We start from the raw sequence: 50,029 nt of genomic DNA on the forward strand, positions 1-50,029 counted from the left end.
CAACCAGCTGCCGGGCGGGCGGCCACCCGCCCGGCAAGCATCAATATCCTACATTTTCATCATCCAAGAGGTGCCGGCAGGCGGATGAGGGGCTGGCGATGAAATGGAGGTCGTCACGCAGGAGCCGCGAATGGAGCTTACCAACCGATCAGATACGTTCGAGCGGGTCCTCATTATGGGAAACGGCGGGACCGGCAAGACGTGGCTTTCCCGTCGCCTCGGTGAGCAACTTCGCCGGCCCATCATCCATCTTGACGATATCCATTGGGAACCGGGCGGTGACGGCACCGCTCGCGACAGGACACTCAGAGACGCGATGGTCAAGACGGCGGCCGAAGCGGAAAGCTGGGTTATGGAAGGGGTCTATGGCCAATTGGTGAACATGGTCCTCGGCCGCGTGACCGCGTTGATCTGGATCGATCTGCCCGTAGAGGCGTGCATCGCCAATGTCAAAGAGAGGGGGATTCAAGGCGGTGAGTCAGAGACGCAGTTTGCCGGCTTGCTCAAGTGGGTGGCGGAATACAGGATACGAAAGAACAACTGGAATTCGTTTGACGCGCATGCCCAGCTGTATTCTGGCTTTTCAGGTCCAAAGTGGCTGTTGCAGGATCGCGAAGCGGTAACGCGTTTCACCGATCGGTTGCCCAGGAGTGCCTCCGGCTTCATCGACACGGGTACTGAATTTGGAGGTGCTTAAGGTGACATCGACGCTGACGGGGGCAAATGTGACGCTCCGTCCACCCAAAGAGGGGGATATCGACTCAAGATTTCGGCTGGGAAACGACATCGACATATTCGAGATGTTCGGCATCAGCCGCGATGACGTGCCCACCGTCTCGCGGGCGTCGGCGGCCAATTGGGTACAGGGAATTGTCGAACATCCTCATGCCTGGATTATCGAGGCGAGAGAAGCGCTGCTCGGTGTGATACGGCTAGATCGGTTGGATATACATGATCGGCGAGCGTCGATGGCCATAGGCATCTATGACCGGAACGCCCTTGGCAAAGGACTGGGAAGCGAAGCAATTTCAGTTCTGCTCGGACACGCGTTCGGTCCCTTGCGACTTCATCGCATTGGCGTTCGTGTGTTGAGCTACAACCAAAGGGCAATTCGCGCCTACCGGAAATGCGGCTTTGTCGAGGAAGGCAGAGAACGCGAGGCAGCCTTTGTAAACGGCGCCTGGCACGACGATGTCATGATGGGTCTGCTGGAACACGAATTTGGCCGATGATGTCATTCCTGGGCTATATCGCGCCGCACCAGGTGTTGGACGCCGTCGGGCATAGTCTCGATCAGCTCACGCAGCGGCATTGGTTGCAGGTCGAACTGGTCGAGGGCGGCCCGGCTTGGTAAAGCCCAGCGAAATTCCAGATCGGCGGCGCCGTCGCGGACACGGTGGACGATATCGCTCTCATGGAAGGGAAGGGCGGTCATCAGCTCCGCCTCATAATAGAAACCGACTTCATGCACCCTTCGTCCGGCCAATTCGAAGAAATTCTCGATGACGAAGCGCAGCGGTCCTACTGTCGCCCGGCAGCCGATTTCCTCTTCTATTTCGCGTGCGAGCGTTTCGGCGCCCGCCTCGTGAAATTCCACGCGTCCTCCGGGCAGCACCCAGAAAATGTCGCCGACGACGCGATGAATGAGGATGTGGCCATGGGAGCGGATCAAAGCGCCGGCCCGCAACTGGAAGCGGGATTGGCTGGCATCCAGCACGATCATGGTTCGAGCGGCATCGTCCATATCACTGCATCCTCCAGGGGTATTGCGCGAAGGGCTTATATCGGGTTTTGGAAACCGACAATGGGCGGGATGGATTTGCCCTTGCTCCTACATTCCTGTGTCTGTCACAGGAATCCAGTGCGCCCAAGTCCTTGGGCGCGGGGGACTCTTGTCAAACTGGCATTGAGCTATTCACCGCGCAGACGCGCGGTGGCTGGATTCCTGTGACGAGCGCAGGAATGAGGGCGGAGATGTGCGGCGCCTCACCCCTGCCGCGCCGTCGCAGCACCCTGGATCAGCCGGTGCAGATATTCGAGTTTCGCCACGACCGGCGAGGACAGCACGAAGGGGTAGGAGTCCGGCTGGCCCATGCTGCGCTGAATGGCGTTGATTGCGATGCTGAGCGGCACCCAGGCGCTGACCAGCTGTTCGGCGTTCTCTGCCCGGTAGGGGAGGAAATCCACTTCGCCGGCGATTTCCTCGTGGCCGCGCGGGTCGATGGCGATGCCGAAGGCGCGGGCGGTTTCGAGTGTGTCGACGATATGGAGGTAATGGGCGAAACATTCGGCGAAATCCTCCCAAGGGTGGGAGGCGGCATAGGCGCTGATGAAATTGTCCTGCCATCCCAAGGGCGCGCCGCCGGCATAGTGGTTTTGCAGGGCCGCGGCATAATCCTGCCGTTCGTCGCCGAAGACGGCGCGGAAATCCTCCAGGCCATTGCGGTCGCGCACCAGCTTGTTCCAGATGAAATGACCGGTCTCGTGGCGGAAATGTCCGAGCAGGGTGCGATAGGGTTCGTTCATCGAGCTGCGCGCCTGTTCGCGCGTTGCATCGTCGGCCTCGGCGGCGCGGATGGTGATCAGCCCTTCCTCGTGGCCGGTCATGGCCGGCACGACATAACCGTTGCTCTCGATCGAATCCTCGAGGAAATCGAAGACCAGGCCGCTTTCCGGATCTTGCACCCGATCGGGATGCGGCAGCCGCCAGCGCAGCAGCGAATAAAACAGATGGCGCTGTGCTTGGCTGATGCGCCGCCAGCGATCGATACCGTTCTGGGTATCGGTGTTCGGAACCAGCCGGTTGTGGCGGCAGGCAACGCAGAATTCGCCCGCCTCATCGCCGTCCACCAGCCAGTTGCAGATGTCGAGGCCGGCATTGGCGCAGAAGCGCACCTCGCGCTCGGGGTTGGAGACGAGCTGCCACACCGTCTCCTCGCGCGGCTCCAGCGCATGCATGGCGAGATCGCCGGGCAGGAAGCCGAGCCGATGGTTGCAGCGCACGCATTGACGGTTGTCGAAATGGACGACCTGATCGCAATTGTCGCAGGCGAAAAGCTTCATCGTGTCTATCTCTGCAGAGCATGAGGGTGCGGATTAAAAATGCCTGCCGCGCGAGGGCGCAGCAGGCATGGTTGATGACGGATAAGCTTGTGGCTCAGAGCCGGTCGACGGCGCCCTTGAGCTTGTCCTTGACCTTGCCGGTTGCGACCTGTCCCTTGCCTTTGGCTTCCTGAACGGCGCCCTTGGCCTGCATTTCGCCATTATCCGCGGCCTTGCCGACGGCCTGCTTGGTCTTGCCGGCAATTTCGTTGGCCTTGCCTGAAATCTTGTCGCTGGTGCTACCCATATGTGATGTCTCCTTCGTCAAGGATGGGGCTTTTGCCCGTGTTTGCCGAAATGAAACGTCAGTTGCGGCTATTCGTTCCCGCTATCTTCGAGCCAGCCACCTCAGGCATGGCCGGCTTCGGCCGAAAGCATGGCGGCGGTCACGCCCATGCCGGCGAGCGCCCGCTCGTATTTGTCGTCGAGGCTGCGGTCGAAGATCAGTTCCTCATTGGCCGGGCAGGTGAGCCATCCATTATTGACGACCTCGTTTTCGAGCTGGCCGGCCGACCAGGAGGAGTAGCCGAGCAGCATGGTCGCCCGCGCCGGCCCATCGCCCTTGGAGATGGCGCGCACGATATCGAGCGTCGCTGTCAGACAGATGTCGTCGCTGACGGGGATCGAGGAGTCGCTGGAATAATCGTCTGAATGCAGCACGAAGCCGCGGCCGCTTTCCACCGGGCCGCCGGTCTGGATCGGGAAGTCGCGAGCGCGCTGCGGCAGCACGATCGAATCTTCCTGCTTGATCATGTCGAGATGCAGCAGCACATCGGTGAAGGTGAGGCTCTGCGGGCGGTTGATGACGAAGCCCATGGCGCCGGCATCCGAATGCGCGCAGATATAAATCACCGTGCGCGCAAAATTGCGGTCCTCGATGCCGGGCATGGCGATGAGGAACTGGCCATCGAAGAAGCCACGTTCCCGTCTGTTCTTCAGCGTCGATAAGGACATCGTTCCTCCTGCTGCCAACCGCATTGAGGCCTTGACAAGAGAAACATGGGCCAATGTCACACATCAATCAACTGAAAATGAAGATTTAATCGCCGCGACTTCTGGCGGCGAAACCTCAGTTTCGGTAAACCGTTGTTCCATGATGATTATTTCCTCAGTCCCGCGCCGGCTTTTGATTGCGGTCATCTCAGTGGGAGCGGCCCTCGCCGCCCATCGTTCGGCCCACGCGGAAATGAGCGCCTGGGCCGAGAACGAGGGCGGCCGCATGCGCCTGGTGGCGCTGGCGCCCGATGCCGCCGGCAAAATCCGCGCCGCCCTGCAGATCGAGCCGAAACCCGGCTGGATCACCTATTGGAAAGAGCCCGGCGGGAACGGCATTCCGCCCCAGGTGACTATCGCGGCGGGCAGCGCTGTAACGCTCGACGTCATCGCCTATCCAGTCCCGAAACATTTTTTCAACGGCGCGATCGAGGACATCGCCTATGACGGGCCGGTGACGCTGCCGCTGTCGCTCAAGGCCGCGGGCAAAGGTCCGGTCGAGATCGACGCCATGGCCTTCATTGGCGTCTGCAAAGATATCTGCATTCCCTTCCAGGCGAATTTTCAGCTGAAGCTTGGCCCCGCCATCCAGTCGCATCCGCAGGAGGAGGAGATCCTTGAGGCGGCCGATGCGAGCCTGCCGAAGCCGCCCACGGCCGATTTCGGCGTGACCGCGCATGCGATGTCGCCGGATAAGAAGACGTTGTCGCTGACGCTGGCTCTGCCGGGCGGGGAGCGGAAGGGCGCGCCGGATATCATCGTCACCGGCCCGAGCGGTTATGCCTACACCAAGCAGATCGGCGGCAAACGCGACGGCGTCGCCTTCAAGACCGACATAGCAATCGGCAAACTGCCGAAGGGCTACGATATATCGGGTAAACGCTGGGGTGTGCTGGTTATCGACGGCGACAAGGCGATGGAGACCACGCTTGCCTTTGAGTAACCGGGACCTATAGTCGCCTCGACCGCTGCGGCTCCCGCCGTCACCAGGCCAGAACCCAACAAGCCGGAATTCAGGAGAAAACCATGACCATCGCAATCGGCGACAAGCTTCCTGCCGCCACCTTCAAGGAAAAGACCGCCGACGGCCCGGTCGAAATCACCACCGAACAGCTCTTTGCCGGCAAGCGCGTTGTGCTCTTCGCCGTGCCGGGCGCCTTCACGCCCACCTGTTCGCTGAACCACCTGCCCGGTTATCTCGAAAACCGCGACACCATCCTCGGCAAGGGCGTCGACGATATCGCTGTCATATCAGTCAACGACTGGCACGTCATGGGCGCCTGGGCGCAATCCTCCGGCGGCATGGGCAAGATCCACTTCCTCGCCGATTGGGACGCAGGCTTCACCAAGGCCGTCGGTCTCGATGCCGACCTCTCCGCTGGCGGCCTCGGTCTGCGCTCCAAGCGCTATTCGATGCTGGTCGAAGACGGCGTCGTCAAAGCCCTCAACATCGAGGAAAGCCCCGGCCAGGCGACGGTTTCCGGTGCGGCGGCGATGCTGGAACTGCTCTAAGCTTTCATTCCCGAGAGATGAAGGGGCGGCCGTTTCGGTCGCCCTTTTTGGTTGTTGTCTAGGCACTCGTCGCGCTGGCAAGTTGGCGGACGCACCCTTTGTCCTCCTGGGCCACGGCTGTTCCGTCGTGCGGATGCCTGCCCCTCACCCTAACCTGACCGGGGTCGAGCCAGGGGTCTCGGCGAGAGGTGGGCGAGGGACGGAGAGGTCGGGGCAGTCCCCTTCGCCCCGCGAGGCGGGGAAGGTGCCGGCAGGCGGATGAGCGGCAAGCGCCGACGGCGAGTTTGGCAGAAACGCTCCCCGCTCTCCGTCATCCCAGGCCGCCGAGCCTGGGATCCACGACCGGTGCCGATCGAGGGCAGAGTGGATCCTCGGGTCAAGCCCGAGGACGACGGTGAGTGGGGCTGCCCTTGGAGCAAGGGCAGCGATGTTTGGCATAATGCGAACGCATTGCGCCTCCGTCGATCGCCTTAGCAACCTTCACGCCTAGGCTTGACCTCGAGCACTTGTCCGCTGATGCCTGCCTCCGAAGCGCTTACTGTCAAATGGCCGCAGTTCACGAAGCCGCCTCAATCTCGCCGCAATCGTTATAACATAACCGTAATGTTATTACATTGTAGGATCAGCCATGCCCACAAGCCCCGATCGCCCTTCCGTCAGCCTGCTGGCACAGTCGGGTTTATCAAGGGTGATTGGCATGATGCTCGTCGTTGCGCTCCTCTGGCTCGTCATTGACTGGGCGGTTCGCCTGCCATGACGCCGCTGATCCGTCTCGACAATCTGACGGTCGCCTATCACCGGCACCCCGCTATCCATCATGTCTCCGGCGCCTTCGCCAAGGGCAGCCTGACGGCGATTGCCGGGCCGAATGGGGCGGGCAAATCGACGCTGCTGAAGGCGATAATGGGTGAGCTTCGGCCGGCCGAAGGCAGGGTGGAGCATCGTCTGGGGCGGGCGGAATTCGGCTACCTGCCACAGGCGGCCGAGATCGACCGGCGGTTTCCGATTTCGGTGATCGATACGGTGATGCTCGGCGCTTGGAAGAAGACGGGGGCTTTCGGCCGCATCGCGGCTGCCGAGGTAAAAAGGGCAGGCGAGGCGCTATCGGCCGTCGGGCTCGAGGGCTTCGGAAAGCGGCATGTCGGCTCGCTGTCTTCAGGCCAGTTCCAGCGTGTGCTGTTTGCCCGCCTGCTGCTGCAGGATGCCGGCATCATTCTGCTCGACGAGCCGTTTACCGCGATCGATGCCCGCACCACCAGGGATCTCCTCGATATCGTCAGCCGCTGGCATGGCGAGGGCCGCACCATCATCGCCGTGCTGCATGATTTCGAGCTCGTCCGGGCGCATTTCCCGGACACGCTGCTGCTTGCCCGCGAGCTGGTCGGCTGGGGTCCGACCGCCGACGTCATGTCATCCGCCAATCTCATGAAGGCGCGCGCCATGGCCGAGCGCTGGGATGAGGATGCCGAGGCCTGCGAACCGCAACAGGCGCCGGCGCCATGACGGCTTACGATCTCTTCCTCGCGCCCTTTGCCGATTTCGGTTTCATGCGCCGCGCCCTTGTCGCCTGCCTTTGCCTCGGGCTCGGCTCCGGTCCAATCGGCGTCTTTCTGATGCTCAGGCGCATGAGCCTGATGGGCGACGCCATGAGCCATGCCGTGCTGCCGGGGGCAGCGATCGGTTATCTCGTCGCGGGCTCCTTGTCGCTGACGGCGATGGGCCTCGGCGGCCTTGTCGCCGGCCTGTCGGTGGCGCTGCTATCGGGCGCCGTCAGCCGAATGACCGAACTGCAGGAGGATGCGAGTTTTGCCAGCTTCTATCTCGCATCCCTGGCGCTCGGCGTGCTGATCGTCTCGCTGCGCGGCTCGAATATCGATCTGCTGCATGTACTCTTCGGCACCATCCTGGCGATCGATGCTTCGGCGCTTTATCTGATCGGCGCGATCGCCTCGCTGACCCTTATCGTCCTTGCCGTTATCTACCGGCCGCTGGTGGCCGAATGCTTCGATCCGGGTTTCCTGCGCGCCGTCGGCGGCCGCGGGCCGGTCTACCACGTGCTTTTCCTGCTGCTGGTGGTGTTGAACCTCGTCGCCAGTTTCCAGGCGCTCGGCACGCTGATGGCGGTCGGCCTGATGATGCTGCCGGCGGCCGTCGCCCAGCTCTGGTCGCGCAGCCTGCCCGCGATGATGGCGATTGCAGCCGTTAGTGCCGCCGCTTCCGGCTATCTCGGCCTGATCGCCTCCTACCATCTCGAACTCGCCTCCGGCCCAACGATCATCATGACGGCGGCGATCTTCTACGCATTTTCCATTCTTTTCGCGCCCTCCGGCCTTCTTAGGCGCTTCTTTCCCCGCCCGCATTTGAAGGGCTGATCCCAAGGAGACTTCGATGACCTCGCACAGACTGCTTCTTTCTGCAGCAATCCCCGCCTTGATGGCGCTATCGGCCATGCCCGCCTCCGCCGAGACGCTGAAGGTGGTGGCCTCTTTCACCGTGCTTGCCGATGTCGTCAAGCAGGTCGGCGGCGATCATGTCAAGGTGACGAGCCTGGTCGGGCCGAACGGAGACCCCCACGAATTCGAGCCGTCGCCGGCCGACGCCAAGAATCTGAACGCGGCTGAGGTGACCTTCGTCAGCGGCGAAGGACTGGAAGGCTGGATGGACCGGCTGATCACCGCCTCGGGCTATAAGGGCAAGCCGGTCACGGTCTCCGAGGGCATCGACGTCAGCACCATGGAAGAGGACGGCGAAAAGATCACCGATCCGCATGTCTGGAATAGCCCTGTCAACGTCAAGATCTGGGTCGCCAATATCGAAAAGGCGCTGTCATCGGCCGATCCCACTGACGCCGCCGCCTTCAAGGCCAATGCCGAGAAATATACGAAGACGCTGGACGAGCTGAACGCTTACGCCCACGAAAAATTCGCCAAGATCGCCGACGATCGCCGCAAGGTGCTGACCAGCCATGATGGCTTCGGCTATTTCGGCCGCGAATATAATGTCAGCTTCCTGGCGCCGCTTGGCCTGTCTACCGAAAGCGAGGCCTCTGCCGCCGACGTCGCCAAGCTGATCGAACAGATCAAAACCGAACACGTGAAGGCCTATTTCTTCGAGAATTCCAACGATCCGCGCCTTGTCAAACAGGTGGCCAAGGCAACCGGCGCGGAGCCGGGCGGCGAGCTCTATGTCGAATCGCTCTCCGACGCCAAGGGGCCGGCGCCGACCTACGAGAAGATGTTCCGCTACAATGTCGATCAGCTCGCCGCCGCCATGGCGAAATCGAGCTGATAATCGAGGGCCAAGAGCCGTGCGCCGATCGCCGCTTATCAAGCAATCTCTCGGCCCTCGACACCCTTGGCAGCCAAAATATCGTCAACGGCAGTGGCGAACCTCCACAGCAGTTCAGCAGCGTCCGCGTCCCTTGAAACGACGCGGATGCCGATGGCGAGATCGATAGAACTTTGGAGTTATGCCGGAAACCGGCCGGCAGGCATCGCGTCGGGTGCGGCGCCGGCTGGCCTCAGATGTTGAGGTCGAAGACCAAAATGCCGGCAAGGCCGCCGTCTGTCGACGAGACGATGCGTTCGCCGACGATCACATGTTCGGGATGGATGAGATAGGCATCGCGCGCCTCGGGGCTTTCGAAGGTGACGGCAAAACCGTCGACGAAGCCGGCATGCAGGCCCTCGGGTGAAACATTCGGCCCGTATTTGATATCCAATATGCCGGGAATGACTTGTTTCAGGGCGACGATCGCTTCGAACAGCGACTGCTTGTCCTCGTTCGTCATCGCGGTCTTCAGCCGCAGGAATACGCAGTGCAGGATCATCCGTGGTCCTCCCGATTCTGTGTCGGCAGAATAGCGGCGAAAGCGGGGAGGGCAATGAGATTTATTTTCACGGAGACGTTGCGGCGGCGAGCCCCGGCCGCAAAGGCGCTGATGCCAATCGATGCCCGCCCGACATTGCGCCGCCCAGGCCGAAGCGGCAGACGACGGCGGCGAGGTTATCGGTTTTCCTCGGGAAGATTACATCTGATCGGTGGTGACCATGGGGCGCTTGTAGATCTTCTGCACGAGGTCGCGAGACAAGGCGCGGGCTTGATCTTTCTCGGCCGGCGTCATCGGCCGGCAGGTGTTCCTGAGGTTGGAACCATCGAGCACGGTCGCAGCGCCTGAATTGGCGATGACGAGGTGCCAGCTGCAGGAAGCGACCCTGTCGATGGCAACGGCACCATGGCAGCTTGTCGACAGGCAGAAGGCAACGGTCTCCTGGGCGCCGTGGTCACCCTTATGCGCCAGGTCCATGGCTGTCTTGAAATCCTTGACCCAGCGCTCGCAGTGCACCTGTTTTGCCCCCGGCAGGCAAGTCTTGGTGACCGGAGTGATGTCGCCGGCTTGAAGCGGCGAGACGCAAAAAACACCCAAGGAGAGGGTGAGCAGAAACTTGAGCATCGGATTTTCCTTGTGCAAGCCATGAGAGGTGCACATCGCAGGCCGTTGGTCAATGATTTGTCGGAGGCGGTTGCAAATGCTCTCCTCCACCCGCGTAATGCGGACGGCGGGCCGCGACCGATCGGATGTCAGTTTGCCCCCAGACGTCTGCGAACAATGCTCGCGTGGAAATTGGCGCCATGCAGCAGTCCGGCGTCGTTGAAATCGTAGTTCGGATTGTGAAGCGGCGCGGACCCTTCGCCATTGCCCAGGAAGACGAAGCAGCCGGGGACATGGTCGAGGAAGCGCGCGAAATCTTCCGATCCGGTCATCGGTTCACGCCGGACCTTGATGTTCTCGGCGGGGAAGACGTCGCGGGCTGCGGCAAAGGCTTCCTCGACCAGGGCGGGATCATTAAGCAGCGGAACGAATTCTCTCGTATAGGTCACCTCGGCCGAGACATTGTGGGCGAGGGCTGTACCCTCCGCGATGAGGCGCATCTGCTTTTCGATCGCCGCGCTGACCTCGGGGCGGAAGCTGCGGGCGTCGCCCAGAATGCGCGCCAGTCCCGGCAGCGCGTTGCGGGTGCCGTCGGTCAGCAGTTCCGTCACCGAGACGACGCCGATATCGGTGGGGTCGAGCCTGCGGGAAACGATTGTCTGCAGGTTGGTCACCAGCGCGCAGGCGGTAACCAGGACTTCGTTGCCTGAGTGGGGGCGCGCGGCATGTCCGCCGACGCCCTTGAGCACGATTTCGAAATTGTCTTCCGCCGACATGATCGGGCCGACGCGGGTCTGGAAGACGCCGACCGCAAGACCCGGCATATTGTGCAGCCCGTAGATCTCGTCGAAGGGAAAGCGCGTCATCAGCCCATCGCCGAGCATCGCCAACGCGCCCTTGCCCCACTCCTCGGCAGGCTGAAAAATGAACCGCACGGTGCCGTCGAAATCGCCGTCCGCGGACAGCATCCTGGCGGCGCCGAGCAGCATCGCGGTATGGCCGTCATGGCCGCAGGCGTGCATCACACCGGCGGTCTGCGATCGATAGGATTTGTCGCCCTGTTCGGTGATTCTGAGGGCATCCATGTCGGCGCGCAGGCCGATGGAACGGTTGCCGCCGCCACGCCTGAGGGTTCCGACAACCCCTGTGCCTCCAACACCTTCGACAACCTCGTCGAGCCCGAACTCTCTGAGTTTTTGCGCGATGAAAGCCGCCGTCCGCTTCTCCTCGAAACCGAACTCGGGATGGCTGTGAAGGTCGCGCCGCCAGGCGATCATGTCCTGTTCCAGGATCTTGTCGTCGACGCTCATTTCGGCAGTTCCCCTGTTGCAAGCCCGCAAACGACGTCGAGCAGGATATTGGCTCCCGCGACGAGGTCCTCATCGGCGGTGAGTTCCTTGGGATTGTGACTGATGCCACCGCGGCTCGGCACGAAGATCATCGCGCTCGGCGCGATACGGGCGATCATCTGGGCGTCGTGGCCAGCCCCTGATGTCATGCGCCTGCACGCCAGACCCCGATCCCTGGCGGCAGCCTCGATCAGGCGAACGATCGCCGGATCGAACTTGACCGGCTCGAACCGTGCCAGCCGCTCGACGGAAATGCCAACCTTTTCATCGGCCGCCAGGCGGTCGAGGAATGCAGCGAGCGCCTCTTCCTCTTGCCTGAGGCGGTCGTCGTCCGGATCACGCAGATCGATCGTGAACGTCGCGCGTGAAGGTATGACATTGACGGCATTCGGTTCGAAGGCGATGCAGCCGACGGTCGCGACAGTCGGGGTGTTCGACGCTTTCGCGCGGTCGCGCAGAAAGGTGATGACACGGGCAGCCGCATAGCCGGCGTCGCGGCGCATCGAGATCGGTGTCGTACCTGCATGGTTGGCATCGCCGTCGATGGTCACTTTCTGCCAGGAAATACCCTGCAGATCCTCGACCGCTCCGACCGGTATGCCCTCCCGCTCGAGAACAGGGCCCTGCTCGATATGCAGTTCGACATAGGCGTGCGGCGTCATGAAGCCGGGCGCATGGTTGCCGGCATAGCCGATCCGCGCCAGTTCATCGCCGAGCACCGTCCCGTCGGTTCCCACCGTCGCCAGCGCAGCAGCCACATCGAGGCCGCCGGAATAGACCAGCGAACCCATCATGTCGGGGGCATAGCGCACCCCTTCCTCATTGGTGAAGGCGGCAACGACAATCGGGCGCGACGGTTCGAAGCCTTGGCTTTTCAGCGTCTGGATCACCTCGAGGCCGGTCAGCACGCCATAACATCCATCATAGATGCCGGCATTGATGACCGTGTCGATGTGGGAACCGATCATGATCGGCTCTTCCCGGGCGCCCGCGCCATTCCAGATGCCGAAGACATTGCCGATCCTGTCGACGGCGACGTCCAGCCCGGCTTCCTCAAGCCAGGAGACCAACCGATCGCGTCCAAGCTTTTCGCTATCCGACGCCGCCAATCGGACAAGCCTGCCATCGGCATCGCGGCCGATCTCGCCGAGTTCGGGGATGCGCCCGAGCAGACGAGAGGCATCGATCGAACGCTTGCTCATTGCGACGCTCCGGTCCTGGCTTTCGCGGCGACCGCGGCGGGTGATAACCCGACGATCTCTCGATATTTGCCGGGATCGGTCGCGCCTTCGGTATTCACCAGGAAGATGCGGGATTGTCCATGGAGCGACAATGCCTTCTTGATCTCGGGATTGCCGACGGCGCTGATCAGCCCGGCAAGCCCGACGCCGCCGCTTTCGCCGGCGACGATCGCCGGATCGTTTCCGGCGGGATCGGCCAGTCGCCTCATCACCGAGATCGCGTTGTCTTCATCCACCGTCATGAATGCATCGGCAACCCGGGAGAGAATACGCCAGGCAATGAGCGAAGGCTCGTAACATTCGAGCATCGCCATCACGGTCGGTTCGCCATGGGCGACGGTCACCGGATGTCCGGCTCGCGCCGTTTCGAACAGGCAGGCGGCGCGGGCGGGATCGACAACGATGAAGGTCGGACGTCGGTCGCCGAAGGCGATGGCCATGTGGCCTGCGACAGCGGCGGCGATCCCGCCGACACCGGCCTGAACGAAGACATGAGTGGGCTGCTGCGGCATAGCTCTCAGGGCCTCCCGGACAAGGGCGGTATAGCCCTGCATCACCAGTCCGGGAATGCGCTCATAACCCGGCCAAGAGGTGTCCGACACGATCGTCCAGCCTTTTTCTTCGGCAATACGCGCGGCCTGGCGAACTGAATCGTCATAGGTCCCGTCCACACGGATTATCTCCGCGCCGAAGCGGGCGATGGCGGCGACGCGTTCGTCGCTGACACCGGAATGCACGAAAATCGCCGCCCGGGCGCCCACAAGCTGCGCGCCTTGGGCAACAGACCGGCCGTGATTGCCATCCGTGGCGCAGGCGACTGTCATCGTCTCGGCGGTATTGCGGACATGCGAAGAATGCAATTCCGAGATATCGATCGCGCGGCCCAGCCGATTTGTCGCCTCATCGAGGACGAGCCGGATCACCGCGTAGGCGCCGCCAAGCGCCTTGAAGCTCCCGAGGCCGAGGCGATGGCCTTCGTCTTTCATATGAATCGAGCCGACACCGAGTTCGGCTGCCAGCCCTGGCAGAGCGAGCAGAGGCGTTTCCGCATGGTTTTCCCGGAATGCCAGGTGGCGCTCGACTGCGGCGGCGGCCTCCAGGCCGAGGATTTCGGCGTCGCGCGGGTCGAGCGGGCGACGATAGTCGGAATTGCTGTTCAACAGAAACATGCGCACCTCACTTGCCTTGTCGGTTGAAACATATTGCAGCCGACATGAAAAAGGCGCTGTATTTCGAGGGTGATTTTGCAAGTTTGTTTCGTTGGAGCCTCAATTTGAGCCGACCGGTCAAATCCCCGCAGCTGGATGTTTTCGACCGCAAGATCCTGGCGATCCTCCAGAGGGACAATACGACGCCGCAGCGGACGATCGGCGAAGCCGTCGGCCTGTCAGCGCCTGCCGTTCAACGCCGGATCAAACGCATGGCGGAGGATGGGATCATCCAGGCGAACGTCGCCGTTCTCGACCCGACGGCGCTCGGCCAATCGATCACCATCTTCGTGGAGGTGGAGGTCATCAGCGAAACATCGGAGCAGATCGAACAGGCAAAAAGCCAATTCGCGGCCGCGCCCGAAATCCAGCAGTGTTACTACGTCACCGGCGAGGTGGATTTCATTCTGGTCATCGTCGTCCCCACAATGGCGGATTACGAGGCTCTGACGCGGCGGCTGTTTTTCGGCAACAACAACGTCAAGCGCTTTCGCACATTCGTGGCGATGGACCGGGTGAAGGTCGGATTAAGCGTTCCTGTCGAACGTTGAGAACCGGCCGCCCGGTCACGCCCGCTTGGTCAGCGGAAAGCGCTCGCGAAGCAGCCGCAGCACCGATTCCGACGGGATCGGCGGCCCGAAGAGATAGCTCTGTCCGTAGCTGCAGCCCATCTTGGCGAGTTCGATCGCATCCTCGTTGGATTCGATCCCCTCGGCCACCACCTTCATCTCCAGTTCGCGCGCCATCGAGATGACCGATCGGAGCACCGTCGCCTTCTTGTCGCTGCCGTCCCGCACCAAGGACTTGTCGAGCTTGATCATGTCGAAGGGAAAGCGCGTGAGATAGGACAGCGAGGAATAGCCGGTGCCGAAGTCGTCGAGCGCCAGCCCGATGCCGGCTTCTTTCAGCTTTTGCAGCACCAGCCGGGCCTGTTCCGGGTTTTCCATCACCATGGATTCCGTCAGTTCGAGCTTGATGCGCGAGGGTTGGCAATGCGTCTTGGCGAGAACCGAGCGCACATCGTCATAGAGCTCGTTGTTGAGCAACTGGACGCTCGACAGATTGATCGACACGAAGATCGGCAATTCGCCGGTCTGGTTCTGCCAGCTCATCAGATCGTTGGTCGCCTGTTCCAGCGCGAACATGCCGAGCGGGCCGATGAGATCGGAGGCCTCGGCGATCGGAATGAATTCGGATGGCGGGATATTGCCGCGCTTGGGATGTTCCCAGCGCATCAGCGCCTCGAAGCCGGCGACCTCGACATCTTCAAGCCGGGCGATCGGCTGATAGACCATCGACAATTCCTTGCGCTCGATGGCGCGGCGCAGGTCCGTTTCGAGCTGCAGCCGGTCGGTGCCGAAATCGCGGAAGGCCGGCTGGAACGGCTCGACACGGTTGCCGCCGGCGCGTTTTGCCCGGTACATGGCAAGCTCGGCGTCGCTGAGCAGGCCGGTGGCGCTCTCCTGCCGGTCCACCCAGGAGGCGAGCCCGATCGAGGCCGTCAGGATGATCTCGCGGTTGGCGAAGTTGATCGGCACCATGATCGCCTTGCTGACCGCATCGGCGAAATCGGCGACCTTGGCCGGATTGTGCTCGGACACCAGGATGAGGCCGAACTGGTCGCCGGCAAGCCGCGCCAGCGTGTCCTGCGGTTTCATCAGCCGGCGCAGGCGCCGCGTCAGCGCGATGAGGATATTGTCGCCGGCGGCCACCCCGAGCGCATCATTGACCAGCTTGTAGCGGTCGATGTCGATCACCATCACCGTCGGCCTCAGCGTATCGCCGCCCGGCGCCAGCGCCAGCACCGACTGCAGCCGGTCGAGGAACACCTGCCGGTTCGGCAATCCGGTGAGATTGTCGTGCAGCGCATCGTGCAGCAGCCGCTCGACGGAGTTCTTCTGCTCGGTCACGTCGACGATCGTGCCGACGCAGCGGATGATCTCGCCGTTGGAGCCGAGCACCGGCCGGGCGCGGATCAGCAGCCAGTGGAAATGCCCGTCCTCGGCGCGGATGCGGAACTCGTGGTTCAGTCGCCCGCGCCGATGTTCGAGCAGGACGTCGAGCGTGGCGCGGAAGCGGTCGCGGTCGTCGGGATGCAGCCGCGGCAGCCAGTTGCGCGCCGCGCCATGCATGGTGCCCGGGGAAAGGCCGAGCTTGACCGAGACGTCGGGAATGGTGACGACGCGGTCGCGCGCCACGTCCCAATCCCACACCATGTCGCCGGAGCCGGTCAGCGCCAGCGATTGCCGTTCGAGATCGGAAAACAGTCCCTGCTGGAAGGCGCCGCCGGCAAAAGCATGCTGCATGACAGTGAAGCCGATCAGCAGCACGATGAGCACCAGGCCGCCACCGAGTGCCGGCTGGATGATGTCATTGTCGAGCCGGCCGGTGACCGTCAGCCACGCCCCGAACAGCCAGACGAGCGTCAGCGCCCAGGCGGGCACCAGGAGGATGGCGCGGTCATAGCGGTTGAAGCCGAGATAGATGATCAGCAGCAGGCCGGTCGCCGCCGTCAGCGCGAAGGACAGCCTGGCGATGCCGGCCGCGATCGACGGATCGTAGATCGCCACGCCGAAGAGCAGGGCAAGGCCGAGCACCCAGGCAAGTGTGGCGTAACCGAGATGCGCATGCCAGCGGTTGAGGTTGAGATAGGTGAACAGGAAGATGACGAAACTCGAGGCCAGCGCAACTTCCGCGCAGGCGCGCCATATTCGCTGGTCGGCCGAGGCGACGCTGATCAGCTTGCCGAGAAAACCGAAGTCGACGCAGATATAGCCGAGCACCGCCCAGGCAAGCGCGGCCGTCGCCGGCAGCATCGAGGTGCCCTTGACGACGAAGAGGATGGTCAGGAACACGGCGAGCAGCCCGGCAATGCCGAGCACGATGCCGCGATAGAGCGTGAAGGCGTTGATCGTGTCCTTGTAGGCGTTCGGTTCCCAGAGATAGATCTGCGGCAGTTCCGGCGTCGACAGCTCGGCGACGAAGGTGATGACGGCGCCGGGATTCAGCGTGATGCGGAAGACGTCGGCCTCGTCGCTCGGCTGCCGATCAAGCGCAAAACCCTCGCTCGGCGTGATGGCGCTGATGCGCTGCGAGCCGAGATCCGGCCAGAACAGCTTGGAATTGACCAAGCGGAAATGCGGCGCGACGATGACGCGCTCGAGCTGTTCCTCCGAGACATTGGCAAGCGCAAAAACCGCCCAGTCACCCTGGTGGTTCTCCGAGCTTGCCCTGACCTCGATGCGGCGGCGGATGCCGTCGGCGCCGGCAGCCGTCGAAACCTGGAAAGCCTCGCCCTGGTTGACGTAGATTTCGGTGGTCGCCGTCAGGTCGAGCGCAGTATCGTCACGGGAAATCTTCACCGGTTCGGCCGCCTGGGCAGCACCCGCCACCAAGGCGAACGCTGCCAGCAAAAGGGCTGCGATCACCGCGATCACTCGTCCGGACGGTGACTTGGGCAGCATGCGGTCTCTGGTCATCGGCTGTCGGTTTTCCTGCCTTTATCCGTATCGGTGGCGAGACGTGAAAACATCACATGGTCATGCCACTGACCGTTGATCTTCAAGTATCCGCGCAGATAGCCTTCCTGCTGAAACCCGGCCTTTTCTAGCAGGCGAATGCTGCGCGCGTTATCTGGAATACAGGCTGCTTCGATACGGTGCAACTCAAGCCCGGCGAAGATGTAAGGAATAACCAATTGAAGGGCGGCGAACATATGCCCCTGGCCGGCATGGCGTTCGCCCATCCAGTAGCCGATCATGCAGCTTTGTGCCGCACCCCGCCTGATATAGCCGATGGTGATGCCGCCGACGAGCGTCATGTCGTCTTTCAGGAAAATGAACAGCGGGATTGCCTGGCCCGAGGCATATTCCTGCTTGCCGCGGATGACGCGGGCGCGATAGGCGCCCTCCGTCAGCTCGTCGCGCCGCCAGGTCGGCTCCCAGGGTTCCAGGAACTTGCGGCTTTCGGCGCGCAGCCGGTGCCACTGGTTGAAATCCTGGTAGCGCGGCAGGCGCAAGAAATATCTGTCGTTCTGCAGCTCCACCGCTTCCGGTTGCCGCGACAGAAACCGAAACACCGATTTTGGCATCGATCACTCCCGGCAGGACGAACGCCGGCTCAGCGGCCGGCCTGCATCGTCTTCGGTGCCGGGACCGAAAGCGAAGCGGTGATGTCTTCCATCGGCGCGAGCTGTTCCAGCGGCCCGATCGCCGAAAGCGTCGGCACCGTGTCGTAGAACAGCCGGCCGGCGAGATCGGTCAGCCGGTCGATAGTGATGCCCTCAAGCCGTTCCATCATCTCCGTATTGGAGATCGGCCGGCCGTACAGCATCATCTGCCTGGCGATCTGGCCGGCGCGCGAGGCCGGGCTTTCCTGGCCCATCAGCAATTGGGCGCGGATCTGGGCGCGGGCGCGCTCGATTTCCTTCTGGTGGATCTGCTCGGCGGATTTGTGCAGCTCGTCGATGATGACGGGCACCAGCTCCGGCAGGTTTTCGCCGCCGGTCGCCGCATGAATGCCGAAGATGCCGGTGTCGGAAAAGCCCCAGTGGAAGGCATAGACGGAATAACAGAGGCCGCGGAATTCGCGCACTTCCTGGAACAGCCTGGAAGACATGCCGCCGCCAAGGATATTGGCGAGGATCTGCGAACAGTAGAAATCGCGGGCGTGGTAGGGTTTGCCCTCGAAGCCGAGCAGGATCTGCGCATCCATCAGGTCGCGCGGTTCGCGCACGCTGCCGCCGATATAACGCGCCGCTTCCATCACCGGCGGCGCGGAAGGCGCAGTCGGCAGGCTGGCAAAACGATCCTCGACCATGCGCAAGAATTCTTCATGCTCGACGGCGCCGGTGGCGACGACGAACATGCGATCGGTGGTGTAGTTGCGACCGAGATAGGCGCGGATCTGCTGCGGCGTGAAGGAGACGACGGTCTCCGGTGTGCCGAGGATGGCCCGGCCGAGCGTCTGGTCGCGATAGGCGACCTCGGAGAAGCGGTCGAACACCACGTCGTCTGGCGTGTCGTTGGCGGCGTTGATCTCCTGCAGGATCACCTGCTTCTCACGTTCCAGCTCCTCTTCCTCGAAGGCCGATTCCGTCAGAATGTCGGCGAGGATGTCGACGGCGAGCGGTACGTAGTCCTTCAGCACACGGGCGTAATAGGAGGTCGTTTCGGTCGATGTCGCGGCATTGACTTCGCCGCCGACATCCTCGATTTCCTCGGCGATCTCACGAGCGCTGCGACGCGCCGTGCCCTTGAAAGCCATGTGTTCGAGCAGGTGGGCGATGCCGTGCTCGTCTTCCGTCTCGTTACGCGATCCCGATTTGATCCAGACTCCGAGCGCAACACTTTCAAGGTGCGGCATGGTTTCTGTCACTACTGTCAGCCCGGATTTCAGCCGGGTGCACTCAACTGTCATTGGCTATCTTTCTGCGCCTGCCGTCGTCTTGCCGCGGGCGTGTTTGCCGATAAAGGTCTCTACGGCTTTCAGGTCCGGTTCGATGATCTGGAAGCGCTCCTCCCTGTGCATCAGATCAGCAAGCCACGTCGGAAGCGCCGGGTCAATACCGCAGGCCGATTTTACGGCGGCGGGGAATTTCGCCGGATGGGCGGTCGAAAGCGTCACCATCGGCGTATTCGGCTTTTCCTTCTTCTTGGCGACGAAGACGCCGATCGCCGAATGCGGATCGAGCAGATAGCCGGTCTCGGCATGGGTCTTGCGGATCGTCTCGGCCACTTGCCTCTCGCTGGCGCGGCCGGCCCGGAAGTCGCGGCGGATCGCCTTCAGCGCTTGGCTGCCGATCTCGAAACCGCTGGATTGCTTGAGGCTTTCCATCGCCGCGCGCACCTTCGATGCGTCGCGACCATAGGCTTCGAACAGCAGCCGCTCGAAGTTCGACGAGATCTGGATGTCCATCGACGGCGACGTGGTCGCCTTGACCGCCTTCATGTCGTAACGGCCGCTCTTCAGCGTCCGCGCCAGAATGTCGTTTTCGTTGGTGGCGATAACAAGCCGGTCGATCGGCAGGCCCATGCGCTTGGCGCAGTAGCCGGCGAAGATATCGCCGAAATTGCCTGTCGGCACCGTGAACGAGATCTTCCGGTCCGGCCCGCCGAGCGCCACCGCCGCGGTGAAATAATAGACGATCTGGGCCATGATGCGCGCCCAGTTGATCGAGTTGACGCCTGATAGATTGACCTTGTCGCGGAAGGCCACGTCGTTGAACATCGCTTTGACGAGGTTCTGGCAATCGTCGAAATTGCCCTCGACGGCCAGTGCATGCACGTTTGACGACGTCGAGGTCGTCATCTGCCGCTGCTGCACCGGCGAGACCTTGCCGTGCGGGAAGAGGATGAAGATGTCGGTGCGCTCGCGCCCTGCAAAGGCGTCGATCGCCGCGCCGCCGGTATCGCCCGAGGTGGCGCCGACAATCGTCGCCCGATCGCCGCGCTTTTCCAGCGCATAATCCATCAGCCGCGCCAGCAGCTGCATCGCCACATCCTTGAAGGCGAGCGTCGTGCCGTGGAACAGCTCCATGACGAAGCTGTTCGGCCCGGTCTGGACGAGCGGCGCGATCGCCGGATGGCGGAAGGTGCCGTAGGCCTCGTCGATCATCGCCCGGAAGGTCGCCTCGGGGATCTCGCCATTGGTGAAGGGCGACAGGATGGTAAAGGCGATCTCCTGATAGGTCTTGCCCCTGAGCGCCCGGATCTGTTTCTTGGAAAAGCTCGGCCATTCCCGGGGAACGTAGAGCCCGCCGTCGCGCGCCAGCCCGGTCAGCAGGGCATCGCAAAAGCCGAGGGCAGGGGCCTCGCCGCGGGTCGAGATATAGTCCACGTTCGTCATCCTTGATCTATCGCTGAAGGAAATCCGGCTGGGTCGAGTCGAGGCCGGATCCGTCGGAAACCGGCAAGGGGCTGCCTTCTGGCCACACCATCGCCGTTATCTTGTTGAAGTTGCCCGCATCCGGCGGCGAAAAGTGCATCAAAACGGCGCGTACCCAATCGATTTTTGTTTGCGCCGCTGATATAGACCATCGCAAACCGTCATGAAAGGCCTCGCGGAAAAGACATGGGGCCTCCAAGAAACGCTTGTACAAGGGATGGAATATGGTGCTCGGCAAGGTCTCGCGTCTCATCGTCTCCGCATCTGTTCTTGCCCTGCTCACTGGTTGCAACTCGCTCGGCATAGGCGGCGATAGCAAGTCGGCTGCGCCAGCGCAGGCCAATGGCACCGCCCAGATCATGCCGCTGGCGCCCGCCAACCCATCCTCGAACAATCCTTCGATCGGCACGGCCAAGACGGCACAGGGCGCCGTCGCTCCCGTCGTCCAGGGCGCCTGCCCGCAGATCTTCATGCGTGACCAGGATGCGATCTTCCGCACCTATGCCAAGGGCAAGAAAGACGATCCGCAGCAGATCGTCTTCCAGGCTTCCTTCGGGGATTACACCCGCCAGTGCACGCTGAACGAAACGAACCTGACGATGACCGTCGTCGCCCAGCTGCGCCTCATCACCGGCCCGGCCGGCAATCCTGGCGCGGTGACCCTGCCGATCCGCGTCACCATCGTCGACGGCGAGACCGTGCTCTATTCCGAGGTCACCAAATTCCCGACCGAGATCCCGGCCGGCGCGCCGGGCACCCAGGTGATCTTCCGCAAGGACGGCATCAAGATGCCGGTCGGCGCGGGCGCCCTGGTGCGCGTCAACATCGGCTTTGACACTCAGCCGGCAAAGACCAAGAAGAGCAGCTGAGTTATTCCCGGGCACACGGGAGCAGTTCTACGCGACGTGAGGCAAAGAGAATGAGCATTTCCTGACGTGAAGAAGGGGCATTGCTCGTTCCAGAGGTCTCGCCTCTTGCCAATCGTCCCCTTCAACCTCCGTCAAGCCCGAGGATGACGGAACGTGGGGAGGGCTTGAGAGCAATACAGTAAAGTGCCGGTGCGATAGCAATTGTATGCTCCGCGATGCCGTTAGCGCCTCAGGCCTCTACAAAACGCCTTCCCAGGCCGCCAGGGCGGCAACAACGCCCGGCAGGTCGTTCATGCGGGAAATCGCCGTTTCGGCGCCGGCATCCGTCAATTTGTCGGCATGGGCGGGATAGCTGTGCGAGGCGCCGGTGAAGCCGATGACGCGCATTCCCGCGGCGCGGGCCGCATGCACGCCGTGCACGGAATCCTCGACCACAACAACCTTGTCGGGCGAAACCCCCATCTGGCTGGCGCCGTGCAGGAAGATGTCGGGTTTCGGCTTGGCCCGGTCGGGGCCGAGATCCTTGGCGGAGAAGATATTCGGCGCAAACAGCGGCTTCAGCCCCACCTTGCTCAGCATCATGTCGAGCCGCTTGCTGCTCGAATTCGAGCAGATGCAGCGCTTCATCGGCAGCCTGGAGACGGCGAATTCGACGCCAGGAATGGCCTTGACGTCATTCGCCAGCCTGGTGTCGAGCAACTGCTCTGACTTCTCAAGCAGCGAGGCCGAAAACGGGATGCTCGCTTCGCGCTCGATCTGCAGCAGGATGTTGCGCCATGTCATGCCGGCGAAACGCTCGCCCATTTCTTCGACGCCGATCGGATATCCGGCCTCCGTCAGCAGCGCGGATTCGACTTCCGCGGCGATGATTTCCGAATCGACGAGTACGCCGTCGCAGTCGAAGATGATGAGGTCGAAGCCGTCCATATGTTCACGCCTTGCTGAAAGTCTGGGTCTTGTCCGGGAATGCTGCGGCTTTACACGATGCCCGGTCAAAGCTCAACCTGATCCCGAGCATGGCTGCGATGCGGCAAGCGACCGGCTCCGTGAACCCACTTCACCGAACGCACGCAAAGCGCGCTCGTTCAGCTCGCTCCAGCCTTTCCCGCCACTTCGTAGCGCGCACGGCTCAGGCTGACCAAGCTTGATATGGCAGCGCAGCTGGCGGCAATGACGATCGCAAAGTTGAGTGCGGTCGACAGCGGCAACGTTGCGAAGGTGATCGACATGGAGATCCCGCCGAGCGTCTGGCCGAGAAGCCGCGCCGTGCCCTGCATGGCGCCGGCCGCACCGCTTCTGGCTTTGGGTGCGGAGAGAAGGAGAATGCGGTTGTTCGGCGTCTGGAACAGTCCGAAACCGAAGCCGGCGAGCACCGTGCCGACGAGAAATGCGATGCCTTTCGGGTCGGGCGGGGTCAGGCCGGCCACCAGAAGGCCGAGCGCCAGCAGCGCCCCGCCGATGGCGCAAAGCCATGCCGTCTTGACGCGGTTTGCCAAGCGCCCCGAGATCGGCGCGATGATCGCAGTCGCGGCCGGCCAGGGCATCATGTAGAGCCCGGCCTGAACCGGCGTCATGTGCAGCGTGTGTTGCAGATAGAATGGGAGCGCGATGGTGCTCAGCATCTGGCCGCAGAAGCAGCATATCGAGGCGATGACAGCCACGCGGAATGCCGGTGTCGCCAAAAGGTCGGTCGGGATGAGCGGGACGTCGCTGTTGCGTTCGAGGCGCAGCAGGATGAGAAGGCAGGCGAGCGACGCCGCGATGAGGGCGGCACCGTTGACCGGCGCGGTCGCAATTCGATCGGCGCCGGAGAAGAACAGGATGAACATCGCCGTATTGGCGAGCAACGCCTTGACCTTCAGCTTCCGCTTCGCGCCTTCGACGTGTCCCAGCAGGCCGCCGCCGAAGAGAACGAGAATGCCGAGCGGTATATTGACCGCAAACAGCCAGGGCCAGCTGGTGACGGAAAGGATGGCGCCGGCAATTCCCGGACCGGCAGCAGACGAAATGGCGATGACCATGGCATTGATGCCGATGATCGGGCCCAGCATGTGCTGCGGCAAGGCCTGGCGCAGGTTCATCATCGCCAATGCCATGATCGCGCCGGCGCCAAGCCCCTGGGCGAAACGCGCCAGGATCAACAAGGGCAGGTCGCCGGCCAGGGCGCAGGCCGCCGACGCGGCTGTGAACAGCGCGACGCCGATCAGGAAAACCCGCCGTGCGCCGTAGATTTCGCCGAGCGCCCCACAGGGAAGAATGGCGACGAGCACGGCCAGCTGATAGGCCGAGACGACCCAGACGGTGCTCTCGGCTTGCGCCTGCAGCGAAAGCGCGATCGAGGGCAGGGCGACGTTGGCGATCGCACCGTCCAGAACGACAAGAACAATCGTAAGAAGCAGTAGGGCAACGGCCAGATACCGGCGCGGCGACGCCAGGCCGTCTTGAGCGATCGGGGCGGTGTAGGTGAGGGACATGGGAACTCCTCGGCGCTTATGGGATGGCCGATTCATTAGCCCTCGTCGATCTCCTGCGCCAGACGCAACTGAAGCAATTGACCGTTGCGTATGGCGCCATGCCTGATAGGATTGGGCCATGTCCGATCTCGATTTCAATCTGCTGGTGGCGCTCGATGCGCTGCTGCGCGAACAGAGCGTCTCGGCCGCCGCTCGCCGGCTTGGCCTCAGCACATCGGCCATGAGCCGGACGCTGTCGCGCTTGCGGATGGCGCTCGGCGATCCGATCCTCGTGCCGGCCGGGCGCGGCATGGTCGCCACACACCATGCCTTGGCGATTGCCGAAGAGGTGCAGGTGTTAAAGGACGCCGTGAAAGCGGTGCTCAGCCCGCCATCGACCGTGGAGATCCGCGAGGTGCGCCGCCACTTCACCATCCGTGCCAACGAAGCCTTCGTGCTTCTTTACGCCGCCGACCTCAGCGCCGCCGTGACCAACGCCGCGCCGGGGATCAGGCTTCGCTTTGCGCCGAGATCGGACAAGGACGTTCAGGCTTTGCGGGACGCGGCGGTCGATCTGGATATCGGTGTGCTCCCGCGCGACGGCGGCGAGCTGCGCTGCCAGACCCTGTTCGAAGATCGGTTTGTCGGTGTCGCCAGGGCAGGGCATCCGATCTTCGATGCCGGGATAACGGCTGAACACTATGCCGCATTGGGCCATGTGGTCTTCTCGCCGCACGCAGACTATGTCGGCCCGGTCGACCGGGCGCTCGCCGAACTCGGCCATGAGCGTGATGTCAGGCTGATCGTGCCGAGCTTTCCGGCGGTCATTGCCGTTGCGGCGGCATCCGATCTGATCGGCTCGGTTCCAAAGTCCTATTGCAAGTCCGCTGTGATAAGCGAGATCAGGACCTTCGACCTGCCGGTCGCCGTGCCGGGTTTCAACATCGTCCAGGCTTGGCACCCTCGCATGGATGCAGATCCCGCGCATCGCTGGCTGAGGGCGCTGATTTTCGAGACGTTCCACTCAATGAGCTGAGTGAGCCCAGCCAAAGCTGGCGCTGCGCCCGGTTTCGCTGGAATGAGCGATCGTGTCCAGGCGCAGCGCTTTTTTCAACGAAGCCGTCAAGCGGCCCACTGCGCGCGGCCGGCTGCAGATTGAGCCGAATCCGTCGCACGGAGCTTGAACCGGGACACGAGTTCCCGAAGCTTGGCGGCCTCCTGCGCAAGCTGACCGGATGCGGCAGTCGATTGCTCGACCATCGCGGCGTTCTGCTGGGTCACCTGATCCATGGAATTGACGGCGGTATTGACTTCGGCAAGGCCGGTCGACTGCTCCCTTGCCGAGACGGCAATGGCATCCATGTGCTGGTTGATGCGGGCAATCTGGTGGCTGATCGCGCTCAGAACCTGGCTGGTGTCGAGAACCAGCTTGACGCCGCTTTCCACTTCCTCCGACGATTTCTCGATGTGGCCCTTGATTTCCTTCGCCGCCTTCGCCGATCGCTGGGCAAGCTCGCGGACTTCCTGAGCGACGACCGCAAAACCCTTGCCCGCCTCTCCGGCGCGCGCCGCTTCGACGCCGGCATTCAAGGCCAGCAGATTGGTCTGGAAGGCGATCTCGTCGATCACGCCGATAATGCTGGAGATCTGCTGCGACGATGCCTCGATGCGGCGCATGGCCTCTTCGGCATGCGACACGACCTCGGAAGACTTGGCGGCATTGCGGTTTGCATCGGTCGCTTCGGTGCGCGCCTCGTCGGTGCGCTTGCTCGAATTCGAGACATTGGCAGTGATCTGATCGAGCGCTGCGGCGGTTTCTTCGAGCGAGGCTGCCTGCTGTTCGGTCCGTTTCGACAGATCGCCGGCCCCGGATGCGATTTCCCTTGTGCCATCGTCGATCGCTGCAATGGCAGCCGCGATAGCGCTAAGCGTCTGGTCGAGCTGCCTGGTCGACATGTTGAAATCATGCCGCAGGCTCTCGAAGTCAGGGGCGAAGGGCTCTTCGATCTGGAAGGCGAGATCGCCTGCGGCAAGCCGCTTCAAGCCGGCGGCAAGCCCCGAGGTCGCTGCCCGCAGCCGTTCGGCGGCATCCTCGTCAGCCTGTTTGCGGGCTGTGATGCGCTCGGCTTCGCCCTGCAGGCGGGCTGTCTCGGCGTCCTGTTCGAGTTGCTTGTTGGCAATCGCCGCCTGGCGGAAAACTTCGACGGCCGATGCCATCGCGCCGATTTCATCGTTGCGGCCGATTGCCGTGCTGGCGATGGCAGTGTCGCCGCCGGCGAGCCTTTGCATATCGGTGGAAAGGGCGAGGATGGGTTCGGTGACGCTCTTGCGTGTCAGGAAATATAGGCCGATCGCGAAGGTGGCGGCCAGGGCCAGAATTGCTTTCAGAATCATGCCCACCGAGGCTTTTACCTCAGCGCTGCGCTTGGAAATATCGTCGGATGTCGCGGTGATCTGATCGCCGGTCTCTTCCATTCCCGTTTCCAACGCGGAAAACTGCGCCATGAATTCGGGCAAGGCTTTCAATGCCGCCGCCGGGTCCTGACCGGCAAGATCGATAATCTTCGTGGCGCTTTCGACATAGGCAATGAGGGGTGGTTCAATACCGGCAAGGATGGTTTTGGTCTTTTCGTCGGTGGCCAGAGCTCTATTGGCGTCGACCATCTCCCGGAACGATGCCTTGTGCTCCGCCAGATCCGCCTTTACTGCACCGGCGTCGATGCCGGCGGCCGGGTTAGACGCCAACATGGCAGCCAGCACGTCGGCGCGCAGCGCGTCATGCATCATATCTGCCTGCATGTGGTTGCGCAGAATTTGCGCTGACTGGGCGACATCGGCGCTGTTTGCGGAGAGGGTGGACGCGGACCAGATGCCAACCTCTGTGGCGCCGCCGGCCAAAGCGAAAATCGCGATGCTTGCAATGATGATCTTATTCTGGATCGACGCCATGATGGGGCTCTCACGTTAATGTAGAACCTGAGAATATCGAAACATGCTTAATGATTTCTCAGCACGGCGCGAAGCCGCGTAAAAACAAGAGGTTGCAGATGCGGACTCATTCGATGAAGGGTTGAATGCGCAGCGGGATTGGCTTGGAGAAGGGCCGGCTGCAATCGCGCCAAACGGGGGCTCACCTCTGTCTCGAGGCGAGCCCATCAACTTATTGTTGCGGCAGAATGATCTTCTGATTGGTGGTGTTCTTGACCGGCTTCTCGCCGGGCACATGCGACATGGTGCGGGTCGTGCTATCAAGCGTCTCGCCGTCGGTGCTGGTCTTGGTGCGGGACTTGCTGAATGTTCCCTTGTCGACGGCCTGGGCTTTGGTCTGCGCTTTGAGCTCGTCGCCATTGTCGTTGATACGGGTCTTGCTTTGCGCCTTGCCGTCGGTGGTGGCGGCACTGCCGCCCGAGCCGATCGAGGAGGTCGTGCCGTCGTCGGTCCGACAAGTGCCCGCCGTTCCCACAGAGCTCGCCGACGTGCCGCCTGCCGAAGCGCTGCCGCCCGTTCCCACAGTTCCGGCCGCCTGGCAATCCTCTGCAAGAACTGCCGAACTCGAGGCGAGAAGCGCGATCGCGGCGGCGGCGATAAGGTTGAGATGTTTCATGGTCCTCTCCTATTTCGTTGGTTTCGTCATTGAGCAGGTTCCGTCGGAGCGTTTCGTGATGACGGTGCCGTCAGGCCGGGTGATGCTCGCGGTGGAAAAACTGTCGACGCTTCCCGAGCCGGCCGAAGACCCGGCGGAGGCGGATGACGAGGAGGAGCCGGTCGTGCCGCTGCCGGTGGTGGTCGATGAGGAGACATGCCCGTTGCCCGCCGTCACGGTGGTGGACGAATCGCCGGCCTGTGACTGGACGATCGTGCATGTCGTTCCATCGTCGAGCTTGATCTCCTCCGACATCGTCTGCCCGGCGATCAAGACCAGGCAAGCGCTCAGTGCGATTGTGGAAAATTGGGTCATTGTCTTATCTCCAAGGGTTTGGCCGACGCCGCAAAGGCGCCGGCCGATACCGTCAGCAGCCCTTGGTGCCGGCGGCATCCTTCTTGACCTGGCCAGGTGCGCAGCCCTTCTTGCCCTTGCTGTCGTGCGAGGTTCCGGCCGCAGAGCCGCCGGTGCCGACAGTGCTGCCCGTCTTGTCGCCATCCGCAGACGAAGCACCGGTTCCGACACTCGAGGCCGAGTTCGCGTCGCCCGAACCCGCGGCAGAACCACCGGTGCCCACCGAACTGCTCGAGGTACCGCCGCCGGCCGACGAACCACCGGTGCCGAGCGTCGACGCAGAGCCCGAGCCGGATCCGGAGCCGGAGGCAGAGCCGCCGGTGCCGACCGTGCTGCTCGAGGTACCGCCACCAGCCGATGAGCCGCCGGTGCCGACCGTCGATGACGAGCCGGAATTGCAGTTGGTTGCGCCGGCCGGGCAGGTGCCCCCGGCAGAGCTGCCACCAGTACCGACGGTGCTGCTCGCAGTTCCGCCGCCGGCTGACGAACCGCCGGTGCCGACCGTGCTTGACGATTGAGCAAAGCCGGAAACCGTCGTGCCGGCCAGAAATGCCGCTGCCAATGCGAGATGTGTTACCTTCATCATGATGTATTCCTCCGTTTGTTTTTGAGCTGCTATTGCATCCGGAGTGGATGGATAGCTGCCTGACAAACTTCGGTTAAACCTCACTGTTCCTCTCCTAAGCCCTCAGTCGGATAGGCGCCGGACCTTGGTCTGGCCGCGCCGGTATAGGTTATCTTCGAGCAAGACGGGGCGCTTTCCGATCTGCCCGGCTGGTCGGATTGAGCGATCCCGGACCGGCGCCACACCCTCGTCATTGCGGGCTTACGGGCTTGGGCGTACCATGCCAGGCAATAGGAGAGGGACCATGACGCTGTCAGCTCTTGTTCGACTGGCGGCAGCCGTAGCGCTGCTATTTGCCTTCACACCCACCGATGTCACTGCCAAGGGCAACCACAGAAGCTGTGCAGAGCTGCAGGCGATGAAGGATCATGGTCTGACCGGCGGAAAACATGCCGGAGATGGGCCCGAAAAGAGGGCCAAGATCGAACGGAAGATGAGGAAGAAGGGCTGCTCGACTAGGCTATAGGTCGCCTACGCCGCCGACGGATGCCGCTCTGGCAGCCGACCTCCATTGCAGAGACCGAAGGGAATTCGACCGGGACGTACCTAGGCGGGCGCGAGATCGATGAAATCCGCATGATCACCGGCTTATCACGAGGCCAGCAGGCGGGGAAAGCCGGCGGGCATGTCGAGCCGCTCGATTGAGAGCCTATAGTCCATAGGTCCCTCCGTGCCTTGATGCTGGCGACCACAAATGAGTGGCGGCTGGGCCGGCGGGCTCAGCGGCGGACGCGGTAGCGGATGTGCGTGGCCTCGGGTGTATCGATCACCCGAACGATCTCCAACTCGACGCGCGATGGTAAGACGTCGAACATTCGGCGGCCACGTCCGAACAAGACTGGAACCTGGTGTATTTGCAGTTCGTCGAGCACGCCAACTTCCAGCGCCCGTTGCGCCGTATACGCGCCAAGCATCAACACGTCCCGGTCCCCGGCGGCGGTCTTCGCCTGCGCCATTGCGCTCGCGATCCCGTCGCTCACGTATTTGACCAAGGGATAATTCGCGACGGATGGCCCGGGCGGCCTGTGACTGGGTACGAAGATCGGCACACCGTGATTGTCACCGCCCCAGTGATCGACCTGCTCCACGGTTCGCCGACCCGCCAGAATCGCACCTGGCGCGTTCCATTCGTCCCACAATTGTCCCACGAGTCCGGTCGGTCGGGAAAAATCCCCGTACCACTCGTGCAACCGCATAAAGTCGTCGCCGCCGGGATTGCCCACTTCATCGTTGGGCCCCGCGATATACCCGTCCAGTGACATGGACATGAAGAGCACTGATGCAGACACTTTTATCTCCTATGGTCTTTTTCCAAACTGGGGCGGACGGTCTTGATGTTCCCAAGGACGCTCGAACGGCGCTGACGCCGACATCCCGAAGACGGATTTTGGGTACTGCCCTATCTCACAAGGGGTCGATCCATGCTCGAGCCGACTGGTTTGGTCCGGCTCCCTATCCGGGAACCCTATTCCGTCACACAATGGGACCAGACAGCTAGGATATAGGCGGGTCGTCTAAGGAAGGTGAAAAGAGGGCGGGTGCCTAAAGCAGCACCAGTCGGGACTGCGCCGGAAGCCTGTGCAAATCCGCAGCAAACCTACGCTTCGACCGGAAAAAGCATCAGAAACTGCCGGTCGCCTTCCGGAGAAAACATGATCGAGCGACTCTCGGCGGTGCGCCGCGCCCAGCCCTTGTCGAGGAAGCTTGACAGCAGCGCCTTGCCGAGGCTGCCGGCGAGATGCGCGCGTCTTTCGCTCCAGTCGAGGCAGGAGCGGCAAAGCGGACGGCGCGACGATCTGAGGTCGCCGACATCGATGCCGATGCATTTGAGATCGCCTTCACCCTTTTCGGTCAGCGCCAGTCCGTCTCCGACGGCGTCGATCGAGCCTGAGGCAATCAGGCTGTCGAGCATGCGCACGCCGTAATCGCCAGCCAGATGATCGTAGCAGATCCGCGCCTTGCGCAGCGCCGGCTCCTTCGGTCCCGGCCGGTGGCGCAGATGCCCGCGTCCGGCGGCAAAGCCCATCATGCTTTCGATCAGCCGGGCGACGGCCTCGTCGGCCAGCGTGAAATAGCGATGGCGCCCCTGCTTGCGCTGGGTTAGCAAGCCGCCGGCTTCGAGCTTGGCGAGATGCGTGCTTGCCGTCTGCACGGTGATGCCGCCGACGCCGGCAAGCTCGGTCGCCGTCAGCGCCCGCCCGCCGGTCAGCGCCGCCAGCATGTTGGCCCGCGCCGGATCGCCGATCAGCGCGCCGATTTGCGCAATGTCAGGTCCTTCCTTCATAGTTCGATCGTAACCGAAGCATCGCCGTCCGGCAATGTGCGAAAACGGCCCCAGGAGAGCACTGAGACAGCAAAGGAGAAACCGATGATCACCTGCTTCATTCGCTACGAAATCGACCCCTTCAAGAAGGAAGCCTTCGCCGAATATGCCCGCAACTGGGGCCAGGCGATCCCCCAGAATGGCGCCGACCTGATCGGCTATTTCGGTCCGCACGAGGGTTCGGCGACGACGGCTTATGGCGTCTACAACATCGAAAGCCTCGCCGCCTACGAAGCCTATCGCGCCAGGCTGGCCGCCGACCCGCGCGGCCGCGACAATTACGAATCTGCCAGACGCGAAGGCTTTATCCTGAAGGAGGACCGCATCTTCCTCAAAAACGTTTCCGCCCCTCACGCCAAGCTGGTGCTGCCATGATCGCCGTCATTTTCGAAGTCGTGCCCTATATGGGCGAACGCCACAAATATCTCGATCTGGCCGGCGAATTGCGCGGCGAGCTGGAAAAGATCGACGGTTTCCTCTCGATCGAGCGTTTCGAGAGCCTGACGACCCGCGGCAAGCTTTTGTCGCTCTCCTTCTTCCGTGATGAGGAGGCCGTGAAGGAATGGCGCAATCTCGAGGCGCACCGGGCCGCCCAGCAAGCCGGCCGCGGCGGCATCTTCGCCGATTACCGCCTGCGCATTGCCAGTGTGGTGCGCGATTACGGCATGTTCGAACGCGAGGAAGCGCCGGCCGACAGCCGTGAGGTTCACGATGCGGCTTGATCGAAAGGCGCAATAAATTCCCGAAATCGGCCAACGCTTTAGGCTTTGGTAACTAAGTTGGGTAACCATAACGGAGAGTTAAGCGTCAAGCGTATGAGTGAGTATCAGAATGGCATCAGTTTTTCCGCTTGCCGACCTCAAGGCTTCCGTCAAGGCGGATTCCCGGCCGGGATCTAGGTCGGACTCTTGGGTCGACACGATCATCAAGGGCGATTGCGTCAGTGCGCTCGAGGCTTTGCCCACCCACTCCGTCGATGTCATCTTCGCCGACCCGCCGTATAATCTGCAGCTCGGCGGAACGCTGCATCGGCCCGACCAGTCGCTGGTCGATGCGGTCGATGACGAATGGGATCAGTTCGCTTCCTTCGAGGCCTATGACGCCTTCACCCGCGCCTGGCTGCTCGCCTGCCGTCGCGTGCTGAAGCCGACGGGCTCGATCTGGGTGATCGGCTCCTACCACAATATCTTCCGCGTCGGCGCCACGCTGCAGGATCTGAATTTCTGGATCCTCAACGACATCATCTGGCGCAAGACCAATCCGATGCCGAATTTCAAGGGCCGCCGCTTCCAGAACGCCCATGAGACGATGATCTGGGCAAGCCCTAGCGCCAAGGCCAAGGGCTATACCTTCAACTACGATGCGATGAAGGCCGCCAATGATGACGTGCAGATGCGCTCGGACTGGCTCTTCCCGATCTGCAACGGCAATGAGCGGCTGAAGGGCGAGGACGGCAAGAAGGTGCATCCCACCCAGAAGCCGGAAGCCCTGCTTGCCCGTGTGATCATGGCCTCGACCAAACCCGGCGATATCGTGCTCGATCCTTTCTTCGGCTCGGGAACGACGGGCGCCGTCGCCAAGCGCCTCGGCCGCCACTTCGTCGGCATCGAACGCGAACAGGATTATATCGACGCGGCCGCAGCCCGCATCGCCGCCGTCGAGCCGCTCGGCAAGGCGGAACTGACGGTCATGACCGGCAAGAAGGCCGAGGTTCGCGTCGCCTTCAACGTGCTGGTCGAAAGCGGCCTGATCAAGCCCGGCCAGGTGCTGACCGATGCCAAGCGCCGCTATAGCGCCATCGTCCGCGCTGACGGCACGGTCGCCTCGGGCGGCGATGCCGGCTCCATTCATCGTCTCGGCGCCAAGGTGCAGGGTCTCGATGCATGCAACGGATGGACCTTCTGGCATTTCGAAGACGGGCAGTCCCTGCGCCCGATCGACGATCTCAGGTCCGTCATCCGCAGTGATCTGGCAAAGGTGGAGTGAGCACCACCTTCGCAGGATCGAAATACCTTCTTCCGGTTTCCTCCAGTTGCGGGAGAAGGCCAAGGCGCCCGAGGCTTCAACCTCGGGCGTCTTCTATTTCTGAGGTGCTGTTTCAGAAATCCTTGTAATCGGTAACCTCGACCCGCGTGATGCGGCCGTCTTCATTGAAGGTGATCGTCTCCTCGCCGTCGCGCACCAGCGGCTTGCCGGTCTGGCTGTGAGTGGCCCTGAGCGACCAGACGGCACGACCGGAAAGCGGCGTCAGGCTTTCCACCAGCGAATTATCCGCTGTCTGATCGGGATAATCGTCGAAGTAACGACGGAAGGCGGCCATGATCTCGGCACGGCCGGAAAGGCTGCCGACGCCATTCGAGACATAGGTGGCATTCTCGGCGAAATAGGCCTCGATTGCGGGAAAATCCAGCGCGTTGATGGCGGCGTGGAAGCGTTCGATTTCTTCTGCCGGGTCGAAAGCCATGGGTCTCAGACCTTCACGCCATAGGCAGCGAGATCGCTGCGCAGCTTTTCAGCGCCCGAAAACAGCACCGCATTCCAGCCGTAGGCCTTGGCGCCTTCGACATTGACTGGCGCGTCGTCGATGAAGATGGTCGCCTTGGGATTGAGGCCGAAGCTCTTCGTATGGGTTTCGTAGATGGCGATATCCGGCTTGATCAGGCCGACATCGCCGGAGACGGTGACGCCGCGCGGTTTGGTCAGGAACGGGAAACGTTGCTGCGCTTCGCGAAACGTGTCGGAGGCGAAATTGGTCAGCATGGTCACGTCGCGGCCCTCGGCGATCAACCCTTCCATGATCGCAACGCTGTCCTCATAGGCGTGCGGCACCATCTCGTGCCAGTATTTGCGGAAGGCGCGGATGTGCTCTTCGCGGGCCGGGTGCTCAGCGATCAGCAGCGCTTCGGCTTCCGCCCAGGTGCGGCCGCGGTCCTGCTCGATGTTCCAGTCATGGGTGCAGATATTGGCGAAAAACCAGTTGCGCTCGCTCTCATCGGGGATGAGGCGGCTGAAAGGAAGATGCGGATCGTAGTGAATGAGGACTTTGCCGATGTCGAAAACAATATGCTGTATGTCGGTGGTCATGGTCATCCCTTGGATGTTTTGAACGCAAGTGGAATAGCCGCTGCGATCGCTTTTTTCATGATGGTCGGCAGCGCCTGGGCTTCAAGATTTGTAACCGGCTCCCACCATCCGTCATTGGGGCCGTCATCCCGGGCGACCTGGCCGGCGATCGCGGCGCGCCAGATCGAAAGTCTGAGCTCGAAATGGGTGAAGACATGGATGACGGTGCCGGAGAACTGCCATGCCGCCTCGAACGGCGCGGCGGAGACTGATGTTTCGCCGTCGAGGCGCGCCGTCCACGCCGTTGTCGGCACCTCGGTCATGCCGCCGAGCAGGCCGCTTTCGGCGCGCCGCCTGAGCAGGATCTCGCCATCGCCTGTTACCGCGATGAAAGCCGCGCCGTGGCGCACCGGCTTTTCCTTCTTCGCCGCCTTGACCGGAAAGAGCTCAGGATCGGAAAGCTTCAGCGCTTCGCAGCCGCCCCGGAACGGACAGAGCGAACAGGCCGGCCGCTTCGGCGTACAGATCGTCGCCCCGAGATCCATCATCGCCTGGGCGAAATCGCCGGGCCGCGTCGCCGGCGTCAGCCGCGCCACCTTTTCCTTCATCGCGGGCTTGGCGGCCGGAAGCGGCGTGTCGATCGCATAGAGCCTGGAGATCACCCGCTCGACATTACCGTCCATGACAGCCGCCTGCCGGTTGAAGGCGATGGCGGCGACGGCGGCTGCCGTATAGTCGCCGATGCCGGGCAGCGACTTCAGCCCCTCTTCGGTATCGGGAAAGATGCCGCCATATTCCCTAGCCACCGCCTCGGCGCATTTCTTCAGATTGCGGGCGCGGGCGTAATAGCCGAGCCCGGCCCAGGCGGCCATCACCTCGTCGTTCTCGGCGGCGGCGAGATCGGTCACCTCGGGCCAGCGCTGAAGAAACTTCTCGAAATAGGGTTTGACCGCCTGCACCGTCGTCTGCTGCAGCATCACTTCGGAAAGCCAGACGCGATAGGGATCGGTTTTGACGCCGCTCGCCGTCATGCCGGGCGACACACGCCAGGGCAGGTCGCGGTGGTGGCGGTCGTACCAGTCGAGCAGGGGCTTTGCTAAGGGCGTGTCGAGGGTGATCGTCATGATTTGCCGGGATCGGGGGAAGTGCCTATACTTGGCGAAGCAATGCCGCGCGATCAAGTCGGTCCCGTCAATTCCCTGTGCGATTGGTAGGGTGCCCAAGGTTTTCGATGAGTTATCCACGCAAAGGTGCAAAGCAGATTTCCGAGCTGGCGAACGGGCTGATCGATCCCGTCCTCGCGCGCCGCGCCGGCATCAACACGGCGCTGCTCGGCTCCTGGAGCGAAATCGCCGGCGAGGATTTCGCCGACTGCACCCGGCCGGAAAAGATCGCCTGGGCCCGCGGCGGCGATGAGACCGGCGGCTTCCGCCCCGGCGTGCTGACGATTGCCTGCGAAGGCGCGCGCGCGCTGTTTCTCACCCATGCCCAGGGCGAACTCATACAGCGCATCAATAGCTTCTTCGGCTTTTCCGCCGTCCACCAGATCCGCATCGTCCAGAAGCCGGTCTCCCAGGCCGTCCGCCGCTCCCGCACCCCGCCGCCGCTGAAGGGCGAAGCCGCCCGCAAGCTCGAAGGCATGATGGAAGGGATAGAGAACGACAAGTTGCGCCAGGCGATTGAGCGACTGGGGACGGCGGTGATGGGCAAGCGGGGACGATAAATGTGACGCGTGCTCGATCGGAGCCGATGAAATCCACAGGCGGACGAATCTCGCACAGGTCACGCCTTCAAGCGTTCCCGCGACCTGGAGACGTTTCAGACCATCACTAAACCACACCCTTCTTCAGGATGAAGTTGCCATAGGGCCGTGTTTCGCCCGTCTGAACCACCGCGAAGCAGGCTTCTGCGATCGGATAGTAGGCGAAGCGTTCGACGGGTTTGCTCTTGATGCTGCGTTGTTCGGCCGTCGAGCAAAGCAATTCCACATCCGAATGAACGGGCAGTAATATCCCGGCCTGATCCGGATCCTCCATGTGCATGAGCGGCTGTTCGACGAAATGGTCGAGCGGCATGACCGCTAGGATCGCTTCTATGGTGTCCGTGGCGCTGGCCGCGTTCATCGATATGAGTTTGCCGCTTACGGTCTTTTTCGACACGCGGGACCCCGAGAAATTCTTGTCGACGATGGCGATCTCGTCGCCATGGCCCATCGCGCTCAGTATCCACAAAAGATCCGGGCAAAGGATCCCGGGGATGTTTTTCAGTGCCATGTGAGTGCCTCCCTTCAGTCCTGTATACCACATAAACAGGCGAAGAAAACGCTTGCGCAAACGTTTCGATGATCATACTTTGGTTGTGACTGTTTCATTGGAGGATGAAACGGACAGCCAGCGGCCGAAAGGCTGCGGCTTGTTCGGGATCGCCCGGACATTTCGATTTCGTTCGGAGGAGGCGACGCGGCGACAGCTTGAATCTGTGGCGTCGGGCGCGATGGGGGAGTTCTGCAATCATGGCGACAATCACTGACGTTGCACGCGTCGCGGGCGTCTCGGTCTCTACCGTGTCGCACGTCGTCAACGGCACGCGACATGTGAATGACGCGACGGCGGCGCTCGTCAGGCAGGCGATCGAAACCCTCGGATTCGTGCCGAATGCGGTGGCCCGGTCACTGGTGCGATCATCGACGGATGCCGTCGGTATCGCGATCTCGATCAGCACCAACTACTATTTCAACGATATCGTCTCCTCTATCGAAAGAGCCTGCGCCGCCATCGGCCAGCTCGTCTTTCTCTGCGACACGCAGAACGATCCGGAGACCGAGCTGCGGCTGGTCCGTGAACTTGTTCAGCGACGGGTGGATGGGGTGATTCTGGCTCCCTCCGGCGATCCGGAAAACCGCGCCATCGACTATCTCAAATCGTCTCGCATGCCCTTCGTGCTCGTCGACCGTCTGACGGTTGCCGATGCGGACGGGGTTTGCCTGGACAACGAGGCGGCCATGGAGGCGCTGATCGACCACCTCGTGGGCCACGGCCACCGTCGCATCGGCCTCATCGCCGGCGAGCCCGGGCTGCTTTCCACGATCGAACGCGTGCGTGGATACGTCGGCGCCATGCGCAGGCACGGGCTGGAGATTGATCGCAGCCTGATGAGCGAAGGCAATGCCAACAGCGCGGATGCCCGCCAATCGGCGCTTGAGATCTTAAGTCGGGCGGACCGACCGACGGCGATCGCCTCGGGCAACAATCTGGCCACGATCGGCGTCATGCGCGCAGTGCGCGACCTTGGCTTGCGCATCGCTGAGGATCTGGCGCTGATCGGCTTTGACGATTTCGATTGGGCCGACTGCTTCGAGCCGCGGCTGACCGTCATGGCGCAGCCGAGCGAGATGATCGGCATGCAGGCTGCGGAAATGCTGTCCAGGCGGATCAAATCGGGCACGGAAGACGTGCGGCAGGTTCGTCTACCGGCAAAACTGGTAATTCGCCGCTCGTGCGGCTGCGGAGGGCATTGAAATGACGTCGGCATTGGCTCTTGCTGGGATCACCAAATCCTTTCCGGGCGTGCGGGCCCTGAAAGGTGTGTCGTTTTCTCTGCAGCCGGGAGAAATCAGGGCGTTGGTGGGTGAGAACGGGGCCGGAAAATCGACGCTGATGAAGATCCTTTCCGGTGCCTATTCCGCCGATGAGGGGCGTATCGAGCTTTTTGGGGAAGAGGTCCTCGATCCGACGCCAGCGGGAATGATCGCCCGGGGTGTTGCGGTTATCTATCAGGAACTGGCTCAGGCGCCGCACCTGACCGTAGCCGAAAACGTTCTGATGGGACGATTGCCGCGCAAGGGTGCCCTGATCGACTGGGGCGAAGCAAAGCGCCGGACCAGCGCGGTTGTCGACCGGCTTGGTTTCGATGTCGATCCAACAGCCCGGATCGGAACGCTTTCCGTTGCCAAACGACAGATGGTTGAGATCGCTAAGGCGCTGGCGCGCAACGCGAAGATCATTGTTCTCGACGAGCCGTCGGCGGTGTTGGCGCAGGCGGAGATCGACCAGCTGTTCCGGGTTGTCAGGCAGCTGGCGCGCGAAAGCGGCGTAGCTTTCGTTTATATATCGCATCGCCTGCGCGAAGTTTTTGAACTGAGCGACACGGTCACCGTTCTGCGCGATGGCACCGTCATCCACAATGGACCCTCTAACGGCCTGACGACGGACGATCTCATTCGCAGCATGGTGGGTCGGGACGTGGGCGACGTCTTTCCCAAGCGTACGCCCCGGATCGGCGAGGAAGCCCTGTCCGCCAGGGGTATTTCGACGCAAGCGCTGCTTAGAAACGTCAGCATCCACGTTCGAAAAGGCGAGATCGTCGGTCTGTTCGGACTGGCGGGCGCCGGCCGCACGGAGCTTTTGCGCGCCATCTACGGGGCCGACCCGCGCGATGCCGGCGACGTTAGCATCAACGGCGCCATGACCAGCATCGGTTCGCCGCGCGCCGGCATCAGCAAGGGGCTCGGTCTCGTGCCGGAAGACCGCAAGACGGAGGGCCTTTTCCTGATACAGAGCGTCGGCTTCAACATCATGTCGGCGAGCCTGGCGCAGATCGTCCGTTTCGGGCTTCTTTCTCTGCGCCGGGAGCGCAGAATAGTCAGCGGTCTCATCGAGCGGCTGCGGATCAGGACGCCGAATGCCGCGGCGGCGACGCAGAACCTTTCGGGCGGCAATCAGCAGAAATGCGTGCTGGCGAGGCTTGTCAGCGCCGGATGCGAGATCCTGCTGGCCGACGAGCCCACACGCGGCGTCGATGTCGGGGCCAAGCGCGAGATCTACGATCTGCTGGTCGAGCTGGCGGAAGCCCGCGGGCTGGCGATCGTCATCGCTTCTTCCGAATTACCGGAAATCCTGGGTCTGTGCGACCGGCTGTATGTTTTGAGAGAGGGCGAAATAACGGCCGAACTCGACGCACGGACCGCAACCGAAGAAGACGTCATGCACTTTGCGGCGCTACATTAATGAGGGGACTATAATGAAAAATCTTCCGCGCGGAACGGGGCTTGCCGGTGCATTGATCGGACTGATCATCGCCGCCTCGCTGATCTCTCCTCATTTCCTCAATCCCATCAATATTCTGAACGTTCTGAGGCAGGTCGCGCTCTATGGGATCCTCGGCATCGGCATGACATTCGTGATCCTCACCAAGGGGATCGATCTTTCGGTGGGCTCGATTGTCGCGCTGGTCGGCGTCACCGGCGCGGTCCTGATGGAACAGGGCATGTCCATCCCGCTGATGGTGCTGATCTGTCTGTCCATCGGCGCGCTCGTCGGCTGCGTCAACGGCTTTGGCATTTCCCACTTCCGCATTCCGGCCTTCATCATGACGCTGGGCTGCATGGTGATGGTGCGCGGCTTCGCGCTGATGATTGCCGACGGCGGAACCGTCAATCCGGGAAAGCTCGCCGACAGCTTCTTCGTGCTCGGCGGCGGCTATATTCTTGGCGTGCCGACACCGATCTATGTCTTTGCGATCGTCTGCATCATCGCTGCCATCGTGCTGAGCTTTACCTCGTTCGGCCGGGCGATCTATGCGGTTGGCAGCAATGAGGAGGCGGCGAGGCTGTCCGGTATTAATGTGCCGCTCGTCATTTTCAGCGTCTACATCATCTGCGGCGTGCTGGCGGCGCTTTCCGGCCTGATCTTCCTGTCCCGCCTTTCCGTCGGCGACCCGAATTCCGGTCTCGGCCTCGAACTGGAAGCGATCACGATCGCGGTGATCGGCGGCACGTCGCTCTTTGGCGGCGAAGGCACGGTTCTGGGCACGATGGGAGGCGCTATGGTGCTGGCCATCATCGCAAACATTCTCAATCTCGCAGGCGTTTCACCATTCTCACAACAGGTGGTGAAGGGCGGGATCATCGTTCTTGCCGTGCTGCTCGAAGCCGGAAGAAAGCCACGCAGCTAGCGTGTTAACCAGAGGGAGGACTTAAAATGCTCAATATCACCAGACGCATGCTCATTATCTCCGCCGGCCTCGCCACCGTCCTGACGGCGGCCCCCGCCTTCAGCGCGGACAAGATCGTCATCGGCTTCTCGCAGGCGAGCTCGAACTCGGCCCATCGCAACACGATGACCAAACGCAACCAGGCCTATGCCGCCGAACACTTCAAGGATGTCGATCTGATCGTCACCAATGCGGAAGGCAAGTCCGCGAAGCAGATTTCGGATGTCGAAAGCCTGATGGTGCAAGGCATGAAGGTTCTGATGATCTCGGCTCAGGATGGCGCCGCGATCGCTCCGACCGTCAAGCAGGTGCTGGCCGCCGGCATTCCGGTCATCACGCTCGAGCGCAGCCTCGATATTCCTGTCACGCTGCACGTCGGCCCCCACAACAAACCCATCGGCACCCTTGCGGGCAAGTACATAGCCGAGGCGCTGAAGGGCAAGGGCAATGTCGTGGAGATCAAGGGCGACCCGGCTGTCGCTCCCGCGGTTGAGCGCCACGAAGGTTTTGCCGAAGCCATCGCCGGCACCGAAATCAAGGTGATCGCCGAAACCCATGCCGACTGGGACCAGGAAAAGGCCCTGAAGTTCATGGAAGACACGCTTCAGCGTTTCCCAGCCGGGCAGATTCAGGCCGTTTACGCCCATAACGACAACATGGCTTTTGGTGCACTGCGGGCGATCCAGGCGGCAGGCCGTGACAAGGAAGGCATCCTCATCATCGGCATCGACGGCGAGAATGCCGCCATCCGCGCCGTTGCCAAGGGCGATCTGACCGCGACCTTCACCTACTCCACGGTCGCGCCTGAAGGCGTCATTGCCGCGCATGCGCTTGCCACCAACGACACGGCAGCGCTGGAAAAGCTTGGAACCTTGACCAAGAAGGACGACGGCTCGATGGAAATCGAGATTGCGTCAAAGATGATCACCAAGGAAAATGCAGCCGAGTTCTTCTGCAAGGGCTTCGGCGACGACCCTGAATGCAAGTGATCCGGTAGACTTCGAAGTCCGGCGCGACAATGGAAGCGCCGGACTTTCGTTTGAGATCCGAGAATTCACAAGCTCGCGAGTGACAGGAAATTCGACTCTGCCCGAGGGATAGGCGCTAGCGCGGGTTCTTCCGATCCACGTGTCCGCCAGCCGGAGCCATGGAACCCAGGCTCAAGGCCTGGGATGACGGAGTGATTAAGGAGGGCAACAGCCTGGAGGCGCACCGGGCTCCGCTTGCGCCCGAGCAGCCGAGCGAGAGCTTGGGAACGCGCATGCTCTGATTGGCAACCGCCGCGATGTCTATCGATGAGTCCACATGCGCACCCACCGCAATTTTTGGCTGGCGGTCCCATCACGGTCACAATTCTTTGAAGGAAGTTGGCCAACCGTGGCTTGTGAGTGGCCGTCAGCCGTTATATCGCACAGTCATGCCGTCACTCTCATTACCTATGGGGAATCCATGCAGATGTCCGAAATGCAACTGACGAAACGCCGCCTGCTCAGCGGTATCGCCATCGCCGCAGCTGCCGTAGCGCTTGTCGCCTGCAAAGACAGCAAGGACGCTGCCGATGCTTCGTCCTCCGGCAAGACCATGGCCGACGGCACCAATGTCGATACCATGCAGACGGCGGCGACGTCGGCGACCGAAATGCCGCAGTCCGACGGCGATGTCGATATGGCTGAGGTGCTGAAGCCCGGCGTGCTGCCCGAGATGGCGCTTGGTAAGGCCGATGCCCCGGTCAAGATCGTCGAATATATGTCGATGACCTGCCCGCATTGCGCCCATTTCCACAACACCACCTTCGACGCCATCAAGCAGAAATATGTCGACGCCGGCAAGGTGCAGTTCATCATCCGCGAATTCCCCTTCGATCCGCGTGCGGCCGCCGCCTTCATGCTTGCCCGCTGCAGCGCCTCCAATCCGGAGCAGCTGAGTACGCCGGAACAGTATTTCCCAATGGTATCGATGCTGTTCAAGCAGCAGCAGGTCTGGGCCGCCGCCGATGACGGGCGCGCCGCCTTGCTTCAGATGTCGAAGCTTGCCGGATTTACTGAGGATAGCTTCACGAAATGCTTGACGAACCAGAAGCTTCTGGATGAAGTGAACGCCACGCGGGAAAGAGGTTCCAAGGATTTTGGCGTCAATGCCACGCCGACTTTCCTGATCAATGGCAAGCGCTACTCTGGAGACATGCCGGTTGACACCCTGTCGGCGCTCATCGACAGCCTCATCTGAACCGGATCGTTTCGAAACGACGGGCGACGGTGAAAGCCGTGCGCCCGTTTTTTTGTGGCTAGGTGGCGGCAGGGGTACTACCTCCACCCTCCGCCGCGGAGCTTCCGCATGAAGTTCAACAAGCTGCGTCTGGTCGGCTTCAAATCCTTCGTCGAGCCGACGGAATTCATCATCGAGCGGGGGCTGACCGGCGTCGTCGGGCCGAACGGCTGCGGCAAGTCGAACCTCGTCGAGGCGCTGCGCTGGGTGATGGGCGAGAATTCCTACAAGAACATGCGCGCCTCCGGCATGGACGATGTGATCTTTTCGGGCTCGGGAAACCGCCCGGCCCGCAACACCGCCGAAGTGGCGCTCTATCTCGACAATGCAACGCGCACCGCTCCCGCCGGCTTCAACGACAGCGACGAGATCCAGGTCACCCGCCGCATTGAGCGCGAACAAGGCTCGCTCTATCGCATCAACGGCAAGGAGAGCCGCGCCAAGGACGTGCAGCTGCTGTTTGCCGATGCTTCCACCGGCGCCCGTTCGCCGTCGATGGTCGGCCAGGGCCGCATCGGCGAGCTGATCCAGGCCAAGCCGCAGGCCCGCCGCCAGCTCTTGGAAGAGGCGGCCGGCATTTCGGGCCTGCATTCGCGCCGCCACGAGGCCGAACTGCGGCTGCGCGCCGCCGAAGGCAATCTCGAACGTCTCGACGACGTCACCTCGCAGCTCGAAAGCCAGATCGAGAGCCTGAAGCGCCAGGCCCGCCAGGCCAACCGCTTCAAGACGCTGTCGGCCGATATCCGCGCCCGCGAGGCGATGCTGCTGCATATCCGCTGGGTGCAGGCCAAGGAGGCCGAGGCCGAGGCCGACAGCGCCCTCAACCAGGCGACCTCTATCGTCGCCGAAAAGGCGCAGATGCAGATGGAGGCGGCGAAGAACCAGGGCATCGCCAGCCTGAAGCTGCCGGAGCTGCGCGAGGGCGAGGCCCGTGCGGCGGCTGCCCTGCAGCGCCTGCAGATCGCCCGGAGCCAGCTGGAGGAGGATGTCGGCCGCATTCTGCGCCGCCGCGACGAGCTGACCCGCCGTCTTGCCCAGCTTGGGGAAGACATCCGCCGCGAGGAACGGCTGGTCGCCGACAATGCCGTCATCCTGGCGCGCCTCGATGCCGAAGAGGCCGAGATTTCAGAGGTGCTTGCCGATTCCGGCCGTCATGCCGAGGAAACCCGCGAGGCCTTCGAGGGTGCGGCGGCAAAACTTGCCGACAGCGAGCGCATCTTCACCCAGCTGACCGCCGAACGCGCCGAGGCGGCGGCCGGCCGCAACCAGCTGGAGCGCGCCATCCGCGATCTCACGGACCGGCGCATGCGCCTCGGACGCCAGATGGACGAGGCCAACCACGAACTCTCCGCCATCGGCGAAAAGATATCAGGCCTGCCCGACCCGGACGAGAAACGCGCTATCGTCGACGCCGGCGAAATCGCCCTTGCCGATGCCGAAGCCGCCGTCCAGGCGGTCGAGCAGGCGTTGGCCGGCGCCCGCCAGGCCGAGGCGCTGTCGCGCGCCCCGGTCGATCAGGCCCGCTCGAGCCTGAATGCGCTGGAAACCGAGGCCCGCACCATTTCCCGCATGCTCGCCGCCGGTGCCGCCGCCGGCAAATTTCCGCCGGTGGCCGAGGAGCTGAAGGTCGATCGCGGCTTCGAAACCGCGCTGGGTGCGGCCCTCGGCGACGATCTGGAATCGCCGCTCGATGCCGAGGCGCCGGCCCATTGGTCGGACAATGGCGACGGCGCCGGCGACCCGGCGCTTCCACCCGGCGTCACACCGCTGCTCACCCATATCAGCGCGCCCGCCGCACTGACCCGTCGCCTGCGCCAGATCGGCCTGGTCGGCGAGGGCGAGGCCGGGCGATTGATGGCGGCGCTGAAGCCCGGTCAGCGGCTGGTGACCAAAGAGGGCGCCGTCTATCGCTGGGACGGCCATGTTACCGGTGCCGACGCCCCGAGTGCCGCAGCCTTGCGCCTTGCCCAGAAGAACCGCTTGGCCGAACTCGAAAGCGAAGCAGCCCTTGCCCGCGACGTTCTCGTTGAAGCCGAGGAGCGGCAGGCGGAGGCCGCCGAGGCGATCCGCGGGCAGGAGGCAAGGCTTGCCGAGGCCCGCGACATGAGCCGCCTGTCGGCCCGCCATCTTGCCGAAGCGCGCGAGGCGCTGGCGGCGGCCGAGCGTGCCTCCGGCGATCTGATTCGCCGCCGCGATGTCGTCAGCGAGGCCGTCAGCCAGCTGCAGTCGCAGCTGGAGGAGATTACCGTCCAGGAAGAAAATGCCCGCATCGAACTCGAGGATGCGCCCGATCTGACCGCGATCGACGAGCGGCTGCGCTTCCAGCAGGCGGAGGTGGCGACCGATCGCGGCGCGCTCGCCGAAAGCCGCGCGCGCCACGAAAGCCTGGCGCGGGAAAACGAGGCCCGCCAGCGCCGCATCATGGCGATCGGCCAGGAGCGCGAAACCTGGCGCCAGCGGGCGGCCAGCGGCGAGGACCATGTCGCCACACTGCGCGAGCGTGAGGAAGAGGCGCGGGAAGAGGCAGCCGAGCTCGAATTGGCGCCGGATGAATTCGACGACAAGCGCCGCGCCCTGCTCAATGAATTGCAGAAGGCCGAGGAAGCGCGCCGCAACGCCAGCGACCTGCTGGCCGAGGCGGAACGCATCCAGCGCGAAGCCGACCACAAGGCGACGACGGCGCTGTCGGAACTTGCCGAATGCCGCGAACGCCGCGGCCGCGCCGAGGAGCGCCTGGTTTCCGCCCGCGAAAAGCGGCAGGAAAGCGAGAGCCGTATCCGCGAGGTGCTGAATGTTGCCCCGCACGAGGCGCTGCAACTGACTGGGCGCCCGACCATGCAAGCGCTTCCCGATCCGCGCGAGGTCGAGCGCGAGCTCGAACGCCTGAAGATCGAGCGCGAGCGGCTCGGCGCCGTCAACTTGCGCGCCGACGAGGAGCAGAAAGAACTGAGCGAAAAGCTCGAAGCGCTGATCAAGGAACGCGACGACGTCATCGATGCGATCCGCAAGCTGCGCGGTGCGATCCAGAGCCTCAACCGCGAAGGCCGCGAGCGGCTGATCGCCGCCTTCGACGTCGTCAACGCCCAGTTCCAGCGGCTGTTCACCCATCTGTTCGGCGGCGGCACCGCCGAGCTGCAGCTGATCGAATCCGACGATCCGCTCGAAGCGGGCCTGGAAATCCTGGCGCGGCCGCCCGGCAAGAAGCCGCAGACCATGACGCTGCTCTCCGGCGGCGAACAGGCGCTGACGGCGATGGCGCTGATCTTCGCCGTCTTCCTCACCAATCCGGCGCCGATCTGCGTGCTCGACGAAGTCGACGCGCCGCTCGACGACCACAATGTCGAGCGCTATTGCAACCTGATGGACGAAATGGCGGCGTCGACCGAAACCCGCTTCGTCATCATCACCCACAATCCGATCACCATGGCCCGCATGAACCGCCTCTTCGGCGTCACCATGGCCGAACAAGGCGTCTCCACCCTCGTCTCCGTCGACCTGCAGACGGCCGAACGTTTGCGCGAAATTGCCTGAGGTTTTGCCTCCCAGGCTCAGGCTCAAGGCCCGGAACTGGCGGCCGACATGGACCAGCGGGAAGCGCATGGTCATATTGCGTAACACCTCGCCATATGGCGTGATATCCAGCGCACGGAAGAGTTGCGTCTGATGAGCTGAGACAATCGGGCTGACGGCCGGAAGCGGCTGAAAAGGCCTGCACTTTCGCCGGAATTTTCTTAAGCACCAAAAAAGGTCGGCTTCTTTGCGGTCTCTACCCCATTTGGGTGATGCTCTTTGCGATGACTTGCATTAGAAGTTGTTTCAACGCAACCTGATTGCTTCTGTGGAAACGCGGGCGGTCAAGGAGCGTATTGGCGAATTTGCATACGGTTTTCCGGCCAGAGGGCAAGAGCCGGGAAATCTGGGGCAATTCCACGAAACGCGCGGAAGCGGCTTTCGCAGGAATTGCGTGAAGACGGAGCGATAGGGCATTCCATTACTTGAGGAAAGTGCCCTGGGTTGAGGGACCCCCCGTCCGGTTTTCCTGGCCGGACGGAAATAAGGCTTTGCGGGACCTGTTGCAGTCCCGCAAAGCTTTTTTTATGCCGTCTTCGTGCCGGATGATGTTTCAATCGTTTCGGAGCGAAGATTCATTGTGCAATGCAACATTCTGCCGCATTTGTCGATTTTCATTTCAACACCAACGGATTAAGCTAATCCCGGTTTGGTGTTGGGGGGAAGATGACCAAGTGGGTCTATACGTTCGGCGACGGGCAGGCTGAGGGCCGGGCGCGCGATCACGAAATTCTGGGCGGCAAGGGTGCCAATCTGGCGGAGATGTGCGCCCTTGGGCTGCCGGTTCCGCCGGGGCTGACGATCGTCGGCGATGCCTGCCATACCTACTACAAGAACGGCCGCCATATCGAGGATGGGCTGAAGGCCGAGGTGCGCGCCGGCATATCGGGGATCGAGGCGATCACCGGCCGCCGCTTCGGCTCCACCAGCCAGCCGCTGCTGCTTTCTGTGCGCTCCGGCGCCCGCGTCTCGATGCCTGGCATGATGGACACCGTGCTCAATCTCGGCCTCAACGACGAAACGGTGCAGGCGCTCGGCCACGATGCCGGCGACGCCCGGTTTGCCTGGGACAGCTACCGCCGCTTCATCCAGATGTATGCCGATGTCGTCATGGGTCTTGGCAACGATGCCTTCGAGGAGATCCTCGAGGATGAGAAGGCCAAGCTCGGCCACGAATTCGATACCGAGCTCAGCGCCTCCGAATGGCAGCATATCGTCTCGCTCTATAAGCGGCTGATCGAAGAGGAGCTGGAGCAGGAATTCCCGCAGGATCCCGAAGTCCAGCTCTGGGGCGCGGTCGGCGCGGTGTTTTCCAGCTGGATGAGCGCGCGCGCCGTCACTTACCGCCAGCTCCACAATATTCCGGAAGCCTGGGGCACGGCCGTCAATATCCAGGCGATGGTGTTCGGCAATCTCGGCAATTCGTCGGCCACCGGCGTCGCCTTCACCCGCAACCCCTCGACCGGCGAAAGGGCGCTTTACGGCGAATTCCTCGTCAATGCCCAGGGCGAGGATGTCGTTGCCGGCATCCGCACGCCGCAAAGCATCACCGAGGAGGGACGGATTTCCTCCGGCTCCGACAAGCCGTCGATGGAAAAGCTGATGCCGGAGGCGTTTCGCGAGCTCTGCCGCATCTGCACCGAGCTCGAGATCCATTACCGCGACATGCAGGATATCGAATTCACCATCGAGCGCGGCCGGCTGTGGATGCTGCAGACCCGCTCGGGCAAACGCTCGACCCGGGCGGCAATGAAGATCGCCGTCGACATGGTCGATGAGAAGGTGATCACCGAGGAAGAGGCGGTGCTGCGCATCGAGCCCTCGAGCCTCGATCAGCTCTTGCATCCGACGATCGATCCGCGCGTTACCCGCCAGGTGATCGGCACCGGCCTGCCGGCCTCGCCGGGGGCTGCGACCGGCGCCATCGTCTTTACTGCCGAAGAGGCGGTGGAGGCGGAAGCCGAGGGCCGCAAGGTCATTCTGCTCCGCGTCGAGACCAGCCCGGAGGATATTCACGGCATGCATGCCGCCGAAGGCATCCTGACGACGCGCGGCGGCATGACCAGCCATGCGGCGGTCGTCGCCCGCGGCATGGGCATCCCCTGCGTCGTCGGCGCCGGCACCATGCGCATCGATAGCCGCAACGAGCGGCTGCTCGGCGTCGGCGTGACGCTGAAGAAGGGCGACATCATCACCATCGACGGCTCGGCCGGCCAAGTGCTGAAGGGCGAGGTGCCGATGATCCAGCCGGAGCTGTCGGGCGATTTCGGCCGCATCATGGGCTGGGCCGACCGGGCCAGGCGGATGACGGTGCGCACCAACGCCGATACCCCGGCCGATGCGCGCGCCGCCCGCTCCTTCGGCGCCGAAGGCATCGGCCTTTGCCGCACCGAACACATGTTCTTCGAGGGAGAGCGCATCCATGTGATGCGCGAGATGATCCTCGCCGAGGATGAGAAGGGCAGGCGGCTGGCGCTCGACAAGCTCTTGCCGATGCAGCGCCTGGATTTCACCGGCCTCTTCACCGTCATGCACGGCCTGCCGGTGACGATCCGCCTGCTCGATCCGCCGCTGCACGAATTCCTGCCGAAGACCGATGACGAGGTGGCCGAAGTCGCCTTCGCCATGGGCATGGAGCCCTTAGCGCTGCGCCAGCGTGTCGATGCGCTGCACGAGTTCAATCCGATGCTCGGCCATCGCGGCTGCCGGTTGGCGATCTCCTATCCCGAGATCGTCGAGATGCAGGCCCGCGCCATCTTCGAGGCGGCGGTGGCCGCAGCCAAGGAGACCGGGGCGGCCGTGGTGCCGGAGATCATGGTGCCGCTGGTCGGCCTGCGCACCGAGCTCGATTACGTCAAGGCCTGCATCGACGCCATCGCCGGCAATGTCATGGCCGAGGCCGGCATGAAGATCGATTATCTCGTCGGCACGATGATCGAGCTGCCGCGTGCGGCCCTTCGCGCCCATGTGATTGCCGAAGCCGCCGAATTCTTCTCCTTCGGCACCAACGACCTGACGCAGACCACTTTCGGCATCTCGCGCGACGACGCTTCCGCCTTCATCCCCACCTATCAGCGCAAGGGCATCATCGAGCACGATCCCTTCATCTCGCTCGATTTCGACGGGGTGGGGGAACTGATCAGCATCGCCGCCGAACGCGGCCGGCGCACCCGCAACGACATGAAGCTCGGCATCTGCGGCGAACATGGCGGCGACCCGGCCTCGATCCGCTTCTGCGAGACGATCGGGCTGGACTATGTCTCCTGCTCGCCGTTCCGCGTGCCGATCGCGAGGTTGGCGGCAGCGCAGGCGGTCATTTCAAGCGGGCTGGACGAAATCCGGCGCAGCCCGAAAGACCTCCGGGCTAGCTCGTAAATACCGGGGAGTTTGGGGCAGGGTGCCCGCGGCGCTCAATGATGATGCCGCCAGTGATCGTGGTAGATATATGGCCCGTTCAGATCCCAGGCCATGCGGTCCATCATCTCCGCACTGTTCGCCCGCGATTCGGCCCGCCGGTCGAGATCGATGCGCTGCAGGCAGGTGGCGAAGGCATCCGTGCCGCGGCGAAAACCATAACTCAGGCACCGCTGCTCATCCGCCGCCCGCCGCTCCTCCGGCGTCATCGTCTGGCAGGCGGAAAGGCCGGCGAGGGTGGCGAGCAGGGTGACGAGGATGGGGATGCGCATTGGTTTGGTCCTTGGCATGATCGCGCTGAGGAAATGCCATTCGGGCGAGGGCGTCAAGTGACGAGACCTCTCGTCCCTTGCGAGTCGGCCTAGGTCGGGACCTGTCCGGTTTCGCCAGTGTATGGTTTACATAAGGCGTCTACCCCGGAACTGTTTCTCCTGCGCATCCCAATCTTCGTCATGCTGGGCCTTGAGCTGCTGGGGATCCAGCCTCGCATGCGGCCTCAATCAATCTCCCCGCAATGCCAGCCGCATGGATCCCAGGGTCAAGCCCTGGGATGACGGAGGAGAGGTGGTGCCTGCATCCATCGACTCCGCCGCGGCGATGAAGCGATGGCAGAAGCGACGCCGCTTAAATTGCACCGCCCAGGAGTTTGGCGAAAAAGCCACCCCAAACTCCGTCATCCCAGGGCTTGACCCACTGGTGTCCGGTTTAATTCGTCACCATTGGAGGCTCATCTGGTG

Annotated in this window: 49 protein-coding genes; 23 read left to right on the plus strand and 26 right to left on the minus strand. The window is 62.6% G+C overall.

Annotation, left to right across the window (positions count from 1 at the left end):
• Positions 1-130 precede the first annotated feature (130 nt).
• Both ATY29_RS21330 and ATY29_RS21335 read left to right on the plus strand, forming a co-directional pair.
• A complete protein-coding gene (locus tag ATY29_RS21330) occupies positions 131-697 on the plus strand; it encodes a P-loop NTPase family protein (protein WP_097537285.1) in 567 nt (188 codons plus the stop codon).
• A 1-nt stretch (position 698) separates the two neighbouring features.
• Positions 699-1,232: a GNAT family N-acetyltransferase gene (locus ATY29_RS21335; RefSeq protein WP_003569835.1), complete on the plus strand. Its 534-nt coding sequence runs from the start codon at positions 699-701 to the stop codon at positions 1,230-1,232.
• A gap of 2 nt (positions 1,233-1,234) precedes the next feature.
• Here ATY29_RS21335 and ATY29_RS21340 read toward each other — a convergent pair whose 3' ends face one another.
• From ATY29_RS21340 to ATY29_RS21355, 4 genes are all read right to left on the minus strand, one after another.
• On the minus strand, positions 1,235-1,744 hold the full coding sequence (locus ATY29_RS21340) for an NUDIX hydrolase (protein WP_097537262.1): 510 nt from the start codon (positions 1,742-1,744) through the stop codon (positions 1,235-1,237).
• Between the two features lie 242 nt (positions 1,745-1,986).
• Positions 1,987-3,063 carry a zinc-binding metallopeptidase family protein gene (locus ATY29_RS21345; protein WP_097537263.1) on the minus strand — a complete coding sequence of 359 codons (1,077 nt, stop codon included), beginning with the start codon at positions 3,061-3,063 and terminating at the stop codon, positions 1,987-1,989.
• A 94-nt stretch (positions 3,064-3,157) separates the two neighbouring features.
• Positions 3,158-3,349, minus strand: a complete 192-nt coding sequence (locus tag ATY29_RS21350) for a CsbD family protein (RefSeq protein WP_097537264.1) — start codon at positions 3,347-3,349, stop codon at positions 3,158-3,160.
• 101 nt (positions 3,350-3,450) lie between these two features.
• Positions 3,451-4,056 carry a YqgE/AlgH family protein gene (locus tag ATY29_RS21355; RefSeq protein WP_003569829.1) on the minus strand — a complete coding sequence of 202 codons (606 nt, stop codon included), beginning with the start codon at positions 4,054-4,056 and terminating at the stop codon, positions 3,451-3,453.
• A 139-nt stretch (positions 4,057-4,195) separates the two neighbouring features.
• Here ATY29_RS21355 and ATY29_RS21360 point away from each other — a divergent pair, with 139 nt between their 5' ends.
• The 5 genes from ATY29_RS21360 to ATY29_RS21380 all read left to right on the plus strand — a co-directional run bounded on the left by ATY29_RS21360 (position 4,196) and on the right by ATY29_RS21380 (position 8,895).
• Positions 4,196-5,038: a protein-disulfide reductase DsbD domain-containing protein gene (locus ATY29_RS21360; RefSeq protein WP_097537265.1), complete on the plus strand. Its 843-nt coding sequence runs from the start codon at positions 4,196-4,198 to the stop codon at positions 5,036-5,038.
• Between the two features lie 83 nt (positions 5,039-5,121).
• On the plus strand, positions 5,122-5,607 hold the full coding sequence (locus tag ATY29_RS21365; protein ID WP_003569825.1) for a peroxiredoxin: 486 nt from the start codon (positions 5,122-5,124) through the stop codon (positions 5,605-5,607).
• A gap of 753 nt (positions 5,608-6,360) precedes the next feature.
• Entirely contained in the window at positions 6,361-7,110 is a 750-nt protein-coding gene (locus tag ATY29_RS21370) for a metal ABC transporter ATP-binding protein (protein WP_097537266.1), read from the plus strand.
• Positions 7,107-7,979, plus strand: a complete 873-nt coding sequence (locus tag ATY29_RS21375; RefSeq protein WP_097537267.1) for a metal ABC transporter permease — start codon at positions 7,107-7,109, stop codon at positions 7,977-7,979. Before ATY29_RS21370 ends, ATY29_RS21375 begins: the two co-directional genes overlap by 4 nt.
• Before the next feature lie 16 nt (positions 7,980-7,995).
• Complete coding sequence (locus ATY29_RS21380) at positions 7,996-8,895, plus strand: metal ABC transporter substrate-binding protein (RefSeq protein WP_097537268.1); 900 nt, start codon at positions 7,996-7,998, stop codon at positions 8,893-8,895.
• A gap of 232 nt (positions 8,896-9,127) precedes the next feature.
• On the opposite strand, the gene ATY29_RS21385 is transcribed toward ATY29_RS21380, so the two are convergent.
• The 5 genes from ATY29_RS21385 to ATY29_RS21405 all read right to left on the minus strand — a co-directional run bounded on the left by ATY29_RS21385 (position 9,128) and on the right by ATY29_RS21405 (position 13,798).
• Positions 9,128-9,436 (minus strand): Dabb family protein, encoded by a 309-nt coding sequence (locus tag ATY29_RS21385; RefSeq protein ID WP_003569818.1) that lies wholly within the window; start codon positions 9,434-9,436, stop codon positions 9,128-9,130.
• 198 nt (positions 9,437-9,634) lie between these two features.
• On the minus strand, positions 9,635-10,060 hold the full coding sequence (locus ATY29_RS21390; RefSeq protein ID WP_003569817.1) for a hypothetical protein: 426 nt from the start codon (positions 10,058-10,060) through the stop codon (positions 9,635-9,637).
• A 128-nt stretch (positions 10,061-10,188) separates the two neighbouring features.
• Positions 10,189-11,349, minus strand: a complete 1,161-nt coding sequence (locus tag ATY29_RS21395; protein ID WP_097537269.1) for a M20 aminoacylase family protein — start codon at positions 11,347-11,349, stop codon at positions 10,189-10,191.
• Positions 11,346-12,590, minus strand: a complete 1,245-nt coding sequence (locus ATY29_RS21400) for a Zn-dependent hydrolase (RefSeq protein WP_097537270.1) — start codon at positions 12,588-12,590, stop codon at positions 11,346-11,348. The genes ATY29_RS21395 and ATY29_RS21400 overlap by 4 nt, the downstream gene beginning before the upstream one ends.
• Positions 12,587-13,798 (minus strand): diaminopropionate ammonia-lyase, encoded by a 1,212-nt coding sequence (locus tag ATY29_RS21405; RefSeq protein WP_097537271.1) that lies wholly within the window; start codon positions 13,796-13,798, stop codon positions 12,587-12,589. Before ATY29_RS21405 ends, ATY29_RS21400 begins: the two co-directional genes overlap by 4 nt.
• Positions 13,799-13,902: 104 nt before the next feature.
• Between ATY29_RS21405 and ATY29_RS21410 the strand changes: the two genes are divergently transcribed.
• Entirely contained in the window at positions 13,903-14,388 is a 486-nt protein-coding gene (locus ATY29_RS21410; RefSeq protein WP_097537286.1) for an Lrp/AsnC family transcriptional regulator, read from the plus strand.
• Positions 14,389-14,403: 15 nt separating this feature from the next.
• Here the strand turns inward: ATY29_RS21410 and ATY29_RS21415 are convergent, their stop codons facing one another.
• The 4 genes from ATY29_RS21415 to thrC are packed head-to-tail and all read right to left on the minus strand — an operon-like array spanning position 14,404 to position 20,683.
• Complete coding sequence (locus ATY29_RS21415; RefSeq protein WP_025415520.1) at positions 14,404-17,316, minus strand: sensor domain-containing phosphodiesterase; 2,913 nt, start codon at positions 17,314-17,316, stop codon at positions 14,404-14,406.
• Entirely contained in the window at positions 17,313-17,927 is a 615-nt protein-coding gene (locus ATY29_RS21420) for a GNAT family N-acetyltransferase (RefSeq protein ID WP_003569810.1), read from the minus strand. Before ATY29_RS21420 ends, ATY29_RS21415 begins: the two co-directional genes overlap by 4 nt.
• A gap of 29 nt (positions 17,928-17,956) precedes the next feature.
• Positions 17,957-19,255 carry a M16 family metallopeptidase gene (locus ATY29_RS21425; protein WP_003569808.1) on the minus strand — a complete coding sequence of 433 codons (1,299 nt, stop codon included), beginning with the start codon at positions 19,253-19,255 and terminating at the stop codon, positions 17,957-17,959.
• A 3-nt stretch (positions 19,256-19,258) separates the two neighbouring features.
• Positions 19,259-20,683: a threonine synthase gene (gene thrC, locus ATY29_RS21430; protein ID WP_025415521.1), complete on the minus strand. Its 1,425-nt coding sequence runs from the start codon at positions 20,681-20,683 to the stop codon at positions 19,259-19,261.
• Positions 20,684-20,946: 263 nt separating this feature from the next.
• Between thrC and ATY29_RS21435 the strand changes: the two genes are divergently transcribed.
• Positions 20,947-21,591: a hypothetical protein gene (locus tag ATY29_RS21435; protein WP_003569804.1), complete on the plus strand. Its 645-nt coding sequence runs from the start codon at positions 20,947-20,949 to the stop codon at positions 21,589-21,591.
• A gap of 237 nt (positions 21,592-21,828) precedes the next feature.
• Here ATY29_RS21435 and ATY29_RS21440 read toward each other — a convergent pair whose 3' ends face one another.
• Together ATY29_RS21440 and ATY29_RS21445 are read right to left on the minus strand one after the other, a co-directional pair.
• Positions 21,829-22,518 (minus strand): HAD family hydrolase, encoded by a 690-nt coding sequence (locus tag ATY29_RS21440; protein ID WP_003569801.1) that lies wholly within the window; start codon positions 22,516-22,518, stop codon positions 21,829-21,831.
• 158 nt (positions 22,519-22,676) lie between these two features.
• Complete coding sequence (locus tag ATY29_RS21445; RefSeq protein ID WP_003569799.1) at positions 22,677-24,065, minus strand: MFS transporter; 1,389 nt, start codon at positions 24,063-24,065, stop codon at positions 22,677-22,679.
• 118 nt (positions 24,066-24,183) lie between these two features.
• Between ATY29_RS21445 and ATY29_RS21450 the strand changes: the two genes are divergently transcribed.
• On the plus strand, positions 24,184-25,080 hold the full coding sequence (locus ATY29_RS21450; RefSeq protein ID WP_025415523.1) for a LysR family transcriptional regulator: 897 nt from the start codon (positions 24,184-24,186) through the stop codon (positions 25,078-25,080).
• An 86-nt stretch (positions 25,081-25,166) separates the two neighbouring features.
• On the opposite strand, the gene ATY29_RS21455 is transcribed toward ATY29_RS21450, so the two are convergent.
• From ATY29_RS21455 to ATY29_RS21470, 4 genes are all read right to left on the minus strand, one after another.
• Positions 25,167-26,993, minus strand: a complete 1,827-nt coding sequence (locus ATY29_RS21455; RefSeq protein ID WP_097537272.1) for a methyl-accepting chemotaxis protein — start codon at positions 26,991-26,993, stop codon at positions 25,167-25,169.
• A gap of 211 nt (positions 26,994-27,204) precedes the next feature.
• Positions 27,205-27,648, minus strand: a complete 444-nt coding sequence (locus tag ATY29_RS21460; RefSeq protein ID WP_097537273.1) for a hypothetical protein — start codon at positions 27,646-27,648, stop codon at positions 27,205-27,207.
• A gap of 9 nt (positions 27,649-27,657) precedes the next feature.
• Positions 27,658-28,002, minus strand: coding sequence for a hypothetical protein (locus ATY29_RS21465; RefSeq protein WP_097537274.1), 345 nt, complete (start codon positions 28,000-28,002; stop codon positions 27,658-27,660).
• A 52-nt stretch (positions 28,003-28,054) separates the two neighbouring features.
• A complete protein-coding gene (locus ATY29_RS21470) occupies positions 28,055-28,627 on the minus strand; it encodes a hypothetical protein (RefSeq protein WP_003569788.1) in 573 nt (190 codons plus the stop codon).
• A gap of 283 nt (positions 28,628-28,910) precedes the next feature.
• On the opposite strand from ATY29_RS21470, the gene ATY29_RS21475 reads away from it, so the two are divergent.
• The gene (locus tag ATY29_RS21475; protein WP_003569786.1) at positions 28,911-29,132 is read left to right on the plus strand and encodes a hypothetical protein; all 222 of its coding nucleotides are present in this window, start codon (positions 28,911-28,913) and stop codon (positions 29,130-29,132) included.
• Positions 29,133-29,385: 253 nt separating this feature from the next.
• On the opposite strand, the gene ATY29_RS21480 is transcribed toward ATY29_RS21475, so the two are convergent.
• Both ATY29_RS21480 and ATY29_RS21485 read right to left on the minus strand, forming a co-directional pair.
• Positions 29,386-29,943 carry a dihydrofolate reductase family protein gene (locus tag ATY29_RS21480; RefSeq protein ID WP_193550368.1) on the minus strand — a complete coding sequence of 186 codons (558 nt, stop codon included), beginning with the start codon at positions 29,941-29,943 and terminating at the stop codon, positions 29,386-29,388.
• Positions 29,944-30,263: 320 nt separating this feature from the next.
• A complete protein-coding gene (locus ATY29_RS21485) occupies positions 30,264-30,950 on the minus strand; it encodes an ArsR/SmtB family transcription factor (protein ID WP_003569782.1) in 687 nt (228 codons plus the stop codon).
• Positions 30,951-31,034: 84 nt separating this feature from the next.
• Between ATY29_RS21485 and ATY29_RS21490 the strand changes: the two genes are divergently transcribed.
• From ATY29_RS21490 to ATY29_RS21500, 3 genes are all read left to right on the plus strand, one after another.
• Positions 31,035-31,364, plus strand: coding sequence for an NIPSNAP family protein (locus ATY29_RS21490; RefSeq protein ID WP_097537276.1), 330 nt, complete (start codon positions 31,035-31,037; stop codon positions 31,362-31,364).
• Positions 31,361-31,711 (plus strand): antibiotic biosynthesis monooxygenase family protein, encoded by a 351-nt coding sequence (locus ATY29_RS21495; RefSeq protein ID WP_003569779.1) that lies wholly within the window; start codon positions 31,361-31,363, stop codon positions 31,709-31,711. Before ATY29_RS21490 ends, ATY29_RS21495 begins: the two co-directional genes overlap by 4 nt.
• A 109-nt stretch (positions 31,712-31,820) precedes the next feature.
• Complete coding sequence (locus tag ATY29_RS21500) at positions 31,821-32,975, plus strand: site-specific DNA-methyltransferase (RefSeq protein WP_097537277.1); 1,155 nt, start codon at positions 31,821-31,823, stop codon at positions 32,973-32,975.
• A gap of 112 nt (positions 32,976-33,087) precedes the next feature.
• Here ATY29_RS21500 and ATY29_RS21505 read toward each other — a convergent pair whose 3' ends face one another.
• From ATY29_RS21505 to mutY, 3 genes are read right to left on the minus strand one after another with little or no spacing between them, the layout of a single operon-like run.
• Complete coding sequence (locus ATY29_RS21505) at positions 33,088-33,453, minus strand: nuclear transport factor 2 family protein (RefSeq protein WP_025415530.1); 366 nt, start codon at positions 33,451-33,453, stop codon at positions 33,088-33,090.
• Between the two features lie 5 nt (positions 33,454-33,458).
• The gene (locus ATY29_RS21510; protein WP_097537278.1) at positions 33,459-34,073 is read right to left on the minus strand and encodes an HAD family hydrolase; all 615 of its coding nucleotides are present in this window, start codon (positions 34,071-34,073) and stop codon (positions 33,459-33,461) included.
• 2 nt (positions 34,074-34,075) lie between these two features.
• Positions 34,076-35,176, minus strand: a complete 1,101-nt coding sequence (gene mutY, locus ATY29_RS21515; protein ID WP_097537279.1) for an A/G-specific adenine glycosylase — start codon at positions 35,174-35,176, stop codon at positions 34,076-34,078.
• 107 nt (positions 35,177-35,283) lie between these two features.
• On the opposite strand from mutY, the gene ATY29_RS21520 reads away from it, so the two are divergent.
• On the plus strand, positions 35,284-35,775 hold the full coding sequence (locus ATY29_RS21520; protein WP_003569770.1) for a DUF721 domain-containing protein: 492 nt from the start codon (positions 35,284-35,286) through the stop codon (positions 35,773-35,775).
• 106 nt (positions 35,776-35,881) lie between these two features.
• Here ATY29_RS21520 and ATY29_RS21525 read toward each other — a convergent pair whose 3' ends face one another.
• On the minus strand, positions 35,882-36,325 hold the full coding sequence (locus ATY29_RS21525) for an RbsD/FucU family protein (RefSeq protein ID WP_097537280.1): 444 nt from the start codon (positions 36,323-36,325) through the stop codon (positions 35,882-35,884).
• Positions 36,326-36,377: 52 nt separating this feature from the next.
• Here ATY29_RS21525 and ATY29_RS36450 point away from each other — a divergent pair, with 52 nt between their 5' ends.
• From ATY29_RS36450 to ppdK, 8 genes are all read left to right on the plus strand, one after another.
• Complete coding sequence (locus ATY29_RS36450) at positions 36,378-36,581, plus strand: hypothetical protein (RefSeq protein WP_128398095.1); 204 nt, start codon at positions 36,378-36,380, stop codon at positions 36,579-36,581.
• Entirely contained in the window at positions 36,565-37,569 is a 1,005-nt protein-coding gene (locus ATY29_RS21530; protein WP_097537281.1) for a LacI family DNA-binding transcriptional regulator, read from the plus strand. The genes ATY29_RS36450 and ATY29_RS21530 overlap by 17 nt, the downstream gene beginning before the upstream one ends.
• Position 37,570: 1 nt before the next feature.
• Positions 37,571-39,058, plus strand: coding sequence for a sugar ABC transporter ATP-binding protein (locus ATY29_RS21535; RefSeq protein ID WP_097537282.1), 1,488 nt, complete (start codon positions 37,571-37,573; stop codon positions 39,056-39,058).
• Positions 39,059-39,071: 13 nt separating this feature from the next.
• Positions 39,072-40,004 carry an ABC transporter permease gene (locus tag ATY29_RS21540; protein WP_003569761.1) on the plus strand — a complete coding sequence of 311 codons (933 nt, stop codon included), beginning with the start codon at positions 39,072-39,074 and terminating at the stop codon, positions 40,002-40,004.
• 26 nt (positions 40,005-40,030) lie between these two features.
• Complete coding sequence (locus ATY29_RS21545) at positions 40,031-41,032, plus strand: substrate-binding domain-containing protein (protein WP_003569758.1); 1,002 nt, start codon at positions 40,031-40,033, stop codon at positions 41,030-41,032.
• Between the two features lie 466 nt (positions 41,033-41,498).
• The gene (locus ATY29_RS21550; RefSeq protein WP_375164625.1) at positions 41,499-42,269 is read left to right on the plus strand and encodes a DsbA family protein; all 771 of its coding nucleotides are present in this window, start codon (positions 41,499-41,501) and stop codon (positions 42,267-42,269) included.
• 108 nt (positions 42,270-42,377) lie between these two features.
• Positions 42,378-45,839 (plus strand): chromosome segregation SMC family protein, encoded by a 3,462-nt coding sequence (locus tag ATY29_RS21555; RefSeq protein ID WP_097537284.1) that lies wholly within the window; start codon positions 42,378-42,380, stop codon positions 45,837-45,839.
• A 705-nt stretch (positions 45,840-46,544) separates the two neighbouring features.
• Positions 46,545-49,253, plus strand: coding sequence for a pyruvate, phosphate dikinase (gene ppdK / locus ATY29_RS21560; RefSeq protein ID WP_003569750.1), 2,709 nt, complete (start codon positions 46,545-46,547; stop codon positions 49,251-49,253).
• 35 nt (positions 49,254-49,288) lie between these two features.
• On the opposite strand, the gene ATY29_RS21565 is transcribed toward ppdK, so the two are convergent.
• Complete coding sequence (locus ATY29_RS21565; RefSeq protein WP_097537287.1) at positions 49,289-49,564, minus strand: hypothetical protein; 276 nt, start codon at positions 49,562-49,564, stop codon at positions 49,289-49,291.
• Between the last annotated feature and the right edge of the window lie 465 nt (positions 49,565-50,029).

Source organism: Rhizobium hidalgonense, from assembly GCF_002914525.1.
GTDB classification, from domain to species: Bacteria; Pseudomonadota; Alphaproteobacteria; order Rhizobiales; family Rhizobiaceae; genus Rhizobium; species Rhizobium hidalgonense.

Excerpts from the sequence above, each read along its gene's own strand:
- ATY29_RS21330 (WP_097537285.1), top strand. The coding sequence starts at position 131 with ATGGAGCTTACCAACCGATCAGATACGTTCGAGCGGGTCCTCATTATG.
- ATY29_RS21340 (WP_097537262.1), bottom strand. The coding sequence starts at position 1,744 with ATGGACGATGCCGCTCGAACCATGATCGTGCTGGATGCCAGCCAATCC.
- ATY29_RS21345 (WP_097537263.1), bottom strand. The coding sequence starts at position 3,063 with ATGAAGCTTTTCGCCTGCGACAATTGCGATCAGGTCGTCCATTTCGAC.
- ATY29_RS21350 (WP_097537264.1), bottom strand. The coding sequence starts at position 3,349 with ATGGGTAGCACCAGCGACAAGATTTCAGGCAAGGCCAACGAAATTGCC.
- ATY29_RS21355 (WP_003569829.1), bottom strand. The coding sequence starts at position 4,056 with ATGTCCTTATCGACGCTGAAGAACAGACGGGAACGTGGCTTCTTCGAT.
- ATY29_RS21360 (WP_097537265.1), top strand. The coding sequence starts at position 4,196 with ATGATGATTATTTCCTCAGTCCCGCGCCGGCTTTTGATTGCGGTCATC.
- ATY29_RS21365 (WP_003569825.1), top strand. The coding sequence starts at position 5,122 with ATGACCATCGCAATCGGCGACAAGCTTCCTGCCGCCACCTTCAAGGAA.
- ATY29_RS21370 (WP_097537266.1), top strand. The coding sequence starts at position 6,361 with ATGACGCCGCTGATCCGTCTCGACAATCTGACGGTCGCCTATCACCGG.
- ATY29_RS21375 (WP_097537267.1), top strand. The coding sequence starts at position 7,107 with ATGACGGCTTACGATCTCTTCCTCGCGCCCTTTGCCGATTTCGGTTTC.
- ATY29_RS21380 (WP_097537268.1), top strand. The coding sequence starts at position 7,996 with ATGACCTCGCACAGACTGCTTCTTTCTGCAGCAATCCCCGCCTTGATG.
- ATY29_RS21385 (WP_003569818.1), bottom strand. The coding sequence starts at position 9,436 with ATGATCCTGCACTGCGTATTCCTGCGGCTGAAGACCGCGATGACGAAC.
- ATY29_RS21390 (WP_003569817.1), bottom strand. The coding sequence starts at position 10,060 with ATGCTCAAGTTTCTGCTCACCCTCTCCTTGGGTGTTTTTTGCGTCTCG.
- ATY29_RS21395 (WP_097537269.1), bottom strand. The coding sequence starts at position 11,349 with ATGAGCGTCGACGACAAGATCCTGGAACAGGACATGATCGCCTGGCGG.
- ATY29_RS21400 (WP_097537270.1), bottom strand. The coding sequence starts at position 12,590 with ATGAGCAAGCGTTCGATCGATGCCTCTCGTCTGCTCGGGCGCATCCCC.
- ATY29_RS21405 (WP_097537271.1), bottom strand. The coding sequence starts at position 13,798 with ATGTTTCTGTTGAACAGCAATTCCGACTATCGTCGCCCGCTCGACCCG.
- ATY29_RS21415 (WP_025415520.1), bottom strand. The coding sequence starts at position 17,316 with ATGACCAGAGACCGCATGCTGCCCAAGTCACCGTCCGGACGAGTGATC.
- ATY29_RS21420 (WP_003569810.1), bottom strand. The coding sequence starts at position 17,927 with ATGCCAAAATCGGTGTTTCGGTTTCTGTCGCGGCAACCGGAAGCGGTG.
- ATY29_RS21425 (WP_003569808.1), bottom strand. The coding sequence starts at position 19,255 with ATGACAGTTGAGTGCACCCGGCTGAAATCCGGGCTGACAGTAGTGACA.
- thrC (WP_025415521.1), bottom strand. The coding sequence starts at position 20,683 with ATGACGAACGTGGACTATATCTCGACCCGCGGCGAGGCCCCTGCCCTC.
- ATY29_RS21435 (WP_003569804.1), top strand. The coding sequence starts at position 20,947 with ATGGTGCTCGGCAAGGTCTCGCGTCTCATCGTCTCCGCATCTGTTCTT.
- ATY29_RS21440 (WP_003569801.1), bottom strand. The coding sequence starts at position 22,518 with ATGGACGGCTTCGACCTCATCATCTTCGACTGCGACGGCGTACTCGTC.
- ATY29_RS21445 (WP_003569799.1), bottom strand. The coding sequence starts at position 24,065 with ATGTCCCTCACCTACACCGCCCCGATCGCTCAAGACGGCCTGGCGTCG.
- ATY29_RS21450 (WP_025415523.1), top strand. The coding sequence starts at position 24,184 with ATGTCCGATCTCGATTTCAATCTGCTGGTGGCGCTCGATGCGCTGCTG.
- ATY29_RS21455 (WP_097537272.1), bottom strand. The coding sequence starts at position 26,993 with ATGGCGTCGATCCAGAATAAGATCATCATTGCAAGCATCGCGATTTTC.
- ATY29_RS21460 (WP_097537273.1), bottom strand. The coding sequence starts at position 27,648 with ATGAAACATCTCAACCTTATCGCCGCCGCCGCGATCGCGCTTCTCGCC.
- ATY29_RS21465 (WP_097537274.1), bottom strand. The coding sequence starts at position 28,002 with ATGACCCAATTTTCCACAATCGCACTGAGCGCTTGCCTGGTCTTGATC.
- ATY29_RS21470 (WP_003569788.1), bottom strand. The coding sequence starts at position 28,627 with ATGATGAAGGTAACACATCTCGCATTGGCAGCGGCATTTCTGGCCGGC.
- ATY29_RS21475 (WP_003569786.1), top strand. The coding sequence starts at position 28,911 with ATGACGCTGTCAGCTCTTGTTCGACTGGCGGCAGCCGTAGCGCTGCTA.
- ATY29_RS21485 (WP_003569782.1), bottom strand. The coding sequence starts at position 30,950 with ATGAAGGAAGGACCTGACATTGCGCAAATCGGCGCGCTGATCGGCGAT.
- ATY29_RS21490 (WP_097537276.1), top strand. The coding sequence starts at position 31,035 with ATGATCACCTGCTTCATTCGCTACGAAATCGACCCCTTCAAGAAGGAA.
- ATY29_RS21495 (WP_003569779.1), top strand. The coding sequence starts at position 31,361 with ATGATCGCCGTCATTTTCGAAGTCGTGCCCTATATGGGCGAACGCCAC.
- ATY29_RS21500 (WP_097537277.1), top strand. The coding sequence starts at position 31,821 with ATGGCATCAGTTTTTCCGCTTGCCGACCTCAAGGCTTCCGTCAAGGCG.
- ATY29_RS21505 (WP_025415530.1), bottom strand. The coding sequence starts at position 33,453 with ATGGCTTTCGACCCGGCAGAAGAAATCGAACGCTTCCACGCCGCCATC.
- ATY29_RS21510 (WP_097537278.1), bottom strand. The coding sequence starts at position 34,073 with ATGACCACCGACATACAGCATATTGTTTTCGACATCGGCAAAGTCCTC.
- mutY (WP_097537279.1), bottom strand. The coding sequence starts at position 35,176 with ATGACGATCACCCTCGACACGCCCTTAGCAAAGCCCCTGCTCGACTGG.
- ATY29_RS21520 (WP_003569770.1), top strand. The coding sequence starts at position 35,284 with ATGAGTTATCCACGCAAAGGTGCAAAGCAGATTTCCGAGCTGGCGAAC.
- ATY29_RS21525 (WP_097537280.1), bottom strand. The coding sequence starts at position 36,325 with ATGGCACTGAAAAACATCCCCGGGATCCTTTGCCCGGATCTTTTGTGG.
- ATY29_RS21530 (WP_097537281.1), top strand. The coding sequence starts at position 36,565 with ATGGCGACAATCACTGACGTTGCACGCGTCGCGGGCGTCTCGGTCTCT.
- ATY29_RS21535 (WP_097537282.1), top strand. The coding sequence starts at position 37,571 with ATGACGTCGGCATTGGCTCTTGCTGGGATCACCAAATCCTTTCCGGGC.
- ATY29_RS21540 (WP_003569761.1), top strand. The coding sequence starts at position 39,072 with ATGAAAAATCTTCCGCGCGGAACGGGGCTTGCCGGTGCATTGATCGGA.
- ATY29_RS21545 (WP_003569758.1), top strand. The coding sequence starts at position 40,031 with ATGCTCAATATCACCAGACGCATGCTCATTATCTCCGCCGGCCTCGCC.
- ATY29_RS21550 (WP_375164625.1), top strand. The coding sequence starts at position 41,499 with ATGTCCGAAATGCAACTGACGAAACGCCGCCTGCTCAGCGGTATCGCC.
- ATY29_RS21555 (WP_097537284.1), top strand. The coding sequence starts at position 42,378 with ATGAAGTTCAACAAGCTGCGTCTGGTCGGCTTCAAATCCTTCGTCGAG.
- ppdK (WP_003569750.1), top strand. The coding sequence starts at position 46,545 with ATGACCAAGTGGGTCTATACGTTCGGCGACGGGCAGGCTGAGGGCCGG.
- ATY29_RS21565 (WP_097537287.1), bottom strand. The coding sequence starts at position 49,564 with ATGCGCATCCCCATCCTCGTCACCCTGCTCGCCACCCTCGCCGGCCTT.